The 57671-nt window shown below is 41.7% G+C and carries 51 protein-coding genes, 3 tRNA genes and 1 pseudogene (1 of these 55 running past the window's edge); 35 read left to right on the top strand and 20 right to left on the bottom strand.

Annotation, left to right across the window (positions count from 1 at the left end):
• Positions 1–97: 97 nt before the first annotated feature.
• A pseudogene (locus ACSFVZ_RS15885) lies at positions 98–337 on the top strand (transposase); the annotation flags it as partial.
• Between the two features lie 335 nt (positions 338–672).
• Here the strand turns inward: ACSFVZ_RS15885 and ACSFVZ_RS15890 are convergent.
• From ACSFVZ_RS15890 to ACSFVZ_RS15905, 4 genes are all read right to left on the bottom strand, one after another.
• A complete protein-coding gene (locus ACSFVZ_RS15890; RefSeq protein WP_199525851.1) occupies positions 673–1107 on the bottom strand; it encodes an antitoxin Xre/MbcA/ParS toxin-binding domain-containing protein in 435 nt (144 codons plus the stop codon).
• Positions 1108–1181: 74 nt separating this feature from the next.
• Positions 1182–1880 carry a gamma-mobile-trio protein GmtX gene (gene gmtX, locus ACSFVZ_RS15895; protein ID WP_199525853.1) on the bottom strand — a complete coding sequence of 233 codons (699 nt, stop codon included), beginning with the start codon at positions 1878–1880 and terminating at the stop codon, positions 1182–1184.
• Positions 1870–4635: a VPA1269 family protein gene (locus tag ACSFVZ_RS15900; RefSeq protein WP_199525855.1), complete on the bottom strand. Its 2766-nt coding sequence runs from the start codon at positions 4633–4635 to the stop codon at positions 1870–1872. The genes gmtX and ACSFVZ_RS15900 overlap by 11 nt, the downstream gene beginning before the upstream one ends.
• Entirely contained in the window at positions 4632–6113 is a 1482-nt protein-coding gene (locus ACSFVZ_RS15905; RefSeq protein WP_199525857.1) for a site-specific integrase, read from the bottom strand. The genes ACSFVZ_RS15900 and ACSFVZ_RS15905 overlap by 4 nt, the downstream gene beginning before the upstream one ends.
• Positions 6114–6225: 112 nt before the next feature.
• On the opposite strand from ACSFVZ_RS15905, the gene ACSFVZ_RS15910 reads away from it, so the two are divergent.
• The 11 genes from ACSFVZ_RS15910 to ACSFVZ_RS15960 all read left to right on the top strand — a co-directional run bounded on the left by ACSFVZ_RS15910 (position 6226) and on the right by ACSFVZ_RS15960 (position 16579).
• Positions 6226–6336, top strand: a tRNA-Arg gene (locus tag ACSFVZ_RS15910).
• A gap of 23 nt (positions 6337–6359) precedes the next feature.
• Positions 6360–6435: transfer RNA gene (locus tag ACSFVZ_RS15915), tRNA-His, on the top strand.
• A gap of 15 nt (positions 6436–6450) precedes the next feature.
• Positions 6451–6527, top strand: a tRNA-Pro gene (locus ACSFVZ_RS15920).
• Positions 6528–7019: 492 nt separating this feature from the next.
• Entirely contained in the window at positions 7020–8324 is a 1305-nt protein-coding gene (gene tig / locus ACSFVZ_RS15925) for a trigger factor (RefSeq protein ID WP_135923982.1), read from the top strand.
• 275 nt (positions 8325–8599) lie between these two features.
• Positions 8600–9217 carry an ATP-dependent Clp endopeptidase proteolytic subunit ClpP gene (clpP, locus tag ACSFVZ_RS15930; protein WP_135923983.1) on the top strand — a complete coding sequence of 206 codons (618 nt, stop codon included), beginning with the start codon at positions 8600–8602 and terminating at the stop codon, positions 9215–9217.
• A gap of 135 nt (positions 9218–9352) precedes the next feature.
• The gene (gene clpX / locus ACSFVZ_RS15935; protein WP_135923984.1) at positions 9353–10636 is read left to right on the top strand and encodes an ATP-dependent protease ATP-binding subunit ClpX; all 1284 of its coding nucleotides are present in this window, start codon (positions 9353–9355) and stop codon (positions 10634–10636) included.
• Between the two features lie 143 nt (positions 10637–10779).
• Positions 10780–13140 (top strand): endopeptidase La, encoded by a 2361-nt coding sequence (lon, locus tag ACSFVZ_RS15940; protein WP_295507695.1) that lies wholly within the window; start codon positions 10780–10782, stop codon positions 13138–13140.
• Positions 13141–13335: 195 nt separating this feature from the next.
• On the top strand, positions 13336–13626 hold the full coding sequence (locus tag ACSFVZ_RS15945) for an HU family DNA-binding protein (protein ID WP_175580427.1): 291 nt from the start codon (positions 13336–13338) through the stop codon (positions 13624–13626).
• 197 nt (positions 13627–13823) lie between these two features.
• The gene (ppiD, locus tag ACSFVZ_RS15950) at positions 13824–15725 is read left to right on the top strand and encodes a peptidylprolyl isomerase (protein WP_135923986.1); all 1902 of its coding nucleotides are present in this window, start codon (positions 13824–13826) and stop codon (positions 15723–15725) included.
• A 96-nt stretch (positions 15726–15821) separates the two neighbouring features.
• Positions 15822–16220: a GNAT family N-acetyltransferase gene (locus tag ACSFVZ_RS15955; protein ID WP_435559212.1), complete on the top strand. Its 399-nt coding sequence runs from the start codon at positions 15822–15824 to the stop codon at positions 16218–16220.
• On the top strand, positions 16217–16579 hold the full coding sequence (locus ACSFVZ_RS15960) for a cupin domain-containing protein (protein WP_435559213.1): 363 nt from the start codon (positions 16217–16219) through the stop codon (positions 16577–16579). Before ACSFVZ_RS15955 ends, ACSFVZ_RS15960 begins: the two co-directional genes overlap by 4 nt.
• A gap of 83 nt (positions 16580–16662) precedes the next feature.
• Here ACSFVZ_RS15960 and ACSFVZ_RS15965 read toward each other — a convergent pair whose 3' ends face one another.
• The 6 genes from ACSFVZ_RS15965 to pspF are packed head-to-tail and all read right to left on the bottom strand — an operon-like array spanning position 16663 to position 23032.
• Positions 16663–17424: an ATP-binding cassette domain-containing protein gene (locus tag ACSFVZ_RS15965; protein WP_135923989.1), complete on the bottom strand. Its 762-nt coding sequence runs from the start codon at positions 17422–17424 to the stop codon at positions 16663–16665.
• Entirely contained in the window at positions 17424–18416 is a 993-nt protein-coding gene (locus ACSFVZ_RS15970) for a peptide ABC transporter ATP-binding protein (RefSeq protein WP_135923990.1), read from the bottom strand. Before ACSFVZ_RS15970 ends, ACSFVZ_RS15965 begins: the two co-directional genes overlap by 1 nt.
• Before the next feature lie 2 nt (positions 18417–18418).
• Positions 18419–19312 carry an ABC transporter permease subunit gene (locus ACSFVZ_RS15975; protein WP_135923991.1) on the bottom strand — a complete coding sequence of 298 codons (894 nt, stop codon included), beginning with the start codon at positions 19310–19312 and terminating at the stop codon, positions 18419–18421.
• Positions 19299–20333 (bottom strand): ABC transporter permease, encoded by a 1035-nt coding sequence (locus ACSFVZ_RS15980; RefSeq protein ID WP_435559214.1) that lies wholly within the window; start codon positions 20331–20333, stop codon positions 19299–19301. Before ACSFVZ_RS15980 ends, ACSFVZ_RS15975 begins: the two co-directional genes overlap by 14 nt.
• Positions 20333–21940 (bottom strand): ABC transporter substrate-binding protein, encoded by a 1608-nt coding sequence (locus ACSFVZ_RS15985; protein ID WP_135923993.1) that lies wholly within the window; start codon positions 21938–21940, stop codon positions 20333–20335. The genes ACSFVZ_RS15980 and ACSFVZ_RS15985 overlap by 1 nt, the downstream gene beginning before the upstream one ends.
• A 15-nt stretch (positions 21941–21955) precedes the next feature.
• Positions 21956–23032 carry a phage shock protein operon transcriptional activator gene (pspF, locus tag ACSFVZ_RS15990; protein ID WP_135923994.1) on the bottom strand — a complete coding sequence of 359 codons (1077 nt, stop codon included), beginning with the start codon at positions 23030–23032 and terminating at the stop codon, positions 21956–21958.
• Positions 23033–23220: 188 nt separating this feature from the next.
• Here pspF and pspA point away from each other — a divergent pair, with 188 nt between their 5' ends.
• From pspA to ACSFVZ_RS16035, 9 genes are all read left to right on the top strand, one after another.
• The gene (gene pspA, locus ACSFVZ_RS15995; protein WP_135923995.1) at positions 23221–23883 is read left to right on the top strand and encodes a phage shock protein PspA; all 663 of its coding nucleotides are present in this window, start codon (positions 23221–23223) and stop codon (positions 23881–23883) included.
• Between the two features lie 57 nt (positions 23884–23940).
• Positions 23941–24174, top strand: a complete 234-nt coding sequence (gene pspB, locus ACSFVZ_RS16000; RefSeq protein ID WP_036969793.1) for an envelope stress response membrane protein PspB — start codon at positions 23941–23943, stop codon at positions 24172–24174.
• Positions 24171–24572, top strand: coding sequence for an envelope stress response membrane protein PspC (gene pspC, locus ACSFVZ_RS16005; protein WP_135923996.1), 402 nt, complete (start codon positions 24171–24173; stop codon positions 24570–24572). Before pspB ends, pspC begins: the two co-directional genes overlap by 4 nt.
• Positions 24573–24634: 62 nt before the next feature.
• Entirely contained in the window at positions 24635–26047 is a 1413-nt protein-coding gene (locus tag ACSFVZ_RS16010; RefSeq protein ID WP_435559215.1) for a YcjX family GTP-binding protein, read from the top strand.
• A complete protein-coding gene (locus tag ACSFVZ_RS16015) occupies positions 26044–27078 on the top strand; it encodes a TIGR01620 family protein (RefSeq protein WP_435559216.1) in 1035 nt (344 codons plus the stop codon). The genes ACSFVZ_RS16010 and ACSFVZ_RS16015 overlap by 4 nt, the downstream gene beginning before the upstream one ends.
• A 134-nt stretch (positions 27079–27212) precedes the next feature.
• Positions 27213–28394: a methionine gamma-lyase gene (gene megL / locus ACSFVZ_RS16020; RefSeq protein ID WP_199525863.1), complete on the top strand. Its 1182-nt coding sequence runs from the start codon at positions 27213–27215 to the stop codon at positions 28392–28394.
• A 226-nt stretch (positions 28395–28620) separates the two neighbouring features.
• Positions 28621–29418, top strand: coding sequence for a phenylalanine 4-monooxygenase (gene phhA, locus ACSFVZ_RS16025; protein WP_054553132.1), 798 nt, complete (start codon positions 28621–28623; stop codon positions 29416–29418).
• A gap of 9 nt (positions 29419–29427) precedes the next feature.
• Entirely contained in the window at positions 29428–29772 is a 345-nt protein-coding gene (locus tag ACSFVZ_RS16030; RefSeq protein WP_036969771.1) for a 4a-hydroxytetrahydrobiopterin dehydratase, read from the top strand.
• Positions 29773–29892: 120 nt separating this feature from the next.
• A complete protein-coding gene (locus ACSFVZ_RS16035; protein WP_435559217.1) occupies positions 29893–30462 on the top strand; it encodes a hypothetical protein in 570 nt (189 codons plus the stop codon).
• A gap of 97 nt (positions 30463–30559) precedes the next feature.
• Here the strand turns inward: ACSFVZ_RS16035 and ACSFVZ_RS16040 are convergent, their stop codons facing one another.
• The 6 genes from ACSFVZ_RS16040 to map all read right to left on the bottom strand — a co-directional run bounded on the left by ACSFVZ_RS16040 (position 30560) and on the right by map (position 39784).
• Positions 30560–31636: an efflux RND transporter periplasmic adaptor subunit gene (locus ACSFVZ_RS16040; protein ID WP_435559233.1), complete on the bottom strand. Its 1077-nt coding sequence runs from the start codon at positions 31634–31636 to the stop codon at positions 30560–30562.
• 11 nt (positions 31637–31647) lie between these two features.
• Positions 31648–34758 (bottom strand): efflux RND transporter permease subunit, encoded by a 3111-nt coding sequence (locus ACSFVZ_RS16045; RefSeq protein WP_435559218.1) that lies wholly within the window; start codon positions 34756–34758, stop codon positions 31648–31650.
• Between the two features lie 198 nt (positions 34759–34956).
• On the bottom strand, positions 34957–35289 hold the full coding sequence (locus tag ACSFVZ_RS16050; protein WP_138558151.1) for a hypothetical protein: 333 nt from the start codon (positions 35287–35289) through the stop codon (positions 34957–34959).
• A 217-nt stretch (positions 35290–35506) separates the two neighbouring features.
• On the bottom strand, positions 35507–36334 hold the full coding sequence (gene dapD / locus ACSFVZ_RS16055; protein ID WP_063706839.1) for a 2,3,4,5-tetrahydropyridine-2,6-dicarboxylate N-succinyltransferase: 828 nt from the start codon (positions 36332–36334) through the stop codon (positions 35507–35509).
• 9 nt (positions 36335–36343) lie between these two features.
• Positions 36344–38962, bottom strand: coding sequence for a [protein-PII] uridylyltransferase (glnD, locus tag ACSFVZ_RS16060; RefSeq protein WP_135924003.1), 2619 nt, complete (start codon positions 38960–38962; stop codon positions 36344–36346).
• 12 nt (positions 38963–38974) lie between these two features.
• On the bottom strand, positions 38975–39784 hold the full coding sequence (gene map / locus ACSFVZ_RS16065) for a type I methionyl aminopeptidase (RefSeq protein WP_268833789.1): 810 nt from the start codon (positions 39782–39784) through the stop codon (positions 38975–38977).
• 246 nt (positions 39785–40030) lie between these two features.
• Between map and rpsB the strand changes: the two genes are divergently transcribed.
• The 14 genes from rpsB to ACSFVZ_RS16135 all read left to right on the top strand — a co-directional run bounded on the left by rpsB (position 40031) and on the right by ACSFVZ_RS16135 (position 53416).
• Positions 40031–40759 (top strand): 30S ribosomal protein S2, encoded by a 729-nt coding sequence (gene rpsB, locus ACSFVZ_RS16070; protein ID WP_054562046.1) that lies wholly within the window; start codon positions 40031–40033, stop codon positions 40757–40759.
• Between the two features lie 103 nt (positions 40760–40862).
• A complete protein-coding gene (gene tsf, locus ACSFVZ_RS16075) occupies positions 40863–41714 on the top strand; it encodes a translation elongation factor Ts (RefSeq protein ID WP_135924005.1) in 852 nt (283 codons plus the stop codon).
• A 151-nt stretch (positions 41715–41865) separates the two neighbouring features.
• On the top strand, positions 41866–42615 hold the full coding sequence (gene pyrH / locus ACSFVZ_RS16080; RefSeq protein ID WP_135924006.1) for a UMP kinase: 750 nt from the start codon (positions 41866–41868) through the stop codon (positions 42613–42615).
• Between the two features lie 14 nt (positions 42616–42629).
• On the top strand, positions 42630–43187 hold the full coding sequence (gene frr, locus ACSFVZ_RS16085) for a ribosome recycling factor (RefSeq protein ID WP_135924007.1): 558 nt from the start codon (positions 42630–42632) through the stop codon (positions 43185–43187).
• A 105-nt stretch (positions 43188–43292) separates the two neighbouring features.
• On the top strand, positions 43293–44072 hold the full coding sequence (gene uppS, locus ACSFVZ_RS16090; protein ID WP_135924008.1) for an undecaprenyl pyrophosphate synthase: 780 nt from the start codon (positions 43293–43295) through the stop codon (positions 44070–44072).
• Positions 44073–44094: 22 nt separating this feature from the next.
• The gene (locus ACSFVZ_RS16095; protein ID WP_135924009.1) at positions 44095–44961 is read left to right on the top strand and encodes a phosphatidate cytidylyltransferase; all 867 of its coding nucleotides are present in this window, start codon (positions 44095–44097) and stop codon (positions 44959–44961) included.
• The gene (ispC, locus tag ACSFVZ_RS16100; protein ID WP_435559219.1) at positions 44958–46157 is read left to right on the top strand and encodes a 1-deoxy-D-xylulose-5-phosphate reductoisomerase; all 1200 of its coding nucleotides are present in this window, start codon (positions 44958–44960) and stop codon (positions 46155–46157) included. The genes ACSFVZ_RS16095 and ispC overlap by 4 nt, the downstream gene beginning before the upstream one ends.
• Before the next feature lies 1 nt (position 46158).
• A complete protein-coding gene (gene rseP / locus ACSFVZ_RS16105) occupies positions 46159–47511 on the top strand; it encodes a sigma E protease regulator RseP (protein WP_435559220.1) in 1353 nt (450 codons plus the stop codon).
• A 106-nt stretch (positions 47512–47617) separates the two neighbouring features.
• Positions 47618–50089, top strand: a complete 2472-nt coding sequence (gene bamA / locus ACSFVZ_RS16110; protein ID WP_435559221.1) for an outer membrane protein assembly factor BamA — start codon at positions 47618–47620, stop codon at positions 50087–50089.
• A 12-nt stretch (positions 50090–50101) separates the two neighbouring features.
• Positions 50102–50620, top strand: a complete 519-nt coding sequence (locus ACSFVZ_RS16115; protein ID WP_138558148.1) for an OmpH/Skp family outer membrane protein — start codon at positions 50102–50104, stop codon at positions 50618–50620.
• A 9-nt stretch (positions 50621–50629) separates the two neighbouring features.
• Complete coding sequence (gene lpxD / locus ACSFVZ_RS16120) at positions 50630–51670, top strand: UDP-3-O-(3-hydroxymyristoyl)glucosamine N-acyltransferase (protein ID WP_135924014.1); 1041 nt, start codon at positions 50630–50632, stop codon at positions 51668–51670.
• 10 nt (positions 51671–51680) lie between these two features.
• The gene (gene fabZ, locus ACSFVZ_RS16125) at positions 51681–52133 is read left to right on the top strand and encodes a 3-hydroxyacyl-ACP dehydratase FabZ (protein WP_135924015.1); all 453 of its coding nucleotides are present in this window, start codon (positions 51681–51683) and stop codon (positions 52131–52133) included.
• Positions 52134–52135: 2 nt separating this feature from the next.
• Positions 52136–52906, top strand: a complete 771-nt coding sequence (gene lpxA, locus ACSFVZ_RS16130; protein ID WP_435559222.1) for an acyl-ACP--UDP-N-acetylglucosamine O-acyltransferase — start codon at positions 52136–52138, stop codon at positions 52904–52906.
• Positions 52907–53047: 141 nt separating this feature from the next.
• On the top strand, positions 53048–53416 hold the full coding sequence (locus ACSFVZ_RS16135) for a septal ring lytic transglycosylase RlpA family protein (protein ID WP_435559223.1): 369 nt from the start codon (positions 53048–53050) through the stop codon (positions 53414–53416).
• Here ACSFVZ_RS16135 and cydC read toward each other — a convergent pair.
• The 4 genes in view from cydC to cydB are tightly spaced (at most 12 nt apart) and all read right to left on the bottom strand, a layout consistent with a single transcriptional unit that may run on beyond the window.
• Positions 53413–55152: a thiol reductant ABC exporter subunit CydC gene (gene cydC / locus ACSFVZ_RS16140; RefSeq protein ID WP_435559224.1), complete on the bottom strand. Its 1740-nt coding sequence runs from the start codon at positions 55150–55152 to the stop codon at positions 53413–53415. The genes ACSFVZ_RS16135 and cydC overlap by 4 nt on opposite strands.
• Positions 55145–56905: a thiol reductant ABC exporter subunit CydD gene (cydD, locus tag ACSFVZ_RS16145; RefSeq protein ID WP_435559225.1), complete on the bottom strand. Its 1761-nt coding sequence runs from the start codon at positions 56903–56905 to the stop codon at positions 55145–55147. The genes cydC and cydD overlap by 8 nt, the downstream gene beginning before the upstream one ends.
• Positions 56895–57047 carry a cytochrome bd-I oxidase subunit CydX gene (cydX, locus tag ACSFVZ_RS16150; RefSeq protein ID WP_036969707.1) on the bottom strand — a complete coding sequence of 51 codons (153 nt, stop codon included), beginning with the start codon at positions 57045–57047 and terminating at the stop codon, positions 56895–56897. The genes cydD and cydX overlap by 11 nt, the downstream gene beginning before the upstream one ends.
• Positions 57048–57059: 12 nt before the next feature.
• A protein-coding gene (cydB, locus tag ACSFVZ_RS16155; protein WP_435559226.1) for a cytochrome d ubiquinol oxidase subunit II crosses the window boundary here: on the bottom strand, positions 57060–57671 show its 3' portion. It continues 528 nt past the right edge of the window; 612 of the gene's 1140 nt are visible here — the last part of the coding sequence; its start codon lies beyond the right edge, outside the window; the stop codon is at positions 57060–57062.

The following is a 57671-nucleotide window of genomic DNA, read 5'->3' on the forward strand; positions in this document are numbered from 1 at the left end:
GCTGGTTTAGCGCCAAATGAATCAGAGGTTAGATACCAAGATTCTAAAACTGTGGCCAAAATTAGTTGACCACTACAGTGTGCATGAGATTCTGACAGAAGAAATGCTTCAAAAGCTAAAGAATGAACCTGAATTGATGCTTCATCGCAAGCAAACTGTTGAGCACCCCTTTGGCACAATTAAACTCTGGATGGGAGCTACCCACTTACTAACACGAGGTTTAAAAAGCGTGGGGACAGAAATAAGTCTTCATGTCCTAGCTTACAACTTCAGAAGAATGATAACAATTATGGGAGTTAACGGCCTAAGTAAAGCAATTAGAGTAGCGTTGCCATAGCAGTTTCGCTCGCGCGGAGAAAATTGCGATACTGAGAAAAAATCGATCGCAACCATCTTAAATGGTTTCAAACTAAGAACATACCCAAGACAATTTATTAAAAATTAGTTTTCACACAGTCTGGGCACAGAGCCGACCTTCGGCTCTAACTCGTTTTTGTCCAGAGACGCTTTACAGTGATAGTCCGCATCTGGAACAAACCGGCTATTCACAGTCAGGCTTGATTCAACGCTAAAGTTCAAATATGGCAGATCAATTTAAGGTTTATTCAATTTTAACTTACTCAGATTAACACTACTAAAGTAAATAATAAATCTTTAGCGCATTTATTATTCTTAGGCCGTGTAGCCATATTTTAGTCCATAAATCACACCTCTTATTAGCTCTCGCCCTCTTATTTTATCTATCATTCTAAGTGGAGGTTGGCCTTCAAAGTTGAGATGAGGTGTATTTAGCCAGTGATTCCAATTATCGATATTCCCGAAGTAGTTTAAACCAAATTCACTCAATTTAGTGATTTCTATAGCATTCTCACTAGCTTTTTTGTTTAATAGCTTAGTGGACTTGCGGAGCAAGCTAGATTTTTTCACACCTATAATTTTTGCTACTAAATCTAGCTCCCATTTTAATAATTTAGAGATAGCTTGTAAAACCTCTGTATTAACACCATTTTCTACATAGTTGATTTCTTCAAGTGGACTCGAATATTTGGACAGCTTACCGTTGGTAACAACATAGAGAAAGTCGAGCTGGAAAGTTGATTTTGACATTACAATTCTAATTTTAATGTGGCGATAATAAAGCTTAGCCGAAAAACACAGCTAATTACGAATATTAAGTTCAATTATTGTATAAGCTTTTCCAGTATTTCTTTAAGACCCTCACCAGATAATGTCTCGTCTCTTTTAATCACAGATTTGCTAACTAAAGCTCCGTCTTCATCAAAAGCTAGAGGCGTCAGTTTAGCGCTAAGGAAATCCTTAATAACTTCTCTTTCATAGTCTGAGAGCTCTTTGTTGTTGCCTTGGTAGGTCAACAGATCGTCATTGTTTGCTTCATAAGCTATCTGTGACTGACTAACGGAGGGGAGTGCTTTCACATCTTTTAATATCGTAACTTGGTTTCTCAAGCTTCTTAATTCACCGTACATTAGGCTGAATTTATGACGAAGTGCAATATCAGGGATTTTGGCTAGATCTTCTTCATCAACAAGGCTAAGTGCTGTCTCAGTATCTACATTTTTTACTCTGCTTTTCTTCTCAGAATGCACAAGCTCAGAATGTTTCATCCACTCTTCAATTAACTCTTTGTAAGGGTTTCCGCCCTCTCTATCGTTATAAATAGTTCTTTTAGAAAGCTTAACCCCTTCCTCTGCAATGTATCTAACAACATTTGCTACAGAGACTACAGTGTTTTCTGAAATCTTCTCACAAGCATTGTGTATTCTTGCAAGCTTTGTTCTGACAGATGCGGTTTTGGCTTTTTCCTGCAACGTAGAGAAAACACTATCCACTCGTTTCTTACTAATACTATTATTCGTCATCTTTAATGCTGCCTAGTAAATTATTCGATTCTTTAAGTGGTGAGATTAACTTCTCTTGATGTATGCCAAGCTCTTGAATGCTAACGGCTCCTGCGTGAAGGTTTTTCAATTCTGTATCCGAAAGCTTGGTTAATAAGTGTTCAGAAGCGGCATCTAGAGCCAACTTTTTTTCTTCAGCAGACATTGGAGCAAGACTCAACGGCACGAGTCCTGAGTTGGCGTAAATCTGATCAACGAAATGATTTCGCTCTAATTCAACCCTTGAGTCTTCAAATTGCGGATAAAGTCTTGATGCAACAACCAAAAGGTGTTGAGAAGCAAATTTACTTGTTTCTACACAAGCAGAGTCATGCTCTTCTTTAGGTGTTACAGCTACAGAACCGAGGTTATCTTGGTGATTATGGCTTTCTATCCCAAGCATATTTTTGGTTCCATTATATATTTTATAAGCAGCATGAGCGCTATAAATTGTGTCATTTAATGTTTCTGATTTTTCTTCAATAATAAAATCTAGACTTTTAATTTCATCTACCAAAGTAACTGGAATCAAGTGTTGTTGTTGCTTTTTAATGAATTCATACCTCTCTTTAGAAAGAGCCTTTCTGCGCACCCTCAAGTCATCCAAATTAACTGATAGATGATTTATTGCTTCAAACAGTCTATTTGTATGAAGCCAAAGCTCTATAGTCCACTCCTTTCCAGTGACGAAGTGACGACACATAACACAGTTTTCTTTACCGCCCCGTACAGGCCCGTATTTTGCTTTTGTGGTTTTGGTGGCTTTTTTAATTTCTTCTCCACCATCGTGACACCTTGTGCCAGCGTATGGGCAAACACCATAGGAATTAGCAGATAAAAATGCTGCATCTACATTTGACAGTAATTGTGCAATAGCAGCATCATTATTGGCATGTAAATATCGCTTAGCATCTTCAAAAGCTGCATCTTTTAGCCATTCTCTCAAGCCTTGTTTAGCTTGAGTCTCTATTTTTTTTCTTGCTCCATTTAATACTTCAGTCACTTTTCTATCAGAGTAAACAATGTAATGAAGCGTCATTAGAATTGATGCGTGACCAGCGATAATTTTACTTAATACTTCAATAGGTACTCCATTTTCCGCCATAGCGGTCAAGCCAGCCACTCTTAAGCCATGTGGTGAGTAAATTGCACGCTCAGGTTGTCCTGTTTGCTCATTAATCTTTGTTATTATCTGGATCTCTTCGCCTTGCTCTTGTAGTCTTTTTTCAGCTTCTTGCATGATATCTAAAAAATATCTATGCAATACATTTGATGACATAGGGGATTGTGGTTCTAATGCCGATGGATTTCTAAAAAGATAAAACCTATCTGGAATTTGCTGCAAAATTGCTTCAGATGGCCTCCCATCGTTATGCAAGAAAGATTTATCAATATCTCTATAGGACAGAGCTGTTTTAACTGGATTGTATTTAGTTTGAAAGTCTCTTAATTTTTGAAAGTACGAAACAAGTGTTTGGTTATACCAAGGTATTGTGTATCCAGAGTGCTCCCCATGCCCAACATTTATATCTGCTGTTTTATTGGTGTTTATATAGAAACCTGCGCCTTTAGAGTCATTCAGTTCTCTTAATACCCCCCTGTTGACCACTGAAACGCCTTTGCGTTGCCAATATCCTGAGTGCTCTGAAGAACAAGGCTCCCATTTTCCATTTCGAAACTCGACCACATCTCCTTCCCCTGAATCGAGCATTTGCACTTGAATCTTTCGAACTGGGATTTCTAGCATAGTCAAATATACATACGAAGCAACAGGATTGAATTCACGAGTAATCTCACCATCTTGATTTGTGTAATCAAAATAATGATTACTTAACGACTTCGGGAAAGCAAAATCATCCTCAGAAATAATGTCACGCATCATAAACAGCAGGCTCGATGGTATTAGTAGCTTGTCTGTATGTGGCTTATTTGGTTTACTTTTCTGATGCTCCTTTCCGTATACTTGTGCCTCAGTTACAATAGGATATCCAAAGAGTGTGCTCTCATCTTCTTCTGTTTCTGTCATATAGTTATCGATAACATATTCAGAAAACCTAAAAAAATGCAGTAAATCAGAAGTATAGGACTTGTTAAAATATTTATATTCACTAATGAAATTCTTATGCCTTTGTTTTGAAAGGTATGAAAGTGGATGGGGGATGACTTTGTACTTTTGATCTAAGAACTTCAGAAGCCGAACCATTGCACCTCTAGCTTTTTTGGTATTCTTTGTTTGAAGTTGTTCTATGAATTCATTTGCTAGTTCAACCCATTTAATCATATCTCCTTCAGTGTTAGTCTTGATGAGTGCTTCAAAACTAGATTCTGTATTGGATTTTCTGTTTATTTTAGCGTATCTACTAAAACCCTTAACTGCATGAACGTGATCTAGTATGACAGCGGCTTTTCTAAATCCAGTTTGAAGTCTTTCGCTTATGTTTGGACTGTACTGAAAGTACGGTTCTTTGATTAAATCAAGCGCTTCTTTAAATTCAGTTATAGTGACTTCCTTCAGCGAAGAAGCAAATGTATATTTTTCCAAGGAATTAAGTGCCGCCATAAGCCCAGACTCTACAGACCTTATTGAGCCCTTGTGTTTAGCATTACCGTAAATATTTAGTTCATTGAAGAATTTATCAGCTTCATCAAATAGACGACTTACACCTTCTTGTAAATTAACGCTAGTTGAAAGCACATCTAAAAATGCTTTGGCTCTTTGCTCTTTTCCTGATTTCATTCTAAGACCCTTGTATCAGATAGCTGTAATTGCACATCATCCATAACAGACTGAATTCGCTCTTGTGTTGGTGCATCATAGGCGTTCTGTGATTCGATACTCCCATGCTTGACCGTCTTCTGCACTATAAGGGGATCGACATTTGCGTCCTTTAGTTTCCCAATGTAGAAATGCCTCATAGCATGAGGGTTTGTATTTCCTTTCTTGCCCTTGACTATCTGAATCCCTAGATCTTTCTCGACTCGGTTAAGCGCTGAGCTGAACGAATCATCCAGAGACTTTGAACTATATGGTTCACCGACATAACTTTTGCCTGAATTTCTATCAACACCAGATGAGACGAACAGAAAAGGGTGATCGGGCTTACCGCTATCAGTCAATGCTTTAACTCTTTTTGGCCTAACATTGTTTATATAGTAGTGATACATCGACAAAAAAAGCTGTTCTGCACCCTTGTGCATAAAGTAAACATAAGCCTGATTATCCTTATCCAGCGCTAAGTTTTTCCACCCAGCTCTCTGAGACTTACTCTTATCTTCATTTCGAGGTAATCTGCCAATTCTCTTTAAATACTCTTTTCTTGTCATATTTTCACCTACAATGTGTGTAGATGAATCTGATGGATGCCTTTGAACAACTTTTAATCCATGCCCCTGAACGTAAACAATGTCAGTAACCCATAGATGCAAAGGCTCGTCTTTTCTTAAACCAGCGAAAAGCCAGAGCAGGCAACACATTTTCCCCACTATATCTTCTTGTTCTTCTAGAGTAGGGGCTTTATCGTTTTTCATAAAACCTCTTTTAAATAGAGGATCGATTAACTCTTCAGGGAATCTTTTCGGAGCAGTCTGACTCTTAGACGTTGAGTTCTGAAGATTATAGCCAGAAGATTCGCTACTTCTATGAAGTTTTCTTGCTAGGTGCTGTACATTAATAACATGGCTTAAAAAAGAGTAACCTTTTATTCTTCTAGCAATATGCAAAAATGAAATTGCGGTTTGTTCGGAATGTGGTATTGAATAAGACTCTCTATTTAATAGGTTCTGAGGCACTAAATCATTTTGTTCGGAGTAATGAATGACATCATGCAATGCTGTGCATAATCTTTTAACGACATCTATTCCAGTCGAAGGCCAATATAGTCCGAGATTGTCACGACCTGTTTCATCTATCGTTCCATTTAGTAGTGAAATTAAAAACCCTCTTACCAACCTCTTGTGAAAAAGAGGGTGACTAGGTGATGTAGATTCCTTTGGCAACGATGTGCAATAGTCAAAGAATAACCCCATCGCTCTCGCTCTGTATCTCATCCATTGCTCAGACATCCCTATATTATCGAGGAAGTAGTCAACCAAGATTTCTACTCTTTTGGTTTCACCACCGGAAAGATACAAAACAGGAATGATAGTGGTAGACCCTCCATCAAGAGCCAGCCTTTGTTTAACGATAATATGATTTTTAGGGTGAGGATAATTCATACAAATAGTTTATTTCTTGAACTGCTAGTGATGGTAACATTATAGTAGGGGGTGATACAATGCTCAAAAAAATCAAAAAAAGGGTTGCATTAAAATTCAGGCGTCCTATAATGCACTCATTGTTTACGACAATGGTAACACTTGGTAAGTTTAATTAGCCTTACATACGAGCAACGCCCTTCTAAGGCGTTGGTCGAAGGTTCGAATCCTTCCGGGTGCGCCATTTGAAAATATGTAAATGCCGTGGTGATTGTAGCTCAGTTGGTAGAGCCCCGGATTGTGATTCCGGTTGTCGTGGGTTCGAGCCCCATCAGTCACCCCAATTTACTTAAGATATCGGCGATTAGCGCAGTTTGGTAGCGCACTTGGTTTGGGTCCAAGGGGTCGCAGGTTCAAATCCTGCATCGCCGACCACTTTTAAAGATTTATGGTCAAAGAACGATTGGTTTGGGTATGTCCAATTCAGTCGCAGGTTCAAATCCTGCATCGCCGACCACTTTTAAAGATTTATTGTCAAATAACGATTGGTTTGGGTATATCCAATTCAGTCTCAGGTTCAAATACTGCATTGCCGACCACTTCTTAATATCTAAATACTTCCTTTAAATCAGCCTAATTTAACTTTGTTATTTTACTGCGTTCGTTTTTTCAGCACTTAAACGCTGAATGCTGCTATATACGCCAAATAATTGCCCCCTAGACTCGACTATCATAAATATTAGGTTATAATGCCGCGTCTATTGTTTAATATAGTGCCCATAGAGGCAAAGCAGCAATGGTATCTCATGGTTACAATGCGCCGTTTTAAGTTGAATTTTTCAGCATTAAAACTTGCTATCACTCATAGAGATCACCTTGTTTGTAAGGAAGGCGAACAGTCGCCAAAATTGAAGATTGAGGTAAATCATGCAAGTTTCTGTTGAGACGACTCAAGGCCTTGAGCGCCGTCTGACCATCACCGTTCCTGCAGAGAACGTTGAGACTGAAGTTAAAAAACGCTTACAACAACTGTCTAAAACCCAGCGTATCGATGGTTTCCGCCCAGGTAAAGTACCTGCGTCTATCATCAACAAGCGTTACGGTGCAGCAGTGCGTCAAGAAGTTGCTGGCGAATTAATGCAACGCAACTACATCGAAGCAATCGTTTCAGAAAAAATTAACCCAGCGGGTGCTCCAACTTTCGCACCTAAAGCATTAGAAGCTGGTAAAGATTTAGAATTCGATGCAACGTTTGAAGTTTACCCAGAAGTTGAAATCCAAGGTTTAGATAAAATTGCTGTTGAAAAACCAGCAGTATCTGTAACTGACGAAGACCTAGCTAACATGCTAGAAACTTTACGTAAGCAACACGCTTCTTGGGCTGAAGTTGATGCAGCTGCAGGCGAGAACGATCGCGTAACTATCGACTTCGTTGGTTCTATCGACGGTGAAGAGTTCGAAGGCGGTAAAGCTGAAGACTTCCCACTAGAACTTGGTCAAGGTCGTATGATCCCAGGTTTTGAAGACAACATCGTTGGTAAAAAAGCGGGCGAAGAAGTTGTTGCTGAAGTAACTTTCCCTGAAGAGTACCATGCTGAAAACCTTAAAGGTAAAGCTGCTTCTTTCGCAATCACTGTTAAGAAAGTTGAAACTCAAGAGCTTCCTGAGCTTAACGATGAGTTCGCAACTAAATTCGGTGTAGCTGAAGGCGGTGTTGACGCCCTTAAAGAAGAAGTTAAAAAGAACATGACACGTGAGCTTGACCAAGCGGTTAAAGCTAACGTTAAAGACCAAGCTATCAAAGGTCTTTTAGCTAACAACGAAATCGAAGTGCCTAAAGCGCTAGTTGATCAAGAAATTGATGCACTACGTCAGCAAGCTGCACAACGTTTTGGTGGCGATGCTAAAAACATGCCTGAGCTTCCAGCTGAATTATTCCACGAGCAAGCTGTAACTCGCGTTAAGACTGGCCTATTACTAGGTGAAGTTATCAAGGCGAACGAGCTTAAAGTTGACGACGCTAAAGTTGAAGAGTTAATCGCAACTGTAGCTTCTGCATACGAAGATCCAACTGAAGTTGTAGAATACTACAAGTCAAATGATCAACTTATGCAACAAATGCGTAACGTAGCGATGGAAGAGCAAGCAGTTGAAGCTATCCTAGCTAAAGCAAACGTGACTGAAGTTGAAAAAGCATTCGACGACATCATGAATCCACAGCAAGGTGCTTAATAAGTCATTGACTTAAGCTCTCGCTAGCGATTAAATGGCTCGTGTTACTCTGTATATTTACAGCGTACCCGGGCCATTTTAGTTTGTGGTAGCAAGTTTCACAAAAACCGACAATACTAGATGTTATTTCAGAACATTTTTCAGTAAAGATTGAAATAGTGCCGAACCGTTCACATATAGTTAAAAAGATTGAACAGTTACTTTAATTAACATTAGTATTAATGTGCTTTCCTTATAGTAAGGATGAGTCGCAGCGGATAAGGAATTAAATAAGAATGAATAGCGGTATGATAGACCCTCTAAACGCATTAGTCCCTATGGTTGTTGAGCAAACAGCAAAAGGGGAGCGCTCATATGATATTTACTCACGTCTTTTAAAAGAGCGCATTATTTTCTTAACAGGCCAAGTTGAAGATAACATGGCAAACCTGATTCTTGCACAAATGCTGTTTTTAGAATCAGAAAACCCAGAAAAAGATATTTATCTATATATCAATTCGCCAGGTGGCTCTGTAACTGCTGGTATGGCAATCTACGATACAATGAATTTCATTAAACCTGATGTAAGCACTATTTGTGTGGGTCAAGCAGCTAGTATGGGTGCTTTTTTGTTATCAGGTGGCGCTAAAGGTAAGCGTTTTTGTTTACCTAACTCACGCGTGATGATCCACCAACCATTGGGTGGTTTCCAAGGTCAAGCATCTGACTTCGAAATTCATGCGCGCGAGATCTTATCGATTAAAGATAAGTTAAACCGTTTGATGGCAGAGCACACAGGTCAACCATTAGAGGTCGTATCACGCGATACTGACCGTGATAACTTTATGACCGCAAGCGAAGCGGTTGAATACGGCCTAGTTGACTCTGTATTCTCTAGCCGCGAAACGAAGTAATCTGAATAGCTAATAATAACGTATTGTTAGCTATCACCCTTTACTATGCGAAAACTGATATTCTTTGATATAGTTAAACATAGTGAATTAGCAGTAGCCCAGTGCTGCTGCCAACGTAATAAATGAGGTAGCTGAATGTCTGACACTCCTACAGACGGCGACAAAAGTAATAAATTGTTATACTGCTCTTTTTGTGGCAAAAGCCAGCATGAAGTTCGTAAACTTATTGCCGGCCCTTCAGTATACATTTGTGATGAATGTGTTGAGCTGTGTAATGATATCATCAGGGAAGAAATCAAAGACATTGCGCCAAAGCATAATGCGTCTGATAAATTGCCTGTTCCAAAAGAAATTCGTAATCACTTAGATGATTATGTTATTGGCCAAGATCATGCAAAAAAAGTGCTGTCGGTAGCGGTATACAATCACTACAAACGCCTTCGCAATCAAAGTATTAATGCAGAAATTGAGCTAGGTAAGAGTAACATCCTATTAATTGGTCCTACTGGTAGTGGTAAAACATTACTTGCTGAAACCATGGCTCGTTTGCTCGATGTACCTTTCACTATGGCTGATGCGACTACGCTAACAGAAGCAGGTTATGTTGGTGAAGATGTTGAAAACATCATTCAAAAGCTACTGCAAAAATGTGACTACGACGTTGAGAAAGCGCAGCGTGGTATTGTTTACATTGATGAAATTGACAAGATTTCTCGTAAGTCTGATAACCCATCGATCACTCGTGACGTATCGGGCGAAGGTGTGCAACAAGCGTTGCTTAAACTGATTGAAGGTACGGTTGCGTCTGTACCACCACAAGGTGGACGTAAGCATCCGCAGCAAGAATTCTTGCAAGTTGATACATCGAAGATTCTATTTATTTGTGGCGGTGCATTTGCTGGCCTTGATAAAGTGATCGAACAGCGTAGCCACAAAAATACAGGTATTGGTTTTGGCGCTCAAGTTAAGCAATCGGCAAGTAGCCGTAGTTTAAGCGAAACGTTTAAAGATGTAGAGCCAGAAGATCTTGTTAAATACGGATTAATACCGGAATTTATTGGTCGTCTTCCTGTTGTCGCTACACTGACAGAACTAGATGAAGCGGCACTTATTCAAATTCTTAGCGAACCAAAGAATGCTCTAACTAAGCAATTCTCTGCATTATTTGCAATGGAAGATGTTGAGCTTGAGTTCCGTGAAGATGCGCTCAGTGCGATTGCTCACAAAGCAATGGAGCGTAAAACAGGTGCACGTGGCTTGCGTTCAATTGTTGAGGGTGTGTTACTTGATACTATGTATGAGTTGCCTTCAATGGATGATGTAAGCAAAGTGGTTATTGATGAAACCGTTATTAAAGGTGAATCAGACCCAATCTTAATTTACCAAAGTGGTAATCAAGACAAAGCTGCATCAGAATAAAGCTTTAATAGATTAATATTTAATCAGTTAAGTATAAAAAAGGAGCCAAAGGCTCCTTTTTTTACAAATATGTTGAACTTTCCCTTACATATCCCCATATACTTGAGTAATCTTTAAAATAAATGAAGTGCGAAGAGAATATAATGACGCTTGAGAGAACCGATCGAGTCGAAATCCCCGTGTTGGCACTGCGCGATGTTGTGGTATACCCGCACATGGTGATCCCGCTATTTGTTGGTCGTGAAAAATCAATAAAATGCCTAGAAGCGGCGATGGACAAGGACAAACAAATTTTCCTAGTGGCGCAAAAAGACGCCTCTGTTGATGATCCGCAGCAAGACGATATCTACCGTGTTGGCACCATTGCCACAGTACTTCAGTTATTAAAACTACCTGATGGCACCGTTAAAGTGTTGGTTGAAGGCACTCAACGCGCGAAAGTAGAAACATTTCTAGACAATGATGATTTCTTTGTAGCTGAAGCGCAGTTTATTGAGTCAAACCATATTGATGAACAAGAGCAGGATGTCTTCATACGCAGCGCAATTAGCCAATTTGAAGGCTATGTAAAGCTTAATAAGAAGATTCCACCAGAAGTACTCACTTCTGTATCAGGTATTGATGAAGCCGCACGTCTTGCAGATACTATGGCAGCTCATATGCCACTGAAAGTGCCTGAAAAGCAAAAAGTACTTGAGATAGCTGATGTCACTGAGCGTCTTGAATACCTAATGGCGCTGATGGAAGGTGAAATTGACTTACTGCAAGTTGAGAAGAAAATCCGTACTCGCGTTAAAAAGCAGATGGAAAAATCGCAGCGAGAGTATTACCTCAACGAGCAAATGAAAGCGATTCAAAAAGAGCTTGGCGAACTTGATGATGTACCCGATGAATTCGAAGCAATTAAAAAGCGCATCGAAGAGTCAGGTATGCCTAAGGAAGCGCAAGAAAAAGCGAACGCAGAGTTATCTAAATTAAAAATGATGTCGCCTATGTCGGCTGAAGCAACCGTAGTGCGCTCGTACATTGATACGCTTATCAATGTGCCTTGGAAAAAACGCTCTAAGGTGAAAAAAGACTTAGCTGGCGCACAAAAGATTTTAGACAGCGATCATCATGGTCTAGATAAAGTAAAAGAACGCATTATTGAGTATCTTGCGGTACAACAACGTACTAATAAACTCAAAGGTCCAATTTTATGTTTAGTCGGCCCTCCTGGTGTGGGTAAAACCTCATTAGGTCAGTCAATTGCACGTTCTACTGGTCGTAAATATGTTCGTATGGCCCTTGGTGGCGTTCGTGATGAAGCTGAAATTCGTGGTCATCGTCGTACTTACATTGGTTCTATGCCTGGTAAGTTAATCCAGAATATGACCAAAGTCGGCGTGAAAAACCCATTATTCTTATTAGATGAAATCGATAAGATGTCTTCTGATATGCGTGGTGACCCAGCATCAGCATTACTTGAGGTGCTTGATCCTGAGCAAAATAGTCATTTTGCTGATCATTACCTAGAAGTTGATTACGATTTATCAGACGTAATGTTCGTTGCAACATCAAATAGCTTCAACATTCCTGGCCCATTACTAGACCGTATGGAGGTTATTCGTCTATCGGGTTACACCGAAGACGAGAAGCTGAATATTGCTAAGCAGCATTTAATTCCAAAGCAAGTGAAGCGTAATGGCCTAAAAGAGGGTGAAGTTGAAATAGCTGATAGTGCAATTATTGGCATTATTCGCTACTACACTCGCGAAGCCGGTGTGCGTAACCTAGAGCGCGAAGTATCTAAACTTTGCCGTAAAGCTGTTAAGAATATTTTGCTAGATAAAGGCACTAAAAAAGTGACTATCGATGAAGATAATCTAGAAGAGTTTTTAGGTGTACAACGCTTTGACTATGGTAAAGCTGAAGATGGTGACCGCATTGGTCAAGTAACCGGATTAGCGTGGACTGAAGTAGGTGGTGATTTACTGACTATCGAATCAGCTGCTGTTCCAGGTAAAGGTAAACTTACTTTCACCGGTTCACTTGGTGATGTAATGCAAGAGTCGATTCAAGCGGCCATGACGGTTGTTCGTAATCGTGCTGAAAAATTACGTATTAATAGCGACTTCCATGAAAAACGTGATATCCATGTTCACGTACCAGAAGGAGCAACACCAAAAGATGGCCCAAGTGCGGGTATTGCAATGGTAACTGGTTTAGTCTCGAGCTTAACAGGTAACCCGGTACGTTCTGATGTTGCTATGACAGGTGAAATCACTTTACGTGGTGAAGTGTTACCGATTGGTGGCTTAAAAGAAAAGTTACTAGCGGCTCATCGTGGTGGTATTAAAACCGTTATTATTCCAAAAATTAACGAACGTGACTTAAAAGAGATCCCAAACAATGTATTAGAGGGCCTTGAAATTCACCCAGTTACATGGATTGATGACGTTTTAAAACTGGCTTTAAAGCACCCAGTTGAGAGTTTTTCTGTCGAAACTGAAAAAAACCAGTAAAAAACCGCAAAAAAGTGCATTTAGGGGCTTTTCAAATACTAAGGGTATGATAAGTTAAGCACTAGTTTTCAAGCCTAGGCCTTATGTGGCCTAGGGTTGAGAAAAATATAATAAACTGAGCATAAATTTAATTTGCTTATAAATTTTCAAAACAGTGATGTTATTTTTTAAAAATAATCGCTCTTGATAATAACAATGAAAGAGGATGATATTGTGAATAAATCTCAATTAATCGATCAAATCGCAGCTGACGCTGACATTTCTAAAGCGGCTGCAGGTCGTGCACTAGATTCATTCATCGAGGCTGTTTCAGGCGCTCTTAAAGATGGCGACTCAGTGGCGCTTGTTGGCTTTGGTACTTTCTCAGTACGTGAGCGTGCAGCACGTTCAGGTCGTAACCCGCAAACTGGTGAGACTATCCAGATTGCTGCGGCAAATATCCCTTCTTTCAAAGCAGGTAAAGCGCTGAAAGACGCAGTAAACTAATCAATAAGATTAGTTGGTGAGGATACCTAAGGACACTTAAATAGAATTTAGGTAACTTATCACCAGTTACTTCAAGTGAAAAAGCGTATCTGGTAAGATACGCTTTTTTTACATGAGCAGGGTTGATATCAATCAGCAATCATCCTTGATTATGCTAATTGGTATATTTTGTACCTGATCAGAATAGAGATAGATAAATGCTTGAGAAAATCAGAGAAGGTTCGCAGGGACCTGCAGCCAAAATTATTTTAGGCGCGGTGATTTTATCTTTTGCTTTAGCTGGGATTGGTGGTTATTTAGGACAAACCACAGAGCAACCCGTTGCAGAAGTAAATGGAGTTAAAATTAGCCAAACCGAGTTCAGCCGTGCATACCAAAACGAACGTAACCGTTTAGAGCAACAGTTTGGTGAATACTTTGCACAAATCGCAGCTGATCCAAATTACATGGCACAAATTCGCCAAGGCGTGATTGACCGCTTAGTACAACAAGAATTGCAAACTCAACTAGCGGCTGAGTTAGGCCTTCGTGTAAGTGATGAGAGTGTTCGTAAAGCTATTTTAGAAATGCCTTACTTCCAAGTTGGCGGCCAATTTAGCAACGATCGTTACTTACAAGTTATTCGTCAGATGAACTTCCAGCCAGACGCTTTCCGAGAGTACTTACGTAAAGACATGACTCGCAGCCAACTTGTTGGTGCAGTTGCTGGTACTGACTTTATTCTTGAAAACGAATTAAATAATACTGTAGCGCTTCAACAGCAAACTCGTAGTATTGACTATTTAGTTGTGTCAAAAGAATCATTACAAGCGGGTATTGAAGTAACAGAGCAAGAAATTGCAGATTACTATGAATTAAATCAACCGCAATTTTTAGCGCCTGAACAAGTATCTGTCAGCTATATTGATTTAAATGCTGCAAACTTAACGTTGGATTCAAGTGTTTCAGAAGAAGATATCAAAGCATACTACGATCAAAACAGCGCACAATATATTGAGCCTGAAAAGCGTCGTGTATCACACATCTTAATTGATAACAGTGAAGACGATGATGCAGCAAAAGCGAAAGCTGAAGAGCTATTAGCACAACTGCAAAACGGTGCTGATTTTGCTGAGCTAGCTGAATCATCTTCTGATGACGTTGTGAGTGCTGAAATGGGCGGTGATCTTGATTGGATCGAACGTGACATGATGGACCCAGCTTTTGAAGATGCAACGTATGCACTTGAGAACAAAGGTGACATTTCTGACGTTGTTGAATCAGAATTCGGCTATCACATCATCAAGCTCACTGATATTCAAAATCAGCAAGTTAAACCGTATGCTGACGTAAAAGATGAGCTTCGTGCTGAACTTGAACGTACTAAGAAAGTGAATGCGTTTTATGAAAAGCAAACTCAAATGGGAGAAATTGCTTTTGAAATTTCTGATACATTAACAGACGCTGCAGACGCAGCCGGTGTTGAAGTACAGAAAACAGAACTTGTGACACGTAACTCATTACCAGAGCCTTTAAATAACCCGCAAGTTGTTACTGCAATTTTCTCTCCTGAAGTGTTAGAAGATCGTATGAACTCAGAGGTTATTGAAGTGGGTGATGAGCACGCTGTTGTTGTTCGTGTAAACGACCATAAACCAGCAACGACTAAGCCACTTGAAGACGTATCAGAGCAAATTAAAGCAACACTGGTTGCACAGAAAGCCTCTGAACTTGCTAAAGAAAAAGCACGTACTTTATTTGCAGATATCGAAGCAGGTAAGAGCTTAAATGATGTTGCTACTGCCGAAGGTATTGAAGTGCGTCAAGAGTCTGCACTTGCTCGTCAAGCGTATACTGTGTCTCCGGCAATTGTACAGCAAGTATTTAAAATGCCGCATCCTCAGGATACGCCAGTGGTAGATGTTGTTGATCTGAATAATGGTGACTCTGCTATCGTTGCTTTAAAAGCAGTGAATGAAGCACAAAGCACCGATATTAACGAACAACAAAAACAAAACATCACTATGGCTCAAGTGAATAAAAACTACATGGTATTCATTGCTGCACTTAAAGCGCAAGCAGATGTAAAAGTACCAAAAGTTGTACAAGCTGCTGAATAAGTAGCAAAACAATTTAAATAAAAGGCGCCTTATGGCGCCTTTTTTGTTAACTTTTCAGGTAATTCTAACTCGTGAATAGGTATCAAAGGAGCATTTATGGAGTATCGCTTAATAGAGCAGTTACCAAGTGCGGAAGAATACTGTGCAATGCGCCTTAAGGCCGGCTTATCAGCTCGTTCATTAGCTGCGGCGAAAGCAGGGCTGCCAAACTCTCTTTATGCTATTTGTGCTCGCAAAGACGATAAGTTGATTGGCATGGGCCGTGTTATTGGTGATGGTGGTTGTAATTTTGAGGTAGTTGATATTGCTGTATCACCTGAATATCAAGGTAAAGGGCTAGGGCGTCAAATTATGGAACATGTAGACCGCTACATCGAATCTGCCGCTTTTGAAGGCAGCTATGTCACTATGGTCGCTGACAAACCAGGTTTTTACGAAAAGCTTGGCTACAAGTTTGTCGCACCACAAAGCCAAGGGATGTATAAAAAGTTTTGAGCACTATAGATAAACAAACAGCAGAGCACTACAAGTGGGGTAACAATTGCGACGGTTGGCATTTGGTAAAATCTAATGCGCTGAGTGTTATTCAAGAGCATGTCCCAGCAGGTGAGGCTGAAGTAAAACACTACCATGAGCATGCAGAACAATTTTTCTTCGTACTTAGTGGTTGTGCCACCATTGAACTTGATGGCCAATTACACAAACTCACTGCGCAACAAGGTTTGCATGTAAGTGCTGGCCGAGCTCATCAGCTAAGTAATCAAGGTACTGAACCACTGCATTTTATTGTTACATCTACACCACCAAGCCATGGTGACAGAATTGATGTGAAAAGCAGCAAGGAAAAAGAGTAAAGTTAATAGAGATATCAACATACTCGCGAAGGGGGGCGTTTAACGCCGAATTAAATTTAAAGTTTACGGCTGACACTTCAATGTCAGCAGTTCAACAATTTCTGTGTTACTTTAGATTGTGGGTCTTGGAAAATTGCTTCGGTTTGGCCGTATTCAACAATCTCGCCGTGATCAAGTACTACGAGCTGGTCGCTGATGTGGCGCACCAGACTTAGATGATGGGTAATAAGCACATAGCTAAGTCCAGTATCTTTTTGGAGACGTAGTAATAAGTTTACCGTTTGTGCGCGCACAGAAGGGTCTAGAGACGATAACGCTTCATCAAGCACTACAACCTTGGGATCTAAAATTAAAGCCCGTGCAAGTGCTATACGTTGCAATTGGCCACTACTAAACATGTGTGGGTAATAATGTTGATGATCTAACAGCAAGCCCACTTTTGCGAGAGTTTGTTTAATTTTTTCTTCTCGCTCATCTTTGTTTAAATCAGTGTTGTACTGTAAACAATCGTTCAGCATGTCGCCAATAGTTAAACCCGGATTTAATGACGCCTCAGAATCTTGGAAAATCAAGCGAATGTGGCGGCAGTCGTTATCACGTATACCATCATTTTCTATAATATTACCATCGAGCAATATCTGTCCTTTATCGGCACTGTCAGCGCCCGCTAATAACTTTGCAAGAGTACTTTTGCCTGAGCCGGTTTCACCGATAATAGCAATGGTCTCACCTTGGCTTAAGCAAAACGAAATATCTTTTAAAACAGAAAAGCGTTTTCGAGCAAACAAACCTGCTCGCAAGTTAAAACTTTTCGATAACGCTTGAACTTTTAGCAGCGGTTGCATTATTTCATCGCCTTAATTAACGGAAAATGACAGGCATAACTGTGACTATGGTGTTTAGTTAATTTTGGTGTAACCACACATTCTTTTTGCGCTTGCGGACAGCGCGGCCCTAGTCGGCAGCCTATTGGTAAATGCTGCAATGTAGGTATTGTGCCTTTAAGCGCATAAAAAGGTTCTTTGTGAGCAAGGCCTTGTTCGTAGTCAGGTAAGCTTTTTAATAGCGCTTGTGTATAGGGGTGATGTGGCTGGCTAAAAATACGGTTCGTAGGGCCTGCTTCAACCATTTGTCCGCAGTACAAAACATGCATACCGTGAGACCACTCAATAATCTCTTCAAGCTCGTGAGAGATCATCAAAATCGACATATTCTTTAGCTGATTCAAGCTCTTTAATAGTCTAAATACTTGCGCACGTGTGGTGCTCTCAAGGGCGGTAGTTGGCTCATCGGCAATCAATAGTTTTGGGGTACGCGCAATGGCCATGGCAATCATCACTTTTTGACAAATACCTTCAGAGAGCTCATGAGGGTAGCTGTCGAGTACCTTTTTATGATCTTTAATACCTACCTTGTGGATTAACGCTTTTACTCTGTCTTTACGCTGTTTATTACGTTTTAAGAAAAAGCCACTGGTCGCTTGTGTAGGTAAAGTTTCGGCAATTTGGTCAAATATCTTGGCAGTTGGGTCAAGGCAGCGGCTTGGATCTTGGTAAATCATTGCAATGTCTTGACCAACTAGTTTACGGCGCTGTTCGTTTGATAAACGCATTAAGTCAACACCACGCCAGTGCATGCGATCAGCCGTAATATGCCAACGTTTATTTAACACGCCGACGATAGCTTTAGCGATGAGACTTTTACCTGAACCTGATTCACCAACTAATGCGTGTACTTCACCTTCTTTTAAGGTCAAACTGACCCTATCAACCGCACGAATAACGGTATCTGAGGTGCGTAACTCTATCGTTAGATTGCGAATGTCGAGTAATTGCATAGTTAGTCGGCCTTACGTTCTTTAAGCACTTGGCGTAACCCATCACCCACTAAATTGGTAGACAGTACCGCTAAAAATAATAATACGCCCGGTAAGCCTACAGTCCAAGGGGCAAGGTAAATTAAACCAAGGTTTTCTGCCAAAATTGCTCCCCACTCAGTAGTGGGTGGCTGTGCCCCCAGTTTTAAAAAGCCAAGTGCCGAGATATCCAAGATGGCTGTAGAGAGCGCCATGGTAAAAATAACCACAATGTGTTCGTAAATGTTCGGAAAGATCCCACGAGCAAGAATATGCCAGTTTGAAGCGCCATCAAGTTTAAACGCTGTAATGTAGTCTTTGTTGAGTTCTTCAACAATCAAATTACGTACCGAATGAATAAACTGTGGCAATAAGGCTAAAATAATCGCCCAAACGGTATTCATCAGGCCAGGGCCTAAAATTGCAATAATAATGATGGCCAGCAACAGCGATGGAATTGATAAGGTAATATCGAGTAAGTGGTTCAAAAAGCTTGAGCGAATACCACGGCTGATACCTGCAAAGGTGCCCACTAACACGCCAATCACAGTAGTAATTAAGGCCGCAACAACCGACAAACCAAAAGTGTAGGTTGCGCCATTCATTAGTCGTGATAACACATCCCGGCCTAAATCATCGGTACCTAATAAAAAGCGCACATCGCCTGCGTCATGCCATGAGGGAGGCAGCAATAGGGCGTCGCTATGTTGTTGATTCACACCATATGGCGCAAGTAGTGGTGCTGAAATCGCCAGTAGTGCAAAAGCAATAAACAACCATAAGCCAACAAGGGCTGGGTGGTTATTTTTGAATTTCCGCCAAAATCGCGCTAGTGGCGATTTATTCGACTCTTCAGAGAATAAATTAAACTTTGCCATGAGCTTGATTCCGCGAGAGTGGGTCGAAAAGGGTATAGGTTAACTCGGCAACGATAGTTGCTAAAATTACAAACATAGACACAGCCAACAACCCACCTTGAATTGCGGGGTAATCACTTTGATAAATGCTGTCTATTAACCAACGACCAATGCCCGGCCATGAGAAAATAACTTCGGTGATCATTGCAAGGGTGATCAAAGTACTAAACTGTAAACCAATTTGTTTGATAACCGGTAAAAGAGCATTACGAAGCGCATGGTGGAGGATTAATTGTGCACGGTTTAAGCCTTTTGCACGGGCTGTTTTAATGTAGCTTTGATCTAAAACTTTAAGCATCGAGTCACGGGTAAAGCGCACCAGTACGGTGGTTGGGTACATTGCAAGGACAATTGTTGGCAGTGTTAGATGATGTAGCGCATCTAAAAATGCCATGCCGTGATAGGGAAAATCAGTCGCAATAATATCAATAAGAATAAAGCCAGTAACCGGCTCTATTTCGTAAAGTAAGCCCATGCGACCAGACATAGGAAACCAGCCTAGTTGCAGTGAAAAAACCATGATTAATAGCAGCGCGAGCCAAAACACTGGCATCGAATAGCCAATAAGCGTGCCAGAGTTAATCAGTTTATCAGGCCAACGCTTGTAGTAGGCTGATGCTATAATACCGCTTGGCACACCAACGGCCACAGATACAAATAACGCATAAAGGCTTAATTCAAGTGTGGCAGGGAATAGGTCTTTTATGTGTTGGAAAACACTCTCGCCAGATGCAAAAGAGACACCCCAATCGCCCTGAATAATTCGCTCTAAGAATGCAAAATACTGCACCACATAGTTTTCAGTAAAATGAAACCTTTCTTCAAGCGCATTAGTTTGTGAAAAGGTACTGTTTGTAATACCACTTAAGTTAGTAAGGGCATCACCGGGAAATAAAAAACTTAATGAAAACGTAAAGACGCTCAGAGTCAGCATCATAAACATTAATAGCGCTAGGCGGCGAAGAATATAATCGAGTATCATTATTCTTTCCTCGCATTAGCCAGTGATATACCGCCAAACGGGCTTAAATTGATACCTTTAACATCGCTACTTGCAGCTTGAAAGCGCATACCATGGGCTATCGGTAAAATAGGAAGTTCTTGCACGATAATACGCTGTGCCTGATTATAAAATTGCTTACGCTTTTCTAAATCAGTGGTATCAAGCGCTTGGGTCAGTAATAAATCGAATTCAGGGTTACACCAGTTAGCTGGGTTTTTACCGCTAAAGGTAGCAGTACAACTTAATAAAGGACTCATAAAGTTATCAGGGTCAGGAGTGTCGGCAGCCCAGCCCAGTAAAACGCTGTCGTGGCGGTGTTCGCCAACCCGTTGTAAAAAAGTATTCCACTCGTACTCGACGATATTAACGTTCACACCAATTTTGCGTAAATCGCTTTGCATTAGCTCTGCCATTTTACGTGCGTTGGGATTATAAATACGGCTTACCGGCATGGCCCAAATATTCATATCAAAGCCATTTTTATAGCCTGCTTCGGCAAGTAATGTTTTGGCAAGTGCAGGGTTAAATTCAGGCATGGCTTTTTGCGCTTCAAATGCCCAAGAGGCCGGAGGCAGTAATGACTGCGCCTTAATGCCGTTGCCGTAATAAACCGCTTGCATTATTTTGTCGATATCGATGGCACTGGCCAGTGCTTGACGAACGCGTACGTCATCAAAAGGTGGTCGCTCAGTGTTAAAGGCCCAATAACCAATATTTAAGTTTTGCTCTTTTTGCACAGTGATGTCGTCTCGCTGCGATAAAATACTCAACTGTGCACTGCTAGGGTGCGCAGTTACATCGCATTCTTTAGTGAGCATTTTCGCAACCCGTGTTGTGCCGTTTGGTGTTATGTCATACACCAATTGCTCAAGTACTACTGGGTGTTTCCAATAATCGGGATGACGATAATAGCGAATTAGACGATCGCGACGATACTCTTTGTACACATAAGGCCCGGTACCCACTGGGTATTGGTCAAATAAGTTTTCTTGGTTTCGTGCTTTAAGCTGCATGGCGTATTCTTCAGATAACACCACGGCAAAATCGGTTGCAAGGTTTGCTAAAAAGCTGCTTTCAGCATTATAGAGCTCAAACCGTACTTGATAATCAGAAACACGGACTATGCGACGAATTAGCTGATCAATACCCACACTTTGAAAATAAGGGTAACTGGCATCGCCAACAAAGTGATAAGGGTTGTATACGTCAAATAGGCGACTGAAGGTAAAAATAACGTCGTCAGCATTAAACTCCCGAGTAGGAGTGAAGTATTTTGTAGTATGAAACTTTACCCCTTTACGAAGTGTAAAGGTAATGGCTTTACCATCAGGACTAATTTTCCAATCACTTGCCAACTCAGGTTGAAACTCAGCGGTGACAGGATCAATACTCAGCAAGCGGTCATACAACTGATTAGCGATAATATCGATAGTCGAACCTGTCGTTGTAACTTGTGGATTAAACGACACAGGGTTTGCTTCAGCGCAATAGACTAAGCCCTGGTTTTTTTGTTCTGTGGTTTTTTCTTCGCTGTCTAGGCAGCCGACTAAGCACACCAAAGACAAAGCAAGTAACGGTTTAAACACCTGATTAGCCTCTAACTATTGCTGCTGATCTAATAAATTGTATTTTTTCAAATAGCCACGTAATTGATGATACGTTAATTCTAAGTGTTCTGCAGTTTTCTTTTGATTAAATTGGCTATGTTCGAGTGCTTTTTTGATCACATCTATCTCAAAGTCATTTGATAGCTGTTTTAAATTACAAGGAAATTGAATTTCAGGTTTATTCAGTGTCACCGTTTCTTGATTTTGAACTGTAGCAATAGGGGCGGCATGTTCGACACTAGCAACTGGAGCACTTGCAACCGCAGCTTTAACCCGTTGTTTAGGTCTAAATTTACTCGCGAATGGGTCTAAAATAATCTGGTGAACGGGAATATGTTCATTACCATGGCGATATAAGCTACGTTCAACCACATTCTTTAACTCACGGATATTACCGGGCCACTCATAAGATTGCAGTGTTTCGATGGCGCTACGAGTAAAGCCACTGAATAGCTCCCATTCAAGGTCGCGAGCCATATTAATTGCAAATTGTTCTGCTAGTAGCATGATATCTTCTTGGCGTTCACGAAGTGGAGGCAAGGTAATAACATCAAACGCAAGACGGTCAAGTAAGTCGCTTCTAAATTCGCCTTGTTCAGCAAGCGTAGGTAAGTCTTCATTGGTGGCACACACTAAACGAGTATCTACTTTAACCGTTTGCTTACCACCAACGCGCTCAAATTCGCCATATTCAATAACGCGTAGAAGTTTTTCTTGCACCATTGCAGAGGTATTGGCTAATTCATCAAGGAATAGCGTACCGCCGTTAGCACGCTCAAAGCGGCCTTCGTGACGTTTGCTAGCACCGGTAAATGCGCCGCTTTCATGACCAAATAATTCGCTTTCGAGCAGGTTTTCGTTAAGCGCTGCACAGTTAAGCTTTATATAGTTTTGATCCCAACGCTTAGATAAAAAGTGCAAACGGGCAGCAATAAGTTCTTTACCCGTACCGCGCTCACCAATAATAAGGACAGGCTTTTCTAAACTTGCTAGTTGTGAAACTTGATCAAGCACACTTAAAAAACTGTCAGATTGGCCGAGTAAGTTATCCTGTTGGCGAAATTGGCTCATATTCCCTAACTCTTAGTCATTTTTACTAAGATCTAGTGTATTTCATTATCTTTGAGAACTAAAGAAATTTATAAATTTAGTTTAACTATTTGAATTTATTTGGTTATTCTAGGTTTATAAAAGTTGGCAAGCATATTGATACTAGATATACCAACTGATTAAGTTAAAACACCAAAGAGGTAAATGTTATGGGAATTTTTTCACGTTTTGCAGACATCGTTAATTCTAATATCAATGCCATCTTAGATAAAGCAGAAGACCCAGAAAAAATGGTTCGCCTGATCATCCAAGAGATGGAAGATACATTAGTAGAAGTTCGCTCTACATCAGCAAAAACACTTGCTGAGAAAAAAGAGCTAGTACGTCGCGTTGACACGTTAAAAGTTCAAGTTGCAGATTGGCAAGAAAAAGCTGAATTAGCACTCAGTAAAGACCGTGATGATTTAGCACGTGCAGCACTGATTGAAAAGCAAAAGTCAGCAGATGCAGTCGCAGCAGTTGAAACTGAGCTTGAACATGTAGAGTCTCACATCGAGAAACTACAGCAAGAAGTAAGCACGTTACAAGAGAAGCTAGCTGATGCAAAAGCGCGTCAAAAAGCAATCATCTTACGCCAACGCTCTGCTGAGTCTCGTCTTGAAGTTAAAAAAGCACTCGACAGCTCAAAAGTCGAAGACGCTTTAAACCGCTTCGAACGTTACGAAAACAAGATCGATGGTCTAGAATCACAAATAGAGTCTTATGATCTTGGTAAAAAATCATTAGCTGACGAAATTGCTGGTCTTCAGCAAGACGAAAAGATTGATGATGAGCTAGCTGAGCTTAAGAAAAAACTAGCAGATAAAAAATAATAAATGGGGGCGTGTCCCCCAATGCTTAAACACATGACGGATTGACAGGAGAGTAGCATGTTTGATGCAGAAGTTTTGATGGCACCCATTATCGTTTTTATGGTGGTTGTTGCCCCACTTTGGTTAATTTTGCATTACCGTAGTAAAAAGCAAGTTAGCCAAGGTTTAAGTGAACATGAGCACCGCCAACTGTTAGAGCTTGCACAAAAAGCAGACAAAATGGCAGAGCGTGTTGAAACCTTAGAAGCCTTATTAGACCAAGAGGCTCCACAGTGGAGACGTAAAGTATGAGTACCAAACGCGAATTATTTAGAGACCCTGAGCGTGGCAAAATAGCAGGTGTATGCGCAGGTATCAGCGATTACTTCAACATGGAGCTTTGGCTGGTACGTATTTTAGTGGTGACAGCAGTACTATTATCGGGCGGCCCGTTTATTGTTGTTGCTTATATCGCAGCGTGGTTTATTTTAGATAAAAAACCAACTGAAAAAACAGTGAAAAGCGCAGATAGCATTCACCAAGACCCGCTTGAAGTAAAATTTAAAGTATGGCAAAAAGGGGAACCACCTCGCCGTGCATTGCAAGACTTAAAAGATCGTCTTGCTCGAGTTGATGGTCGTTTACAAGAGATGGAACGCTATGTCACATCAACAGAATTTACGGTTAGCCGTGAAATCAACAAACTTTAAAGGATATAAACGCACCTTGTTTGCATCGTGATACCAAGCGCAAATAAGGTGCCAGACACTTTATGAGCCAATCATTTGCAAAGAACACCTTTAATTCGTTAAAAAATAAAGCGGAAAAAGCCCTTCATCGTAGTTTAGACCAACACGTGAAGTTAGCCGTCACAGGGTTAAGTGGCAGTGGCAAAACCGCGTTTATTACCGCCTTAGTTAAACACCTAACAAGTCAAGCTGACGAAAAAAACTTACCTTTTTTTGATGTGATGCGCGAAAAGCGTCATATCGCCACAAAAATAGTGCCGCAGCAAGCACTGACAATACCGACATTTGAATATAACAATGCATTATCGGCGTTGTTACCTGTTGAAGGTGAGCCAACATGGCCTGCCTCTACCGAGCGTATAAATACACTACGTTTAGCAATTAAGTACCAAAGTAACTCGGGGCTACGTGGTCACTTCGCACCGCAATCAACACTTTATTTAGACATTATTGATTACCCAGGTGAATGGCTACTTGATTTACCAATGCTAGAGCAATCATTTGCTGATTGGTGTGAGTCACAATACTCACTGTTGCAGCAAACAGCCCGTAACGAAAAGGCTAAGCCATTTTTAACAGCCCTTGCTGAACTTGATTTATCAGCCAGTGTTGATGAAAGTAAACTTGCTGATGTTGCTGCGCTCTATCAGCAGCTATTGCTTGGCCTTAAAAAAGACACCAAACTTGCCATGTTACAACCTGGTCGCATGCTGATGCCCGGTGAGCTAAAAGGCGCGCCGTTATTACAGTTTTTCCCGGTTGCGAATGTGCCTGACGATATAACCGAAGGGTCAAATCTAGCGCATCTTAAAAAGCGCTATAAGGCCTATGTAAAAGAGGTTGTAAAACCTTTTTACGAGCAGCATTTTCGTCATTTTGACCGACAAATTGTGCTGGTGGATGTGCTCAGTGCCTTGAATGAAGGTAGCGAAACGCTGCATGAGCAAAGTCGTGTTATTAACCAGTTGCTGGCGCACTTTAATTATGGTGAAGCAAGCTTCTTTAAACGTTTGTTTAAACCAAACATCGACAAGTTGCTATTTGCGGCCAATAAGTCAGATCATATTAGTGCGCAATATCATAAAGATTTAGCGCTATTGCTTGATTCTATCGTGCATGACCAAACGAATCACTTAAAGTTCGAAGGCGTGCAAATCGAAACCATGGCAATGTCATCTATCTGCGCTACAGAGCCGCGCCAAGTGGCTGAAAAAGGCCAGCAGTTAGCCTGTATTTATGGCAAACCTTTGGGCGAGCAAGAATGGCTAACGTATTTACCGCCGCAGCCACCATCACGCCTTCTAAACAAACAAGAGTGGCCAAAACAAGGCTTTGAGTTCTTATCGTTTTCGCCACTGCCATGCCCTGATAAACGGTTAAAGCATATTCGTTTAGATCATGTCATGCAGTACCTGATAGGAGATAAACTAACATGAGTGAGCAACCAAAGGAGATGAACTTTCAGGCTGGTCGTCGTATTTCAAGCTCTGCAAGTAACGAAGCTCCTACAGAGGAGTTAACTGTTGCTAAAGTCATAGAAAACGCCGAATTTATCGACACTGAAGAAGATCAGCAAGATAGCATTGAGCTTGAGCCTGTGTATAAAAAGTCGAAATGGCAAACCCTAAAAGGGGTGTTTGTTGTTAGCTTTTTAGTTTTAGTGTTACTTGAGTTTGCGATGTCATTGTTTGTGACGTTTCAGCAATCAATTATTTTAGGTTCGGTGTATTTAACGGCTGTTCTAAGTGGTGTGCTACTGATTGCCCGTGTTATTTGGCGCGAGTACCGCATGCTAAGAAGCTTAAAGCGTAATCAATTGCATCGTACCGAGGCCGACCGCTTACTCAATAGCGAGCAAGTAGGAGAAGCACTGCCGTGGCTAGAAAAGCTTAATAAACATCAGGAGCTTACAGGGTTTGAAGAGTTTAAGCAGCAAATAGCAAGTCACCATACCGATAAAGAAATCATGACCTTATATGCCGATAGCTTATTGGTCAGCCAAGATCAGCAAGCAAAAAAACTGATTAACCGTTTTGCTACTGAGTCTGGTTTATTGGTTGCGCTAAGCCCTCTGGCTTTAGTCGATATGATGGCGGTGCTATGGCGTGGCACTAAGCTCATTGAACAAATTGGCCGTATTTACGGTATTGGTTTTGGTTATGCAAGCCGTATTAAATTGTATCGCTTATTAGTGAAACAGGTGCTGTTTGTTGGTAGTGCAGAGTTAGTCTCAGATTTAGCTGCGACGGCACTAAGCGCTGAATTACTGGGGAAATTGTCGGGCCGTGCAGCGCAAGGGCTAAGTGCAGGTATTTTTACTGCGCGTATAGGGTATAAAGCGATGGAGCTTAGCCGCCCGTTACCTCGTTTAGAGCATAAGCGCAGTTTGCTGAAAGAAACCGCCAATAGTATTGCCCGTAAAATTGCCTCACGCACGGGTGACAAAGAGACCGAAAATACAAAATGACAACTTTTGTGTACAGTTAATAAAAACAGCTGAGTGATATTTAGCCATCTGAGCATCCGGCATGCTTGTGCATTGTGGGTATCTACGTTTTATTTATGAGTATGAAGTACTGATAATAAAAACGAGAACACACAATGACTAAGCATCACTTACATACACAATGTATTCATGGTCCAGAAAAACCAAATGATCCACATGGCGCACTGAGTGCGCCACTTTACCAAACCTCTACCTTCTCCTTTGCTAATGCCGCCCAAGGTGCAGCCCGATTTGCCGGTGAAGAGCAGGGCTTTATTTATACCCGTTTAGGTAACCCAACAACGCAAGAGCTAGAACAAAAAGTGGCTCAGTTAGAAAACTGTGAAGCAGCGGCTGCAACAGCGACCGGTATGGGAGCCGTGTCTGCGTCTGTGCTTAGCTTTTTACAACAAGGTGACCACCTAGTCGCATCAAGTGCGTTATACGGTTGTACCTTTGCATTTTTTGCTCACATGTTGCCACGCTTTGGTATCGAAGTCACTTTCGTTGATATGACCAATGAAGCTGAACTTCGCGGTGCGGTAAAAGCCAATTCAAAAATGATTTTTGCAGAAACGCCAATTAATCCGACCATGGCGGTGCTTGATCTAAGTTTAATTGCTGATGTTGCCAAGCAGCATCAATTGATAAGTGTTATCGACAATACCTTCTTAACGCCTTTGCTACAGCAACCGACCTCGTTTGGTATTGATATTGTGGTGCATAGCGCAACTAAATACCTAAATGGCCATGGTGATGTGGTAGCAGGGCTTGTGTGTGGCACAGAGGAGCATATCAACCTAATCAAAATGACGGTGCTAAAAGATATTGGTGCAACGATTAGCCCTCATGATGCATGGTTAATTAATCGTGGTTTAAAAACCCTTGCTGTGCGCATGGAGCGTCACTGTGCGAGTGCCCAAATAGTTGCTGAATATTTAGAGCAACACCCGCTAGTTAGCCAAGTTTATTACCCAGGACTTAAATCACATCCGGGTCATCAATTTATTGGCTCACAGATGAAAGCCGCTGGTGGTGTTATTGCCTTTGAAATTAAAGGCAGCCTAGAAGATGGCGAAACATTCATAAATAACACCCAGCTTTGCACTCTGGCGGTCAGTTTAGGAGATGCTGAAACCCTCATTCAACATCCTGCATCGATGACACATTCGCCTTATACACCAGAAGAAAGAGCAGCAGCTGGGATAAGTGATGGTCTAATTCGACTATCAGTTGGTCTAGAGGATGTTAACGACATTATTAACGATCTTAAAACTGCATTTACATTCATTGGTTAGCTTGTAATTTTAAGTTTACGGTTTTGCTTGCCTTAAAACCTTTAAAAGCGGGGTGTGTAAACTTTTAGATCTTTTGCTGTAATTTTAACTTTACGTTAAGGCTGTTTCTGCAAACCTTAGAAACAGCCAAAACTATTAAAATTTAGCTTACTTTTACATAGTATCGTCTTAACAAGTTAATGAGATTCTGATCAATGCTGATCAAGATTTAACGAAGAAGGTTATTATGGCTAAAGCAAGTAATTACACCTCCAAGCAACCTGATGAAAATGGGGTTATCCATTGGAGCGAAGAAGAAAATAAAATATGGTCTGAGCTAGTTGCTCGCCAACTCGCTTGCATTGAAGGTAAAGCCTGCGACGAATATTTAGCAGGCCTTAAGAAAATTAATTTACCAACAGATCGTATTCCACAACTTAGCGAACTCAACGAAGTGCTACTCGAAACAACGGGCTGGCAAGTGGCGCCTGTTCCAGCATTGATTGATTTTGATGAGTTCTTTCGATTATTAGCAAATAAGCAGTTCCCTGTTGCGACCTTTATTCGCAGTCGTGAAGAGTTTGACTATTTACAAGAGCCAGATATCTTCCACGAGATTTTTGGCCATTGTGCCATGCTTACCAACCCAGCATTTGCTGAGTTTACGCACAAATATGGTCAGTTAGGTTATGCCGCTGAAAAGAAAGATCGTGTTTATTTAGCGCGCCTGTACTGGTTTACTGTTGAGTTTGGTTTAATGCAAACCGAACAGGGTCTGCGTATTTATGGTGGTGGTATTTTATCGAGCCCAGGCGAAACACAGTATGTGTATTCAGATAAGCCTGAAATCAATGCGATGAATGTGCTAGATGTATTACGTACACCTTATCGTATTGATATTATGCAGCCTGTTTACTACACCATAAACTCAATCAATGATTTATTTGATATTTCACAAATGGATATCATGTCGCTGGTGAGTAAAGCAAAAGAATTAGGGCTACATGAGCCAAAGTTTCCTCCTAAAGAAAAATTAGCAAGTTAAGGATTTATAATGTCTTCATTAAGCACACAAAAGTGTGAAGCGTGTCGTGCGGATGCGCCAAAAGTTTCTGATGCTGAATTAGCAGAATTGATCAAAATGATCCCAGATTGGGTTCCTGAAGTGCGCGACGGCATTATGCAATTAGAGCGTGTTTACAAGTTTAAAAACTTCAAGCAAGCACTTGAGTTCACTAATAAAGTGGGCGATATGGCTGAAGAAGAAGGTCACCACCCAGGTTTGTTAACCGAGTGGGGCAAAGTAACTGTTACTTGGTGGAGCCACTCTATCAAAGGGTTACACAAGAATGATTTTATCTGTGCCGCTAAAACAGACGATGTATTCGCTGCACTGTAATTTTTAAGTTCTGCCCAGAACGATAAAAGGCGTAACCTCAGGTTGCGCCTTTTTGCTTTTTTAGAGCCCAAGAATTAACATTAGGCTCTTATCTATGCAAGAACACTAGAAAAGTAAAGAATGAAAAACAAAGCGCTTATTCTGCCATTCCTACTCATTTTGCTGCCCTTAATGGATAGTTTGTTTATCCCGCAAACATTTGGTATTCAATGGCACAGCCCTAAGCTGATGTACCAAATAGGCGTAGCGCTGATGATTGTAAAGCTCACTATGGTTGCCATTGGGCTTTGGTTATTACTTAAAGCAAAGCGCCTTTATATGGAAGCCAGTAAATCGACCCGTATTATTAAGTTTGCAGTCTTTTTACTCGGCGGTTTACAAGTGGTGATGATGACAGCAATATGCTTTTGGTATTTGGTGGCGGGCACGCAAGCGAAACACTTTATGCTGCAAGATAACATTGCTGTATTTACTGCTGATTATGGCGTATTTGCGCCGGTACATCATGAGTTTTCATTTATATGCTTTGATGCCAATGGTTTTTACCACCTGCAACCAATTGCCCAGCTACCTTGGCTCGGAACCTTTACGTTTACTAGCCAAGATTCACGTTTAATCATTCAACATAAAAACCAAAGCGGCGCGAATACTCAAGAAATTTCATTAAAAGGGGTTGGCTGTTTGCAGTAAAGTGAAGAAGTGTTGGTATTAATTTTTGAAATAGCTATAACTGCCAGCTCACGACATATTCATTTGCCGGCAGTCTATTACTTACATAGCTAACTAGTTATTGCTTTACCTGAACTTCGACTTCTTGCCCGGTTTGTAGTTGCTCGGCGCCGCGTACTGCGACTTTATCGCCCGCATTTAAGGTGATGTTAGAAGTCGGGGTGACTTCAACCAGTTTATCTTTACCATTACCGACTTTTACGGGAATTTGCAGGGCTTTGTTGTCGTTGTCGATTTTGACGATATGGGTGCCTTTTTTGCGTAAGATCAGTGCATCGCGATTCACCAGGAGTACATCACCTTTGCTTTTTAGTGGCACGGCTACATCTACTAGTTGGCCAATTGCCCATGTTTGTTCGGCATCATTTGCTAGTAAGGCACGTACTTCTACGGTTTGTGAACGCGGATCGGTTGATGGGATCACCGCAGTTACGGTGGCTGTTGTCATATCTGGGGCTGATAAGTCGCCGGCTTGAATTGGTAACTCTATGCCTTTGTGTAAAAACTTTAAGTATTTAACAGGCACGTACAAACGTACTTCTAAGTTATTAATATCAAGCAGGGTGACCAGTTCATCAGCACGATTTATTTCGCGACCAGCGCGTTTAAAACGCTCGCTGATCACGCCATCAAATGGGGCGCGAACGGTTGCACGCGAAAGCTGATCGTCTATTACTTTTAATTCAACCTTCGCCAGTGCAATATCAGATAACGCAAGGTCATGCTTATTTTGCATATCATCGACTTGGCTTGCTGCAGCACTGCTGGCTTTGGCGAGTTTTTGTAAACGAGCGAGCTCTTGTTGATATAAACGTAAGTTTATTTTGGCGCGATTGAGCATTTCTTGCTGGCGTGCTTTTTCAAGTTCAAGCGGTAAGGTGTCCATACGAACTAAGGTGTCGCCACTTTTAACCAGAGTACCTGGCTCAACAACATATAATAAACGGCCGCTAACGCCTGCTGTTAGGGTTACATCATCTTTGCCATACAAAGTGCCGCTAACTTCAATTTCGCTTGTTAGCGGAGCTTGTGTGACGGTTTCTACTGTAACCGGTACGACTGCGAAGGCGTTAAATGCGATAAAGCTGAATAGCGCACAAAAGCGAGCGGTTAATTTACGAAAAGGTGTGTTCATTGTTTTAATACTCATTGATTCGATACCAAGCTTAAAGGCGTTTTTTCTGGTTGCTGTTTGTTATTAACGGGCGGCAATTGTCTGCCAAGTTGCAATAAACTTGGCATTAATATCAGGGTGAATAGGGCGCTAATAGCCATGCCGCCGACAATCACAGTGGCAAGACCACGGTAAATTTCTGATCCTACCCCCGGCATTAGCATCAGTGGCAGCATGTCAAATAAGCTGGTTAAGGTACTTAAGTAAACGGGTCTTGCGCGCAGTAGTACTGCTTGGCGAACGGCGTCTTCTCGGCTGAGTCCTGCGGCCATCGCAACACGGGTTTGGTCAACCAATAAAATGGCATTATTTACCACCAGACCCAGCAAGATAATAAAGCCAATCATGGTCAGTAAGTCGAGCGATTGGAAGGTAAATAGGTTAAGCACAAATAGGGCTAGTACACCGCCTGCAATTGCCAATGGCATGACGAGTAAAACTAACGCGCTGTCTTTGGCTGACTTAAACAATGCGGTCATTAGCAAGAATAAAATAAACAGAGCCAAGATAAAGTTGATTGTCATTTCTTGCATGGCCGAATTCATCTTTTGTGCGTTACCCGCCAAAATCGCGCCAGAGCTGTCGGGTAAGCTTGCACGAACTTTTGGCATAACTTGCTCTGAGAGAATAGTTTGCGCTTGTTGCAAGCTCATGTCTGCTGGTGGTGTGACAACAATACTCACGGTACGGCGGCCATTAACACGTCTAAGCTGGGTTGGGCCTACGGTGCGCTCAATATTGGCAAGCTCCCCTAAAGTTTGAATACCTGATTGCGGGGTTACAATGGGCAGTGCTTTAAGCTCCTCAGGGGTTTGCCACGGTATGCCGCGCAAAATCACGTTCATGCGTTCGTTGCCATCAAAGTATTCATTAACAAATAACCCGCCTGTATAGGCTTGCACTGCTTGAGATACGTCACGACGAGTCAGCCCTGCTTGGGTTATACGACGGTCGTTGGGTGTGAGCCTAAGCTCTGGCTCTGCCATATCGAGTCGTGGTTGTGGCCTTGCTGTGGCATTCGGCATTGCTTCGGTGACAGCTTGCAGCGCCACATTAGCACCGGCTATTAGCTCGTCCATATTCGGGCCAGTTAAATCGATATTGATATTGCGACCATCACCGCCATTAGCAACTTGGATCATCGACCCTCTAAAGAAGAATACTTGGGTGTCGGGTAAATCGATGAAGATTTCTTCTCGGGCGACCTTCATTAATTCTTCAACACGTTGTGGATCGGCAGAATAAATAAAACCGCCAGCATTTGCGCCAAATGCATAAAAGTTAAAATCTTTTATCCCCGGCTCTTTTTCACCTGTGTAATAAGGCATTAAGCGCTTTTTGATACGCATCAGTAGCTCTTCTTCCATAAACTGTACATTGCCGCCAGGTGGGGTATTTAGGTTAAAGAAAAAGCCATCGGTTGGTGCTCGCGGCATAAAATCAGTTTTCGGGAGCATGGTCATGGTCGCGACGAGTGAGCCACCTAATAACGACACTATCCACACTATTTGTTTAACGCGGGTATTGGTAAGCGCCATGATGAAGTTAGTCAGCTTATGCCAATATTCACGATAAGGATCCGCTTTTAGCTCTTTGTCTGGCCAAAAGTGGTTAGCCAACGGAATCAGTGTAATTGCGCAAATCATCGAGGCAATTACAGCAATGGATAAGGTGAGCGCTAAGTCAGAGAATAACTGCCCTTCAATACCTGCCATAAATAAAATTGGCAAGAAGATAGCAACGCTGGTGGTGGTTGAGGCAAATAAGGCACCTGTTACTTGAGCAGCGCCTTTTAGCGCTGCTTTTTTACTATCAAAGCCTTCGCTTCTGAGCCTTGCGATATTTTCTTGCACTATGATGGCGGCATCAAGTACTAAGCCAACAGCAAAGGCAAGGCCGGCCAGTGAAATAACATTTAAGCTGCGGTCAAAAATATTCAACGTTAAAAACGCGACTAACAAAGAGACAGGAATTGTCGCTGCAATCACAAACGTGGCCTTTAAGCCCCTAAAGAACAACCACAAGATTAAACACGACAGCAAAACACCTAGACCTAAGTTACTTTTAACCAACGACAAGGCATTACGAATATGCACTGAGGCATCAAAACTTAATTCAATCGCTAAGCCATTTTCAGCCAGCGGCCCTTCGTTTAGTTCTTTAATGGCAAGATTAATGTCATCAAGTAGCGCAACGGTGTTGGCTTCGTTAGCGCGCGAAATACGAATGTAATACGCGGGTTTACCATTTCGACCACTCATCCCTAAACGGTCAGAAAAAGTGCGCTCTACACTTGCGATATCGCCAAGGTAAATAGGTCTATCGCCTGAATAGCCAACGCGCATTTGTGCCATGCTCGATAAATCATATTGCCCCGTAAAGCGAACTGTATATTGACGACGGCCAACATTGGCAAGACCACCTGAGGTATCGCGTGAGCTGGCTAATACATTACTGATTTGGTCCAGGCTGACGCCAAGTGCTGCGGCTTTGTGAGGGTCAAAGGTAATACGTAATTCTTTTGGTCGTTCACTGGCTAAGTCAACGCGAGCAACACCAGGAATACGTGCCAAACGGGGCTCAACAAATTCATCAATTTGTTTTTGGAACTGCGCCATGTCTAAATCAAGGCTGTCGCTATTAAAATCTTTTGGAGTGACCAGTAACGTTGCAGCGGCTTCCCCATTATTACCGCCAGCAAAAACCACAGGATCAAATGCATCTAACGGCAGAGGTGGCGCTTGGTTAAGGCTAGTTAATACATCAAGCATCGCCTGTTGCATGTTTTGCCCAACAGCAAAAGTTAACGTGATAGAGCCATTGCCACGGTTAATGTAAGTATTAACCTCGAGCGCACCCGGGGTGTTTTTTACCGCGTTCTCGAGCGGTTCAATGATCACTGATTCAATCTCTTCAGGTGCAGCTTGGCGCCAGCCAGAGAAAATAGTGATCTGCGGTTGCTCAATATCTGGTGTGAGCTGAATTGGCAACTTAAAAATACTTAACATGCCAAACAACATAATCAACACCAAGATGACAATAACACTCGCAGGGTTCTTCAGCGAACTACGTGTCAGGTTCATTGTGTGTGTTCCAAAATCAGTTTGTGTGCATTGTAGTGCGATGTAAAAAAAGTGCCAGTGAGGTAAATGAAATGTATGTCAGGAGTAACGCTGAATAGCCGTTAATTCGCGATAAAATGTGTATTTGAAATAAGATGTAACAATTTAACAGGGAGCTTTAAGTCTTAAGCGCTCAGTTTTAAGTAAAAAAGTGCGAAACTAGTTAGCAGTATCCTTTTGGCGTAGAGTAGTAACGTTTTGCTCAAATAGACGTTTTACTTCTGCACTGTAGTGATTGTGGTTGTTAATGGTGATAAAGGGATTAGTGAAACTAACATCACAGAAAGATGTATAACACTGGATTTTAACTGCAACTCGATCTGGGGTTGCAAGGCCATCTAACGTTGTTTGCAATGCTTCAAACACATATTCTTTACGAACATGCGATGTTAAAGCAACTTCAAGTTTTTTGACCTCAGCGCGGTGTGAATTCGAATCGGTTACAAACAATTCGTATAGGTAGCTGCGTGATACAAACAGCAAGATTGCCACAAGATAGAATAGACCTGTGTAATAAAATAACTCCGTGTGAGTGAAACTCCGAAAAGACTTAAACATTTTTCTATTATTTTTGTTTGTTTTTTATACTAAAACATATTTGTCAGTATATCTCAACAAACTAACTAAAAATCACTGCATTACAAATAAAAAAGCGCGAAACTAATTAGTATCGCGCTTCTTGAATTTTTAAACTTACAGCTCAGTTTTGTTATTCATCAATCGAGCGAAGTAGGGCATTAATACCTACTTTTTCGCGAGTTTGCTGGTCAACTTTTTTCACGATGATAGCAGCGTATAGGCTGTGCGAACCATCTTTTGACGGTAGAGAGCCTGGAACAACAACTGCACCGGCTGGTACTCGGCCGTAATGAGTTTCGCCTGTTTCACGGTCATAGATGCGCGTGCTTTGGCTGATGTAAACACCCATTGAAATAACCGCACCTTCTTCTACCACAACGCCTTCAACAATTTCAGAGCGTGCACCGATAAAACAGTTATCTTCGATAATCGTTGGGTTTGCTTGCAGTGGCTCAAGTACACCACCAATGCCTACACCGCCCGACAAGTGAACGTTTTTACCAATTTGTGCACATGAGCCAACCGTTGCCCATGTATCAACCATCGTACCTTCATCAACGTAAGCGCCAATGTTGACATAAGATGGCATTAGCACCACGTTTTTACCTACAAAGCTGCCTTTACGTGCCACTGCATTAGGCACAACACGCATCCCGCCTTGTTGGAATTGCTCTGGTGTGTAGTCGCTAAATTTAAGTGGTACTTTGTCGTAAAACTGATTAACACCATCGCTCATAGGTTGGTTATCACGAATACGGAAAGACAGTAGCACCGCTTTTTTCAACCATTGATGTACAACCCACTCACCACTGATTTTTTCAGCAACACGGGCAGCGCCGCTATCAAGTAATTCAAGCGCATCGATAATCGCTTGCTTTACTTCACTTGATACCGTGCTTGGGCTGATGCTATCGCGGTTGTCCCAGGCGTTTTCGATCATGGTTTTTAAATCTGACATAAGATCCTCTTATTCGGTTTCTGCGTTGAGTTTTTTACGCAATGCTTGATGAATTTTAGCCTGTTCTTCGTCTGTTAATGCTTGGTATTCGTTATTTGATACCACGAAGAAATCTTCTGCACGTTCACCAACAGTGGTGATCCGCGCGGCATGAATATGTAATAAGTGTGCTTGAAATACTTCAGCAATTTTCGTTAATAGACCCGGAATATCCACCGCTTGGATTTCAATTAAGCTGCGATCTTTACGAGCATGCGGTCTAAGCACAATTTTTGGTTTGATATTAAAGTCTTTAAAGCGCTGTGAGCGGTTCTTTTTGATGCGAATTTTCTTTTTCGGATCGCTAATCGCAAGTTCTAATGCACGCTTAATGCCTTGCGCACGGCTACTTGCAATCGGGTCACCATTAACTTCTAAAATAACAAAGCTAAAAATCACATAGCCATCTTTAGTCGTTAACACCTGGGCATGTTGGATTTGCGCTTTTTTCGAACCAATTACACTCACCAAGCGTGCAAATAAACCCCCTGAGTATGGGCTGTAAGCGAATACTTGCGTCCCCCCGTGCATTGCGGTGTCAGAAACAGTGACACTTGGTAGGCTTAAATCTTCACAATTTAATAAGTGCTCTGTTTGCCATGAAATTTGTTGCTCACTAAAGGCGGTAAAATAATTCGCTTTAAAGCGGCTCCAAATTAAGTCGATTTGATCTTCATTGCAGCCGTGATTCAATAAGCGCTGCTTGGCTTGCTGTTTTTTATCACGAATCTGGTCTCGCTGATCCATTGGGTTTTCAAGACCTAAACGCAGTGCTCGCTGGGTATGTAAATACAGCTCACGTAGTAGGGTGTTTTTCCAATCGTTCCATAGATTATCGTTAGTGGCACGAATATCGGCCAAGGTTAAGCAGTATAAATAATCTAGCTGGCGCTCATTTTTCACTTTGCTTGCAAAGTCTTTAATTACGTCTGGGTCATTAATATCTTTACGCTGTGCAGTGACCGACATAAGTAAGTGATTAGCCACTAACCATGAAATAAGCTTGCCGTCTGATGATGGGAAACGGTGCAATTTAGCAAACGCAATCGCATCAACCGAGCCAAGTTCAGAGTGGTCGCCGCCACGGCCTTTGGCGATATCATGGAATATACCCGCTAAATAAAGTAACTCAGGTTTATCCATGCGAGTGACGATTTCACTACAAAGCGGAAACTCGCTGACTTTTGACTTATCAAAATATTTATAAATATTGTTGATTAGTTTGTGGGTGTGCTCATCTACGGTATAGGCGTGGAATAAATCAAATTGCATTTGCCCAAAGATATTACGCCACTGCGGTAAATAGGCCGCGATAATGCCGTGCTTGTGCATTAAGGTAAATGCGCGACCCATACCATTTGGGTGTTTAATTAAGCGCAAAAATGCTTCACGGCAAGCGGCGTAATCTTGTAAATCACCCAGTAACCGGCGACGTACTTGACGCATTGTGCGTATAGTACTTGGGTAGATATGGGTAATTTCAGGGTTATCAGCAATATGCTCGAACAACACAAATAGCTGATCTCGGCGGAAAAATACCGACGGGTTTTTTACGCGAATTTGATGGCCAATACGTTCAAAGTTACGGTCAAGCTCAACCACTGGTAACTCACCGGCACCTGGCAAAATACTTTGCTCGAAGTATGAAAGTAGCATTTGGTTGAGTTCACGCACGCGGCTCATAATACGGAATAAGCGCTTCATCATGCGCTCAACTGAGGCCTTACCTTCACTACCAAAGCCAAGAATTTCTGCTGCGTGAGGTTGGTGGTCGAACAGTAAACGGTTTTCAGATCGCCCCGCAGCAATGTGCAGCGCAAAACGAATGTTCCAAAGGTTTTCTAAACATTCAGAAAGCTCTTGGTATTCTTCGTGAGTAAGATAGCCGTGATTTATTAATTCTTGTAATGTTTCGGCTCTAAAGTGCTTTTTAGCTACCCAAATAATGGTCTGTAAATCGCGCAGGCCACCTGGGTTTTCTTTGATGTTTGGTTCAAGATTATAAGCCGTACCATGACATTTTTTATGGCGTAAACTTTGTTCTTGTACTTTTGCCAAAAAGAATTCGTCTGAGCGCCAAATTGGTGTATCAATCAAATGATTTTTGAGTTTTTCAAATTCAATGTGATTACCAAAAATTAATCGGCTTTCGAGCAAGCTGGTGGCAAATGTCACATCTTCGCGTTTTTGTTCTAATGCTTGTTCTATTGTACGAACGCTGTGACCAATTTCTAAATTAAGATCCCAAAGCATGGTGACGAACTGGCCAATTTTCTCGCATACGGCTTCACTGGGCTGTTCACTAACCAGCAGCATAAAGTCGATATCGGAGTAGGGATGTAGTTCGCCACGACCATATCCACCCACAGCGATAAGTGCTAAGTCACTTTCGTGAGCAAGGTCGTAATCATGAAACAGTTTAATTAATAAGCGGTCGATAAACTCAGCACGGGCATTAATTAAGTTGCTAACGGGTTGTTTTGAGAATTCGTTCTGTAGCCATTTATAAAAATAACTAGAACAGTCGCGATAATCGCTAAGTTGCTCAGCTTGGCTGAGCAACTTTTTTACTTTATTGGGTAATGCCACAGGGGCTGGCTCCTAGTGTTCGATGATCCTGTCGATAGTATCATCTGATCGGAGCGTTAAAATTTCAACACCATTTTCAGTCACTAGTAGTGTGTGTTCCCACTGCGCAGACAAAGAACGGTCTTTTGTTACAACTGTCCAGTTGTCTTTTAGTAATTTACACTGACGTTTACCGGCATTGACCATTGGCTCGATTGTTAAGCACATACCAGCTTTCAATACTTCGCCAGTACCTGCTTTTCCATAGTGCATTACTTGTGGCTCTTCGTGGAACTCAGCACCAATACCGTGACCACAGTATTCGCGAACAATTGAATAGTTAAAGCTTTCAGCGTACTTTTGAATTGCAGCACCGATATCACCTAAGCGCACGCCAGGTTTAACCATTTTAATAGCAAGGTATAGGCTTTCTTGCGTGATATCCGCAAGGCGCTTACCTTGAATATTAGGTGTACCTACATGGAACATCTTAGAAGTATCACCGTGATAACCATCTTTGATCACAGTAACGTCAATATTTACGCTATCACCTTCTTTGAGCGGTTTGTCATTCGGAATACCGTGACAAATTACATGGTTCACTGAGGTGCAAATTGATTTTGGGAAACCGTGATAATTAAGCGGTGCTGGAATAGCATCTTGAACATTAACAATATAATCATGACAAATTGTATTTAGTTCATCTGTGGTTACACCTGGCACCACATGCGGTTCTATCATTTCAAGTACCTCGGCGGCTAAGCGCCCGGCAACACGCATTTTTTCGATTTCTTCAGGGGTCTTGATCACAGCACTCATTGAGGCTCCAAAGTTGTTTTTCAGGTCAGTTTTTAGTGCACAAATTTTGCACTAGACGTTGAGTTTTCAATTTTAATATGGTATAAAGCGCGCCGTCTTTTTACAAATAAATTCTTAACTGATTTTTTGTATTTAAGACAAACACAATTTTATTTTAACACACACACGTATCGTCACATACACTTGGGTGCACTTAAGTTACAAATTAACTACGGTGTTGGTGCTATGGGATATGTGGAGGCCTAACCCTAAATTATAGAGGATTATAAAATGGCAAACGTTTCAATGCGCGATATGCTTCAAGCTGGTGTTCACTTTGGTCACCAGGCACGTTACTGGAACCCTAAGATGAAGCCTTTCATCTTCGGCGCTCGTAACCGTGTTCATATCATCAACCTAGAGCAAACTGTACCAATGTTCAACGAAGCACTTAAGTTCTTATCGAACGCAGCTTCTAACAAAGGTAAAGTACTTTTCGTTGGTACTAAGCGCGCAGCAAGCGAAGCAGTTAAAGAAGCAGCTATTCAAAGCGAGCAGTTCTACGTAAACCACCGTTGGTTAGGTGGTATGTTGACTAACTGGAAAACAGTTCGTCAATCAATCAAGCGTCTTAAAGACCTTGAAGCGCAGAGCCAAGACGGTACTTTCGAGAAGTTAACTAAGAAAGAAGCGTTAATGCTTACTCGTGAAATGGAAAAGCTTGAAAAGAGCCTTGGTGGTATCAAAGATATGGGCGGTCTTCCTGACGCACTTTTCGTTATCGATGCAGACCACGAGCACATCGCTATCCGTGAAGCTAACAACCTAGGTATTCCAGTTGTTGCTATCGTTGATACTAACTCTAACCCAGACGGTGTTGATTACATCGTACCTGGTAACGACGATGCGATCCGTGCTATTCAACTTTACACTGGCGCTGTATCAGCTGCGATCACTGAAGGTCGTGAGAACAACATCGTTGCTCAAGCTGAAAAAGACGACTTCGTAGAAGCTGAATAATTAGCTGTCATCAAGTCTTCATCTAATCAAGGTGAAGACTTGTTATTCTTGTCAAGCGGCCCATACCGCTTCCCTATAACAGAATTCAATTGAGGATATTCTAATGGCTGTAACTGCTGCCCTAGTTAAAGAATTACGCGAGCGTACTGGCGCTGGCATGATGGATTGTAAAAAAGCGTTAACTGAAACTAACGGTGACATCGAGTTAGCGATTGAAAACATGCGTAAGAGCGGTGCTGCAAAGGCTGCTAAAAAAGCAGGTAACATCGCTGCTGAAGGTACAATCTTAATCAAAGAAGGTAACGGTTTCGCTGCGCTTCTTGAAGTTAACTGTCAAACTGACTTCGTTGCTAAAGATTCAAACTTCCTTGGCTTCGCGAATGAAGTATTAGACGCTGCTGCAGAATCTAAAGCAGACATCGATGCACTTAAAGCACAGTTCGAAGAAACGCGTGTTGCACTAGTTGCTAAAATCGGTGAAAACATCAATGTTCGTCGCGTTGAGTACATCGACGGTGACAAACTTTCTTCTTACCGCCACGGCGACCGTATCGGTGTTGTTGTAGTTGGTGAAGCTGACGAAGAAACACTTAAGCAAGTTGCTATGCACGTAGCTGCGTCTAAGCCTGAGTTCGTAAACCCAGAAGACGTACCAGCTGACGTTGTTGAAAAAGAAAAAGCAGTTCAAATCGACATCGCGATGAACGAAGGCAAGCCTGCTGAAATCGCTGAGAAAATGGTTGTTGGTCGTATGAAGAAATTCACTGGTGAGATCTCTCTTACTGGTCAAGCTTTCATCATGGAACCTAAGAAAACTGTTGGCGAAATTCTTAAAGAGAAAGGCGCAACTGTTACTAACTTCATCCGTTTAGAAGTTGGTGAAGGTATCGAGCGTAAAGAAGAAGACTTCGCTGCTGAAGTAGCTGCTCAAATCGCTGCTGCAAAAGGCGAGTAATTTTCTAACTTAGTGACGTAGGACAATTAGATGAAATTAATCTGTTATTAGCTTTTGCGTCACTGATGAAAATTCTTTAAAATAACCGCGTTTTATGTGTAACCATAGCGCGGTTATTTTTTATCTCATTATTAAGGCTGGCCCAAATATTATGACTATCAATCGTAAACCTATTTTTAGACGTGTTCTTCTTAAACTTAGCGGTGAAGCATTAATGGGAGACGAAGGCTTCGGCATCGACCCGAAAGTACTTGACCGTATGGCTCAAGAAATTAAAGAACTTGTAGAGCTCGACGTAGAAGTAGGTTTAGTTATCGGTGGCGGTAACTTCTTGCGTGGTGGTTCATTAGCAGAAGCAGGTATGAACCGCGTAGTGGGCGACCACATGGGTATGCTTGCTACGGTAATGAATGGTTTGGCAATGCGTGATGCTCTGCATCGTGCATTTGTAAATTGTCGCTTAATGTCTGCCATTCCATTAAATGGCGTGTGTGATGCTTACAACTGGGCAGAAGCTATCAGCTTATTAAAGTCTGGTCGTGTTGTTATCTTTTCTGCAGGCACAGGTAACCCATTCTTTACCACTGATTCTGCAGCGTGTTTACGCGGTATTGAAATTGAAGCTGATACCGTAATTAAAGCGACAAAAGTTGATGGTGTTTATTCAGATGACCCAGTGAAAAACCCAGACGCGACATTATATCGCCACTTAAGCTACAATGAGATCATTGATAAAGAACTAAAGGTTATGGACTTAGCGGCATTCACGCTTGCCCGTGATCATAATATGCCTTTAAGTGTATTTAACATGAATAAATCAGGCGCGCTTAAGCGTGTAATTATGGGCGAAGATGAAGGAACGCTTATCTCTTCACAAGCCTCGGATGAAATTAATAAATAGATTAGGATTGAACCGTGATTAACGATATCAAAAAAGATGCGTCAGAACGTATGCAAAAAAGTGTTGCGGCACTAGGCAGTCAATTATCTAAAATTCGCACAGGCCGTGCTCACCCTGCATTACTTGACGGTATTCAAGTGTCTTACTACGGTGCTGACACGCCACTAAACCAAGTAGCTAATGTAACAATTGAAGACTCGCGTACACTTGCAATCAGCGTGTTCGACAAGTCATTAGCGCAAGCGGTAGAAAAAGCAATAATGGCATCAGATTTAGGTTTAAACCCTATGTCTGCTGGTACTGTGATCCGTGTTCCACTTCCTCCACTTACTGAAGAGCGTCGTAAAGACCTTATCAAAATTGTACGTGGTGAAGTTGAAGGCGGCCGTGTTGCTGTTCGTAACATTCGTCGTGACGCAAATGGCGACATTAAGAGCTTATTGAAAGACAAAGAAATTTCTGAAGATGAAGCGCGTCAAGCAGAAGACGAAATCCAAAAGCTTACAGATAAGTTCATCAAAGAGATGGATACACAATTAACAGCGAAAGAAGCTGAATTGATGGAAATCTAAAAGCTCTTGTTTTTCTTTTCGGGATGAATCCTGAAAGGCAAGCAGGTCATTGCAAATTTATTAGTTTTGAAACGCCGGCTGGGGTATACTAGACGGCGTTTTTTTATGGAATACTCGATATTTATGGTTCTTAACGCTGATAAAATTTCCCAGCAAAGTTTGCCTAAGCATGTCGCTATAATCATGGATGGTAACGGTCGTTGGGCTCAAGCGAAAAATCGCCCACGTGTTTATGGGCATAAAAAAGGCGTTGATGCGGTTCGTCAATCAGTGCAATTTTGTACTCGCTTAGGTATACAGTCGTTAACACTATTCGCATTTAGTAGCGAAAATTGGCGACGCCCAGAAGACGAAGTAAATACGCTCATGGAGCTATTTTTGTTCGTGTTGGGCAAAGAAGTTAAAAAGCTTCATAAAAATAATGTAAAGCTCAATATAATTGGTGATTTATCACGCTTTTCTGAGAATTTGCGTAATAAAGTTGATGCAGCACACGAGTTAACCCGTAATAATACGGGCTTGCAATTAAACGTTGCTGCTAATTATGGTGGCCGTTGGGATATTACCAATGCCGCAACCATGCTTGCAAAAAAAGTCGCAGCCGGTGAAATGGCCGCTGAAGAGATTACCGAAGAGCTCATGAGTGAACACATGAGCATGGCAGATCAAGTTGAGCTTGATTTAATGATCCGCACAGGTGGTGATTTGCGCATTAGTAACTTTCTTTTATGGCAAGCAGCTTACGCTGAGCTTTACTTTACCGATACGCTTTGGCCAGACTTTAATGAAGCTGCTTTTGCCGATGCTATCGCATGTTACGTTGCCAGAGAGCGACGATTTGGTTGTACAGGCGAACAAATAAAACAATTACTCGCCGAGACCTAATTACTAGTTGAAGGTACACACATTGCTAAAACAACGAATTTTAACCTCGCTCGTGTTGGCACCACTTGCACTTGTATTGGTATTTTATACCCCATTAACTCTATTTAGTTATATCGCCGCCGGTATCGTATTACTCGGTGCATGGGAATGGTCTGCGTTTATGGGGCTATGCGATAAAGTTAAACGTTTTGGATTTGTCGCTGCAACAGCAGTGTTTCTTGCATTATTAAATTGGCATTGGCCGATTGACTCGCTTTGGCAAAATGGTCAACTAGTAGGTGATGCAAACTATCTATTCACGCTATCGTTTGCTTGGTGGATTGTAGCTACTTACTTAGTTTGGCGTTATCCCGCTATGGCAAAAGCGTGGAATGAAGGCATTGTGATGCGTGCCATTGCCGGATTTTTAACACTCGTACCACTTTGGTTAGCTTTAAATACCCTGCGTAGCGCAGGCTATGGCGAATCAACCCATTTCGGCTCTATGCTTATTCTTGTGGTTTTAGGCATTGTTTGGAGCGCAGACATCGGTGCATATTTTACCGGTAAAAACTTAGGCAAACACAAACTAATGCCAAAAGTGAGCCCAAATAAGACCATTGAAGGCCTACTTGGTGGCGTGGTGGCCTCAGTTATTTTTGTTTTAGTATTTTGTCATTACAGCAATGTTGATATGGCTGTGTGGCCAATTTATGCGATTATGACAGCATTTATTGCGCTGTTTTCAGCGGTAGGCGACTTATTAGAAAGTATGTTTAAACGTGAAGTTGGCTTGAAAGACAGCGGTTCATGTTTACCAGGTCACGGCGGTATTTTAGACCGTATCGATAGTTTAACCGCGGCTGCGCCAATCTTTGTACTTTGCTACGCATGGACATTGAGTTTATGAGCAAAGTAGAACAACTCGTCGTATTAGGCGCAACTGGTTCAATCGGTTTAAGCACCTTAGATGTTGTTGCTCGTAACCCAGAGCGCTTTGCTGTTTTTGCCTTAGCTGCTGGTAAAAATGCCGAGAAAATGGCTGAACTGTGTATTGCACATCAACCTAAGTTTGCCGTAATGGCAGATCAACACGCCGCGGCTGCGCTGTCTAACTTACTTGCCAGTAGCTCTTGTAAAACAGAGATTCTTGCAGGTACAAGTGCTATGAGCGAGCTTGCTGCTGATACTGATGTTGACACTGTTATGTCGGCTATTGTCGGTGCAGCAGGCTTGTTACCTACTTTAAGCGCCGTTGAGGCGGGCAAAAAAGTATTGCTTGCTAATAAAGAGTCTCTAGTTATGTCGGGGCAGCTGTTTATTGATAAAGTAAAACAGCATGGTGCTACTTTATTGCCTATCGACAGTGAACATAATGCTATTTTTCAATGTATGCCTGCGGCTTTACAAAACGGGTCGGGTTTACTGGCCGATAATGGCGTTAGCAAAATTTTATTAACAGGGTCTGGTGGGCCATTTTTAACTCGCGATGTCGCAACATTATCAGCTGTGACCGTGACTGAAGCTGTGGCGCACCCTAATTGGTCGATGGGCCAAAAAATATCTGTTGATTCAGCAACCATGATGAATAAAGGCCTTGAATTTATTGAGGCTAAGTGGTTATTTAATTGCCAAGCAAGCGATATTGAAGTGGTGATACACCCGCAAAGTATTATTCACTCTATGGTGCAATATCAAGATGGCTCAGTGCTTGCGCAAATGGGTAATCCAGATATGCGCACTCCTATAGCTCACGCTTTAGCATTTCCTGAGCGCGTTGATGCCGGGGTTAAACCTCTCGACTTTGCACAGGTTGCAGATTTTACTTTCACTAAGCCAGATTATGCACGATATCCAAATTTAAAACTTGCGATTGAAGCATGCGAAATGGGGCAGGGCGCAACAACCACTGTCAACGCTGCAAATGAAGTTGCAGTTGCTGCATTTTTAGCTGGCCAGATTAAGTTTACAGATATCTTTCGTATTAACTCACAAACCCTAGCAGCAACACAGGATGTTAATGTGCATACATTAGACGAGATCCTGGCTTGTGATGAAGCTGCTCGCATTAAAGCCACTGAGTTTGTTAGAAGAGGCATTAATTAGCATGTTTGATTTTTTTTGGAATCTGGGTTCATTTATTCTTGCCTTAGGCATTTTAGTGACAGTGCATGAATATGGTCACTTTTGGGTTGCACGTAAGGCAGGTGTCAAAGTACTGCGTTTTTCAATTGGCTTTGGTAAGCCGTTGATCAAGTGGTATGACAAACAGCAAACAGAATATGTGATAGCGGCAATCCCACTAGGTGGTTATGTCAAAATGCTTGATGAGCGTGTTGACGAAGTACCGCCAGAGCAGCGTCATTTATCATTTAATGCCAAATCAGTAAAAGCACGTATAGCGATAGTTGCAGCCGGACCAATGGCGAACTTTTTATTTGCTATTTTTGCTTTAGCTGTCATGTACATGGTGGGCGTTCAGTCATTAAAACCTGTGGTTGGGGAAGTGACTCAAGGAAGCCGTGCTGCAGCTGCTAATATTGAGCCGAACCAACAAATTATTAAAATCGGTGAAGACGATATCAGCACTTGGCAAGATGCCACCTTCTCATTGATGAGCCGTTTAGGCGAGCAAAGCGTTGTTGTTACGCTTCGTGACCAAAACTATCAAAAGCATGTGCGTACTCTTAACTTAGATGGCTGGAAATTAGATCAGCAAGATGTACCACCGCTAACATCGATTGGTATAGTACCTTTTCGACCTAACGCCTTACTGCAGGTAGCGATGATCAGTAAAGGGTCAGCTGCAGAACAGGCAGGATTACAGGTAAATGATAAAATTATTGCCGTAAATGGTGAAAATATCAGCACTTGGAACGAGTTAGTTTCACTAATTCAGCAATCACCTAACAAATCCTTACAAATTAGTGTACAAAGACAAGATAGTATTAAAGAGCTTATTGTTACACCTAAAGGCCAAATCAGTGATTCAGGTGTTGAACAAGGTTTCTTAGGTGTGTCTCCAGTGGTTGAGCCATGGCCAGAAAATTATATTGAAACTAGACATTATGGCCCTGTCGATAGTATTGTGCTGGGCATACAAGAAACATGGCGTTTAATCACACTAAGTTTCGACATGATTGGTAATTTAATTACCGGTCAGGTGTCGGTTAAAAATTTAAGTGGCCCTGTAGGCATTGCAGTGGGTGCGGGAACTAGCGTAAGCTATGGTTTGGTTGCTTTTTTAAGCTTCTTAGCATTAATAAGTGTAAACCTAGGTGTATTTAACTTATTACCGTTGCCAGTGCTTGATGGTGGGCACTTAATGTATTACATAATTGAACTTTTTCGCAAAAAGCCGGTCTCTGAAAAGACGCAAGAATTTGGTTTTAAAGTGGGTGCGTTGCTGCTCCTGTTTTTAACATGTTTCGCTTTGTTCAATGATGTATCGCGTTTATAACAAATGAGCGAAAAATTCCAATTTGAACACGATTGTAAAACACCGCAAAAGTTTAACTTACAAGGTGTTGAGCGGTAATACAGTTGTAAAGGATAAAGATAATAAAATGGCTATAAAAAAACATTTGGCAGTTTCAAGTTTATTAGGTGCAAGCTTTGCAGCCCTAGGCCAAAACTCCTTTATTGTAGATGATTTAAAAGTTGAAGGTTTACAACGTGTTGCTCTAGGTGCAGCGCTAACGCATATTCCAATCAACGTGGGCGATAATATTGATGAGTATACAATTTCAAGAACCATAAAGGCTCTCTATCGTTCAGGTCACTTTGATAATATTAAAGCATTACGCGATGGCAACAGTGTTATTTTCCGTGTAACAGAGCGCCCAACGATAAGCATGATCGAATTTGATGGTAATAAAGACATCAAAGATGAGCAGTTAAATGAGTCGCTCGATCAGCAAGATATTCGTACGGGTGAGCCACTTGATAAAACTGTTCTTGATAATATAGAAAAAGGTTTAGTTGAGTTTTTCCATAGTATTGGTAAGTACAATGCTAAAGTGGATGTAACTATCACTAAGCTGCCACGTAACCGTGTGAAGCTATTGTTTAAATTTGATGAAGGCGATGCCGCTTCTATTCGTCAAATTAACCTCGTTGGTAACGAATTATTCTCTGATGAAGAGCTACTTAAATTAGCTGAGTCACAACAAGATTTGCCGTGGTGGAAGTTCATGTCGAGCGACCGCTATCAAAAGCAAACCATTGAAGGCGACTTAGAAAAAATTCGTAGTTACTATTTAGACCGTGGTTACTTACGTTTTAATATCGATTCAACCCAAGTTTCAGTTAGTCCTGAACGTGACTCAGTTTACGTAACAGCTAATATCACCGAAGGTGTTAAGTACAAAGTGAAAGGCTTTGACTTTATTGGTGACTTGTTAGGCCGTGAAGAACTCATTAAGAGTGTTATCCCGCTTAAAACTGGGGAGCTTTACAACGGCTCTGTGGTGACGTCTTCTGAAGAATTTATCAAAAGCTACTTAGCGCGATTTGGTTATGCCAATGCTGAAGTACGTACCATCCCAGAGATTGATGATGAGAATAAAGAAGTTCAATTAACGCTTTCTGTTAATCCGGGCAAACGTGTTTATGTTCGTCGTATCATTGTGGGCGGTAACCAAAACACATCTGATGAAGTGGTACGTCGTGAAATGACGCAGCTTGAAGGTGCGTGGTTATCAAATCAAAGCCTTGAACGTTCTAAACTACAAATCCAGCGTTTACCATACATGGAAAGTGTTGATTTTAATGTTGTGCCAGTACCAGGTGTAGATGACCAAGTTGATGTCGATTTTACTGTTAAAGAACAATCAGCAGGTAGTTTTAACGCAGGTCTTGCCTATGGTTCTTACTTAGGTCTGCAATTTAACATTGGTGTGAGTGAATCAAACTTCTTAGGTACCGGTAACCAAATTGGTTTTAACATCAATACATCACGTGGTTCTGAGCGTGTTAGTGTGTCTTATACTGACCCTTACTTTACGCCAGATGGCGTATCGCAAGGTAGCAGTATTTTCTACAGTAACTATGACGCGAGTAAATTCAGCCTAATCGACTATAAATCGAAGAGTTATGGTATTGGTACTAACATTGGTTTCCCAATCGATGCAGTAAACCGTATTAACTTTGGTGTGCGTTGGGTGCAAGAAGAACTGTCTGACATTGCTGAATACGAGCAAACTCGTGTAATGCGTGAAACTTTCTTAGACCCAGAAAACCCAGATGCGGGCTTCGACTTTACTAAGTACGAGTTAAGTGCAGGTTGGTCGCGTGTTACCGTAAACCGTGGTTTATTCCCAACGGCTGGTTCGCGTCAATCACTAAACTTAACAGCGACAACGCCGAACTCTGATTTACAGTACTTTAAGATAAATTATGATTCGCGTTTCTACTGGCCAATTAGTAATGACCACCGTTGGGTATTCTCAACACGTGCAGCACTTGGTTATGGTAATGGTTATGGAACAACTAATGGTTATGACCAAACATTGCCGTTCCAGGAGTTCTTCAGAATTACCGAAATGGAATTACGTGGCTTCGATCGAAATACGATTCTACCACGTGCTGTATCGCGTGGCCCACAAGCTATTCCTGGTACACCATTACCTGATGGTACTACAACAGGTAACATTGGTGGTGCATCAGAGTTTGATGAACTACGAACAGCAGGCCGAATTGGTGGTAACGCCAAAGCGGTAGCAGGGATGGAGCTAATCGTTCCAACACCTTTCTTAGATGAAGAAAACACCAGCTCTGTACGTACTAGCTTCTTCGTAGATGCAGCAAACGTATGGGATACAGAGTTTAATATTGACCGTTATCAAAACCTTTCAATAGACCAGCGTGCAATATTGTCTGATTACTCAGATCCAATGCGCTTTAGGGTTTCAACGGGTCTTTCATTACAATGGATCTCTCCAATGGGTCCAATGCTGATTAGTTTTGCGTATCCATTGCAAAAAGAAGAAGATGACGATACGAAGACCATCAGCTTTAATATTAGTAATACATTCTAAAGGAGTTTTTACGTGAAAAAATCAATTAAATCAACAGCCTTCGCATTGCTTGCTACTTTATCTATGGGCCTTTCAACAAGTGCATTTGCGCACAAAGTAGGTGTTGTTGATATGCAAGAAATTTACAAGCAAATCCCTCAAATGGCGAAAGTTGAGCAGTCACTTGAAGCTGAGTTTTCTGAGCGTCGTCAAGAGTTAGAAAAGTTACAAGGCGATATTCGTTTTGAAGCTGAAAAGTTCAAGCGTGAATCAACAACGATGAGCGATAAGCAGAAAGATGAATTACGTACTAAGATTCAAGGTATGCAGCAGCAACTTGCTGAAAAAGGCCGTCCTTTAGAGCAAGAAATCAAGATGCGTCAAAACCAAGAGTTAGCTAAGGTTCAAAAGCTAATCTTAGATGCAATCGAAGAAGTGGCTAAAGCTGGCAAGTTTGATGAAGTTAAAGTTAAAGAAACAACAATTTATTTTAACCCTAAAACAGTATCTGATTTATCAGATAAAGTAGTTGAAAAAGTAAGTAAGCAATAGAAATCATATATGCATAATTACACGCTTTCGCAGATTGCGGATCTTTTAGGCGCCGAACTTCAGGGTGATGGCGCCACAGAGATTACAAAAATATCAACACTTGCAAATGCCCAACCTGGGCATATTGCATTTTTAGCGAACAAGAAATATCGCTCACAATTGAACGACACATTAGCCAGTGCGGTGATTTTATCCGAGGCTGATGCAGCGTTTTTTACAGGCAATAAGCTTGTGGTTGCTAACCCCTATGTATGTTACGCCAAGCTTGCCCAGCTTATGGATACCACGCCGCGTTCAGCTGCCACTGGTATTCACCCAAGTGCAGTCATTCACGATTCAGCCAGTATTGGTGATAATGTCGCGATCGCTGCTAATGTGGTGATTGAAGCGGGGGCTGTAATCGGCAACGACGTACAACTTGGTCCAGGCTGCTTTATCGGTGAAAATACAAAAATTGGCCAAGGCACTAAGCTTTGGGCAAATGTATGTGTTTACCATGAAGTCGAAATCGGCAGTGATTGCTTATTTCAAGCGAATACAGTTGTGGGTAGCGATGGTTTTGGCTATGCGAATGAGCGTGGTGAGTGGATTAAAATTCCACAGCTAGGCCGTGTAATTATTGGTAACAAAGTTGAAGTAGGTGCATCAACGACCATTGACCGTGGTGCACTTGACGATACTATCATTCATAGTAATGTAATTATCGATAATCAATGTCAAATAGCGCATAATGTCGAGATCGGTTCGGGTACTGCAGTTGCTGGTTGTACGGTATTTGCTGGCAGTACAGTTATTGGTCGGAATTGTCAGATTGGTGGCATGGTTGCAATTAATGGTCACATTAGCGTATGCGATGGTGCTATAATCACCGGCATGAGTATGGTGACTAAGGCAATCACAGAACCTGGGATTTATTCTTCGGGCTTGCCACATCTAACCAATAAAGAATGGCGACGTAGTATTGCCCATATCCGAAACCTCGGTGATATGAAAGACCGCATTAAAGCACTTGAGTCTCTAACAAAGTCACTCAATATTGAAGACAAATAAGGATGCTATTTTGGCAAATGAATTAAATAGTCTTGATATCCAAGATATCTTGAGTTTACTTCCGCATCGTTATCCGATGCTACTTGTTGACCGTGTATTAGATTACACGCCAGGCAAGTCGTTACACGCAATTAAAAATGTAACAGTGAACGAACCTATTTTTACGGGTCATTTCCCTAACCAACCAATTTTTCCTGGTGTGTTGATCCTAGAAGCAATGGCTCAAGCAACTGGCTTGTTAGGTTTTAAAACAGTTGAAAACCGTAGTGACAATGAACTGTATTTATTTGCTGCGATTGATAATGCACGATTCAAACAGCCGGTATTACCTGGCGATACCATGCATTTGCATGTAGAGTTTGTAAAAGAGCGCCGCAATATATGGAAGTTTGCAGCAGAAGCAAAAGTTGACGGCAAAGTGGTGTGTACTGCCGAAATCATGTGTGCGAGAAGAGAGTTTTAATAGTGATTCATCCTACGGCAATAATCGAACCAGGTGCAAAACTTGGCAAAAATGTGTCAGTTGGCCCTTATAGCTATATCGGAAACGATGTAACTATTGGTGACAACTGTATCATCGAATCTCATGTGGTTGTTAAAGGCCCATCGACGATTGGTTCTGGTAACCATATTTTTCAATTTGCATCTGTTGGTGAAGCTTGCCAAGACAAAAAATACGCGAATGAACCAACTACGCTGATCATGGGTGATAACAATGTGATCCGTGAGTGTGCAACAATTCACCGTGGTACTATCCAAGACCAAGGTGTGACAAAAATTGGTAGTAACAACTTATTTATGGCGTACACCCATGTTGCACATGATGCTGTAATTGGTGATAACGTTATATTTGCTAACAATGCCTCTGTTGCTGGTCACGTACACGTAGGTGACTGGGTTATTCTCGCGGGTAACTCTGGTGTTCATCAATTTTGTAAAATTGGTGCTCATGCCTTTGTAGGTATGTACTCTGGCGTAAATAAAGATGTACCACCATTTGTAACTACTATTGGCACGCCGGCTGGCCCTGTAGCAATCAATACTGAAGGCATGAAACGCCGAGGTTTTGAAAGTGATGAAGTTATGGCAACCCGCCGTGCATATAAAACGCTTTACCGTAAGAGTTTAGGTGTTGAAGAAGCTATCGCCGAGTTAGCTGAAGATGCAGCAAAGTATCCTGCTGTTCAGCTGATGATAGACTTTGTGAAAAGCTCTGAGCGCGGCATTATTCGCTAATTATAAGCGATACACTAAAAGCCACCGTAAGGTGGCTTTTTTGTTTTTATACTAATTCGCTTAATTAGGTAAATCAGTATAGTTCAGGTTTCGCTAAGTAAGCGCTTGCTACCTTTATGGCAAAAAAAAGGATTCAATAATATGAACAAACTTATCCTCTTTGCTTTATTAAGTTTAATTATAACTGGTTGTAGTACTGCGCCTTCGGTAACTAAGGGAACGATAGAAAAAGGCAAAGCCAGTTATTACGCTGATAAATATCATGGCCGAACTACTGCAAGTGGTGAGGTGTTTAATCAACAGGCATTGAGCGCGGCTCATCAAACACTTGGCTTTGGTAGTAAAGTAAAAGTCACTAATATTGCTAATAATAAAAGCGTGATTGTGACTATTAATGACCGCGGCCCATTTATCCGCGGTCGCATTATTGATTTATCAAAAAAGGCGTTTTCACAAATCGCATCAACAAAGCAAGGTGTGATTGACGTTACCATTGAACAGCTAGATTAAAAGCGGGTAATAAGCTCTACGTAGTCAGCTTCATTAGCAACTAATTCAGCATGACTTGCAAGGGCTCTCACTTGTCCTTGTTCTAACCAAATCACTTTATCAACACGACTTAGCATTGCTGGGTCGTGAGTAATGGTTAGCATGGTTTTATCTGCCCATATTTTCTCAAGCGTAGTCAGCAAGTTTTGCTTAGTGTGGTTATCTAGACTCTCTGTTGGCTCATCAAGAATGATTAAATTACCTTGCCTTAATAGAGCTTGTGCAATGGCAACACGACGTGACTGACCATGAGATAGCTTTCTGCCTGCGGTGCCTAAACGAGTGTTTAGCCCATCTTTTAAATTGCTTAACCATGAGCCAAGTTCAGCTTGTTCACAGGCTTCAATAAGCATTTCATCTGTCGCATCAAAAGCTGCATAGCGAAGATTCTCCCGAAGCGTGCCATCAAAAATATGATGCTGCTGAGCCACGATAGTCATGCATTTGAAGCGCTGCTGATGACTAAGCTTACAAAGCTCAAAAGTATTTTCTTTAGAGGTTAGTTCAAGCGTGCCTGATTGGATAGGCCAAAGCCCTGTAAGTAAGTTAACCAGAGTGGTTTTGCCACTGCCACTGGCACCAACTAGAGCTAATTTACTGCCTGAAGCAATTGATAAGTTAATTTCATTCAGTGCGTTACTGGTTGCGCCTTGGTATCGGTAATTAACATTTTTGAACTCAAGGCCAAGAGCACTGTGTGGTATTGCATGTGCTTGCTTCTGTTCATTATGCTCTACGAGTTTGTCTTCAAGTGTAAATAGTCGCTGTGCTGCGCTTAAAGCATTTGGTAATTCTATAAACGCACTTGGCAAAGTTAGTACAGTCTCAAAGCTGGCTAATACAAATAACGCGAGCATAGCTAGTTCAACGTTTTTCATAGTAGCTGTTGCGACCAGTGGAATTATCATAAATACACTGGCAAGCATGGTGAGTTGGATCACCAAAGTGCTTAAGCCATTACTGTTTGCTATGGCTTTGTGTCGATTATATAGCAAGCTGTTGTATTGCTTACTGAGTGAATCACAATGGGCAAGCTGCGCGGCGTGTGCTTGATATACTGCAAGCTCTCTGGCACCTGATAGTGTATCAGCAAGCTCAGATCTTAACTCTGCTGAAAGCTGTGTTTCAGCATGTGCTTGTTGGCGAAGTTTATGGCTCAATAGAGCCGGAAGTAACACGCCAATAATCATCAATGAAATAAAGCATAACAATGCAACATCAGCGTTATACATTGCCATGAATGCCATTACGATAGGAATGCTGATAAGAGCGACGATAATTGGCAGCAGCACATTTAGGTAAAACTTATCTAACGCATCAACATCGTTTTGTAGGCGGTTGAACAAGTCGCTACTACGAGTCATTGCTAAGTCAACGTTGTTGAGTTGGCTAAGAGTCTTGAACATCTTTACGCGAATTTCGCTCAGTAACAAAAAGGTAGCGTTATGAGTTATCATTCGCTCGCCGTAACGAGACGCTGTGCGCACGATAGCTAAAAAGCGGATCACCCCTGCAGGGGTAAAGTAGTTCATCTGCACACCAGCGATTCCCGCCGCTGCCATGGCTGCTAAAAACCAGCCCGAGATGGCGAGTAAACCGACATTTGCAAGTACTGTTAAGCTTGCTAAAAAAGCCCCCAAAAGCAGCATGCCTGCATGAGGTTTGCACAGTTTTAATAAACGTATGAAGTTATGCATGGGCTTCACCTTGGCTCACAAGCTTAGCAAATAGGCCTGCTTGTTCGGTGAGTTGTTGATAATGACCAGACTCAACAATTTGACCTTGTTGCATAACGTAAATGGTGTCGGCATGTTTAACCGTATTCAGTCGGTGAGCAATAACCAGCACTAAATGATCTTTTGCATAATCTCGGATTGCTTGGTTGATTAAATGCTCTGTTTGGCTGTCTAAGTGAGCTGTAGGCTCATCAAGCATTAGCACAGGGGCATTTTTTAAAAATGCACGGGCAAGGGCAATACGCTGCTTTTGCCCCCCTGAGAGACCTTCTCCTTGTTCACCAAGCTGTGTATCAAAGCCATTAGGTAGGGCGTTTATAAACTCAAGCGCACCAGCTTTATTAGCCGCTTCCTCAAGTTCAGCTTGGCTTGCATCTGGTTTTGCTAATCGTAGGTTATCTGCAACGGTTCGATAAAATAATGTGGCTTGTTGTGGGATCCACGCAAGCTGTGCTTGCCAATCAGCTAAGGCGGTATCGCTCAGTGGCTGTCCGTTAATGTGAATGGCATTGTTGGCTTGATGATGAAAACCCAATAGGCAATCAAACAAAGTACTTTTACCCGAGCCGCTTTCACCTACAAAGGCAACTAAGCCTGTGCTTGGCAGGCTTAAGTTGATATCAGTCACCCCTTCGTTTGTCTCAGGGTAGTGAAAAGTAAGCGCATTCAGCTGTATGTCTTTTATCGGTAACTCAAGTTTAGAGGTACCCAAATGTTCATCGGCGTCGCTTTGATTGATTATATCGACCATATCAGCAGCGGCGCTGATCCCTTCGAGTTTTGCATGATAATGAGTGCCCATTTGCCGAAGTGGTAAGTAAAACTCAGGGGCCAGTAATAGCACCACAAAACCGGTCGCAAAATCGAGCGTACCAAAAAATAATCTAAAGCCAATGATCACAGCAACAAGGGCAACACTAATGGTGGCTAAAAACTCAAGGGCGAAAGACGATAAAAAGGCGATTTTCAGCACCCCCATGGTTGCACCACGGTAATCATCAGATATCTGACTTATGCTATTTAGCTCACGCTTGGTTGCATTAAAAAGCTTAAGTTGAGTCAGTCCTTGTAATCGGTCAAAAAAGTAATTGCCAAGTACCGCTAGCTGTTGCCAGCGTTCTTGGTTTAACTGCTCCGCTTTATGGCCCACTAAAATCATAAAAAAGGGGATAAGTGGCGCTGTTAAAAGGAATATGAGGCCTGCTTTGTAATCGGTTGGAAAAATTACGACCAATATGGCTAATGGAATAAGCGCACTGTAAGCAACACTTGGAATGTAGTTGGCGTAATATTGATGCAGTGCTTCAACCCCATTATGTAAGGTGTTAAGTGTTGCGCCATGACCTTTTTGTTCAGTGTATGCTGGTCCAAGTTTGCTGAGCTTTTCTAGCAATGTATTACGCATCACGTTTTTTATTTTTAACGCGGCAAGGTTACTCACCCGTTCACTTAGCGCAACCAACAAAGCACGAACTAAAATGAGCCCCGCAAGAGGCCATAACAATGGGCTTACGGCTTGCAAGTTTGCTTGTTCAAACATAACTTGATGAACTGCATTTGCTAGAAGGTAACAAGAGGCAATCATTAACAGGGCATTGAGTGTGCCCAGACTAATGCTTAATTTAAGAAGTCCTGAAGCGGACTGGCTATACTGCTTTAAAAAAGCGCGCAGCGTTTGCTGCTGCGCGCGATTTGGTCGGGGTTTAGTTGTCATCGTTGTTTTTGAGTCTCGCGTATAGCTCTAGCTCATCATCAGCGATTGAATCTTTATGTTGGTGAAATTCGTACCACATTACGTTGATCACCCCCAGTGTACATGCTAATAGAACACCTAAAATCCAGGCAAAATACCACATATTATAATCTCCTTAATAGCTACCGTGAGTGTTGTTTTCAATTTCACTGATGGTTACTTTGCGCCACATCTTCACATAACACCATGTTGTGTAGATAAGAATAAGTGGTACAAAAATAACCGCAGCAATAAACATCACATTAAGTGTCATATGGCTCGAAACTGCATCCCACATAGTTAAACTAATATTAGGGTTGTTGCTCGAAGGCATTACAAACGGGAACATTGACATACCAGCGGTTAAAATAACGCCTGCAAGCATTAAGCTTGACGCGATCAATGCCATCGCTGGTTTTTGTAATTTAGATAACACTATTGCCAGTGCCGCCATAACGAATGCAAAGGCAGGGAACAGCATGGTTAATGGCATTTTTGTATAGTTATCAAGCCATGCCCCCGGTGCTTGCGTTACTGTTTTAGCCAGTGGGTTGGCATAGCCTTGAGTATCTCCCATGCTGACGATTGTATAACCATTAAGTTGAGATACCCATACACCTGCTAAGGCAAACAATACAATAAACGCCATCAGTGCATATCGGCCATATTGTGCTGAGCGTTTTGCAACCTCCGCATCAGTTCGAAGTTGTAGCCACATACCAGCGTGGCCAACGAGCATAAGTACACT

It is taken from the genome of Pseudoalteromonas nanhaiensis, from assembly GCF_051235485.1.
In the GTDB taxonomy this organism is placed as follows: Bacteria; Pseudomonadota; Gammaproteobacteria; order Enterobacterales; family Alteromonadaceae; genus Pseudoalteromonas; species Pseudoalteromonas lipolytica_C.

What these genes read in the sequence shown, in the direction of transcription:
- ACSFVZ_RS15890 (WP_199525851.1), bottom strand. Translation starts at nt 1,107, where the DNA reads ATGTCAAAATCAACTTTCCAGCTCGACTTTCTCTATGTTGTTACCAAC.
- gmtX (WP_199525853.1), bottom strand. Translation starts at nt 1,880, where the DNA reads ATGACGAATAATAGTATTAGTAAGAAACGAGTGGATAGTGTTTTCTCT.
- ACSFVZ_RS15900 (WP_199525855.1), bottom strand. Translation starts at nt 4,635, where the DNA reads ATGAAATCAGGAAAAGAGCAAAGAGCCAAAGCATTTTTAGATGTGCTT.
- ACSFVZ_RS15905 (WP_199525857.1), bottom strand. Translation starts at nt 6,113, where the DNA reads ATGAATTATCCTCACCCTAAAAATCATATTATCGTTAAACAAAGGCTG.
- tig (WP_135923982.1), top strand. Translation starts at nt 7,020, where the DNA reads ATGCAAGTTTCTGTTGAGACGACTCAAGGCCTTGAGCGCCGTCTGACC.
- clpP (WP_135923983.1), top strand. Translation starts at nt 8,600, where the DNA reads ATGAATAGCGGTATGATAGACCCTCTAAACGCATTAGTCCCTATGGTT.
- clpX (WP_135923984.1), top strand. Translation starts at nt 9,353, where the DNA reads ATGTCTGACACTCCTACAGACGGCGACAAAAGTAATAAATTGTTATAC.
- lon (WP_295507695.1), top strand. Translation starts at nt 10,780, where the DNA reads ATGACGCTTGAGAGAACCGATCGAGTCGAAATCCCCGTGTTGGCACTG.
- ACSFVZ_RS15945 (WP_175580427.1), top strand. Translation starts at nt 13,336, where the DNA reads ATGAAAGAGGATGATATTGTGAATAAATCTCAATTAATCGATCAAATC.
- ppiD (WP_135923986.1), top strand. Translation starts at nt 13,824, where the DNA reads ATGCTTGAGAAAATCAGAGAAGGTTCGCAGGGACCTGCAGCCAAAATT.
- ACSFVZ_RS15955 (WP_435559212.1), top strand. Translation starts at nt 15,822, where the DNA reads ATGGAGTATCGCTTAATAGAGCAGTTACCAAGTGCGGAAGAATACTGT.
- ACSFVZ_RS15965 (WP_135923989.1), bottom strand. Translation starts at nt 17,424, where the DNA reads ATGCAACCGCTGCTAAAAGTTCAAGCGTTATCGAAAAGTTTTAACTTG.
- ACSFVZ_RS15970 (WP_135923990.1), bottom strand. Translation starts at nt 18,416, where the DNA reads ATGCAATTACTCGACATTCGCAATCTAACGATAGAGTTACGCACCTCA.
- ACSFVZ_RS15975 (WP_135923991.1), bottom strand. Translation starts at nt 19,312, where the DNA reads ATGGCAAAGTTTAATTTATTCTCTGAAGAGTCGAATAAATCGCCACTA.
- ACSFVZ_RS15980 (WP_435559214.1), bottom strand. Translation starts at nt 20,333, where the DNA reads ATGATACTCGATTATATTCTTCGCCGCCTAGCGCTATTAATGTTTATG.
- pspF (WP_135923994.1), bottom strand. Translation starts at nt 23,032, where the DNA reads ATGAGCCAATTTCGCCAACAGGATAACTTACTCGGCCAATCTGACAGT.
- pspA (WP_135923995.1), top strand. Translation starts at nt 23,221, where the DNA reads ATGGGAATTTTTTCACGTTTTGCAGACATCGTTAATTCTAATATCAAT.
- pspB (WP_036969793.1), top strand. Translation starts at nt 23,941, where the DNA reads ATGTTTGATGCAGAAGTTTTGATGGCACCCATTATCGTTTTTATGGTG.
- pspC (WP_135923996.1), top strand. Translation starts at nt 24,171, where the DNA reads ATGAGTACCAAACGCGAATTATTTAGAGACCCTGAGCGTGGCAAAATA.
- ACSFVZ_RS16010 (WP_435559215.1), top strand. Translation starts at nt 24,635, where the DNA reads ATGAGCCAATCATTTGCAAAGAACACCTTTAATTCGTTAAAAAATAAA.
- ACSFVZ_RS16015 (WP_435559216.1), top strand. Translation starts at nt 26,044, where the DNA reads ATGAGTGAGCAACCAAAGGAGATGAACTTTCAGGCTGGTCGTCGTATT.
- megL (WP_199525863.1), top strand. Translation starts at nt 27,213, where the DNA reads ATGACTAAGCATCACTTACATACACAATGTATTCATGGTCCAGAAAAA.
- phhA (WP_054553132.1), top strand. Translation starts at nt 28,621, where the DNA reads ATGGCTAAAGCAAGTAATTACACCTCCAAGCAACCTGATGAAAATGGG.
- ACSFVZ_RS16030 (WP_036969771.1), top strand. Translation starts at nt 29,428, where the DNA reads ATGTCTTCATTAAGCACACAAAAGTGTGAAGCGTGTCGTGCGGATGCG.
- ACSFVZ_RS16035 (WP_435559217.1), top strand. Translation starts at nt 29,893, where the DNA reads ATGAAAAACAAAGCGCTTATTCTGCCATTCCTACTCATTTTGCTGCCC.
- ACSFVZ_RS16040 (WP_435559233.1), bottom strand. Translation starts at nt 31,636, where the DNA reads ATGAACACACCTTTTCGTAAATTAACCGCTCGCTTTTGTGCGCTATTC.
- ACSFVZ_RS16045 (WP_435559218.1), bottom strand. Translation starts at nt 34,758, where the DNA reads ATGAACCTGACACGTAGTTCGCTGAAGAACCCTGCGAGTGTTATTGTC.
- dapD (WP_063706839.1), bottom strand. Translation starts at nt 36,334, where the DNA reads ATGTCAGATTTAAAAACCATGATCGAAAACGCCTGGGACAACCGCGAT.
- rpsB (WP_054562046.1), top strand. Translation starts at nt 40,031, where the DNA reads ATGGCAAACGTTTCAATGCGCGATATGCTTCAAGCTGGTGTTCACTTT.
- tsf (WP_135924005.1), top strand. Translation starts at nt 40,863, where the DNA reads ATGGCTGTAACTGCTGCCCTAGTTAAAGAATTACGCGAGCGTACTGGC.
- pyrH (WP_135924006.1), top strand. Translation starts at nt 41,866, where the DNA reads ATGACTATCAATCGTAAACCTATTTTTAGACGTGTTCTTCTTAAACTT.
- uppS (WP_135924008.1), top strand. Translation starts at nt 43,293, where the DNA reads ATGGAATACTCGATATTTATGGTTCTTAACGCTGATAAAATTTCCCAG.
- ispC (WP_435559219.1), top strand. Translation starts at nt 44,958, where the DNA reads ATGAGCAAAGTAGAACAACTCGTCGTATTAGGCGCAACTGGTTCAATC.
- rseP (WP_435559220.1), top strand. Translation starts at nt 46,159, where the DNA reads ATGTTTGATTTTTTTTGGAATCTGGGTTCATTTATTCTTGCCTTAGGC.
- bamA (WP_435559221.1), top strand. Translation starts at nt 47,618, where the DNA reads ATGGCTATAAAAAAACATTTGGCAGTTTCAAGTTTATTAGGTGCAAGC.
- lpxD (WP_135924014.1), top strand. Translation starts at nt 50,630, where the DNA reads ATGCATAATTACACGCTTTCGCAGATTGCGGATCTTTTAGGCGCCGAA.
- ACSFVZ_RS16135 (WP_435559223.1), top strand. Translation starts at nt 53,048, where the DNA reads ATGAACAAACTTATCCTCTTTGCTTTATTAAGTTTAATTATAACTGGT.
- cydC (WP_435559224.1), bottom strand. Translation starts at nt 55,152, where the DNA reads ATGCATAACTTCATACGTTTATTAAAACTGTGCAAACCTCATGCAGGC.
- cydD (WP_435559225.1), bottom strand. Translation starts at nt 56,905, where the DNA reads ATGACAACTAAACCCCGACCAAATCGCGCGCAGCAGCAAACGCTGCGC.
- cydX (WP_036969707.1), bottom strand. Translation starts at nt 57,047, where the DNA reads ATGTGGTATTTTGCCTGGATTTTAGGTGTTCTATTAGCATGTACACTG.